Source organism: Halobiforma nitratireducens JCM 10879 (assembly GCF_000337895.1).
Lineage (GTDB): Archaea > Halobacteriota > Halobacteria > Halobacteriales > Natrialbaceae > Natronobacterium > Natronobacterium nitratireducens.
Genome location: NZ_AOMA01000128.1, coordinates 1 through 57671, shown reverse-complemented (window position 1 = coordinate 57671; position 57671 = coordinate 1). Strand labels below are relative to the sequence as shown.

At 64.4% G+C, this 57671-nt stretch carries 47 protein-coding genes and 3 pseudogenes (1 of these 50 running past the window's edge); 17 read left to right on the top strand and 33 right to left on the bottom strand.

Annotated elements, in window-relative coordinates:
* The 7 genes from C446_RS13040 to C446_RS18815 form a co-directional block, all read right to left on the bottom strand.
* A protein-coding gene (locus tag C446_RS13040; RefSeq protein WP_006673585.1) for a putative baseplate assembly protein crosses the window boundary here: on the bottom strand, nt 1-1207 show its 5' end (the start). It extends 2066 nt beyond the left edge of the window; only the first 1207 of its 3273 coding nucleotides appear in the window; it begins with the start codon at nt 1205-1207; the stop codon falls past the left edge of the window.
* A 124-nt stretch (nt 1208-1331) separates the two neighbouring features.
* On the bottom strand, nt 1332-1730 hold the full coding sequence (locus C446_RS13035) for a GPW/gp25 family protein (protein ID WP_006673584.1): 399 nt from the start codon (nt 1728-1730) through the stop codon (nt 1332-1334).
* Between the two features lie 2 nt (nt 1731-1732).
* The gene (locus tag C446_RS13030; protein ID WP_049920222.1) at nt 1733-2023 is read right to left on the bottom strand and encodes a PAAR domain-containing protein; all 291 of its coding nucleotides are present in this window, start codon (nt 2021-2023) and stop codon (nt 1733-1735) included.
* 3 nt (nt 2024-2026) lie between these two features.
* Nucleotides 2027-2773 (bottom strand): phage baseplate assembly protein V, encoded by a 747-nt coding sequence (locus C446_RS13025; protein WP_006673582.1) that lies wholly within the window; start codon nt 2771-2773, stop codon nt 2027-2029.
* Nucleotides 2770-3795 carry a phage late control D family protein gene (locus tag C446_RS13020; protein WP_006673581.1) on the bottom strand — a complete coding sequence of 342 codons (1026 nt, stop codon included), beginning with the start codon at nt 3793-3795 and terminating at the stop codon, nt 2770-2772. Before C446_RS13020 ends, C446_RS13025 begins: the two co-directional genes overlap by 4 nt.
* 123 nt (nt 3796-3918) lie before the next feature.
* Nucleotides 3919-4587, bottom strand: coding sequence for a CIS tube protein (locus tag C446_RS13015; protein WP_006673580.1), 669 nt, complete (start codon nt 4585-4587; stop codon nt 3919-3921).
* Complete coding sequence (locus C446_RS18815) at nt 4584-5870, bottom strand: hypothetical protein (protein ID WP_152419438.1); 1287 nt, start codon at nt 5868-5870, stop codon at nt 4584-4586. Before C446_RS18815 ends, C446_RS13015 begins: the two co-directional genes overlap by 4 nt.
* 244 nt (nt 5871-6114) lie before the next feature.
* Between C446_RS18815 and C446_RS18810 the strand changes: the two genes are divergently transcribed.
* A complete protein-coding gene (locus C446_RS18810) occupies nt 6115-6417 on the top strand; it encodes a hypothetical protein (RefSeq protein ID WP_152419437.1) in 303 nt (100 codons plus the stop codon).
* Between the two features lie 963 nt (nt 6418-7380).
* Here C446_RS18810 and C446_RS18140 read toward each other — a convergent pair.
* Together C446_RS18140 and C446_RS13005 are read right to left on the bottom strand one after the other, a co-directional pair.
* Nucleotides 7381-8232: a hypothetical protein gene (locus tag C446_RS18140; RefSeq protein WP_083861125.1), complete on the bottom strand. Its 852-nt coding sequence runs from the start codon at nt 8230-8232 to the stop codon at nt 7381-7383.
* Between the two features lie 2503 nt (nt 8233-10735).
* The gene (locus C446_RS13005) at nt 10736-11830 is read right to left on the bottom strand and encodes a hypothetical protein (protein ID WP_006673578.1); all 1095 of its coding nucleotides are present in this window, start codon (nt 11828-11830) and stop codon (nt 10736-10738) included.
* A gap of 488 nt (nt 11831-12318) precedes the next feature.
* On the opposite strand from C446_RS13005, the gene C446_RS13000 reads away from it, so the two are divergent.
* Both C446_RS13000 and C446_RS20615 read left to right on the top strand, forming a co-directional pair.
* Nucleotides 12319-14631 (top strand): CDC48 family AAA ATPase, encoded by a 2313-nt coding sequence (locus C446_RS13000; protein WP_006673577.1) that lies wholly within the window; start codon nt 12319-12321, stop codon nt 14629-14631.
* 626 nt (nt 14632-15257) lie between these two features.
* Nucleotides 15258-15611, top strand: a complete 354-nt coding sequence (locus C446_RS20615; RefSeq protein WP_394295215.1) for a HalOD1 output domain-containing protein — start codon at nt 15258-15260, stop codon at nt 15609-15611.
* A 466-nt stretch (nt 15612-16077) separates the two neighbouring features.
* On the opposite strand, the gene C446_RS12990 is transcribed toward C446_RS20615, so the two are convergent.
* From C446_RS12990 to C446_RS12965, 6 genes are all read right to left on the bottom strand, one after another.
* Nucleotides 16078-16530 (bottom strand): phage tail protein, encoded by a 453-nt coding sequence (locus C446_RS12990; RefSeq protein ID WP_006673575.1) that lies wholly within the window; start codon nt 16528-16530, stop codon nt 16078-16080.
* A 38-nt stretch (nt 16531-16568) separates the two neighbouring features.
* Nucleotides 16569-16832 carry a DUF6760 family protein gene (locus tag C446_RS12985; RefSeq protein ID WP_006673574.1) on the bottom strand — a complete coding sequence of 88 codons (264 nt, stop codon included), beginning with the start codon at nt 16830-16832 and terminating at the stop codon, nt 16569-16571.
* Nucleotides 16829-17404: a hypothetical protein gene (locus tag C446_RS12980; protein ID WP_006673573.1), complete on the bottom strand. Its 576-nt coding sequence runs from the start codon at nt 17402-17404 to the stop codon at nt 16829-16831. Before C446_RS12980 ends, C446_RS12985 begins: the two co-directional genes overlap by 4 nt.
* A 154-nt stretch (nt 17405-17558) precedes the next feature.
* Nucleotides 17559-18008, bottom strand: coding sequence for a phage tail protein (locus C446_RS12975; RefSeq protein WP_006673571.1), 450 nt, complete (start codon nt 18006-18008; stop codon nt 17559-17561).
* 59 nt (nt 18009-18067) lie between these two features.
* Nucleotides 18068-19867: a phage tail sheath family protein gene (locus C446_RS12970; RefSeq protein ID WP_049920220.1), complete on the bottom strand. Its 1800-nt coding sequence runs from the start codon at nt 19865-19867 to the stop codon at nt 18068-18070.
* Nucleotides 19868-20070: 203 nt separating this feature from the next.
* Entirely contained in the window at nt 20071-21315 is a 1245-nt protein-coding gene (locus C446_RS12965; protein WP_006673569.1) for a hypothetical protein, read from the bottom strand.
* Nucleotides 21316-21562: 247 nt separating this feature from the next.
* Here C446_RS12965 and C446_RS12960 point away from each other — a divergent pair, with 247 nt between their 5' ends.
* The 3 genes from C446_RS12960 (at nt 21563) to C446_RS12950 (ending at nt 26423) form a co-directional block, all read left to right on the top strand.
* Nucleotides 21563-23380 (top strand): ATP-binding protein, encoded by a 1818-nt coding sequence (locus tag C446_RS12960; protein WP_006673568.1) that lies wholly within the window; start codon nt 21563-21565, stop codon nt 23378-23380.
* A gap of 383 nt (nt 23381-23763) precedes the next feature.
* Nucleotides 23764-25401, top strand: coding sequence for an alkaline phosphatase family protein (locus tag C446_RS12955; RefSeq protein ID WP_006673567.1), 1638 nt, complete (start codon nt 23764-23766; stop codon nt 25399-25401).
* A 5-nt stretch (nt 25402-25406) separates the two neighbouring features.
* The gene (locus C446_RS12950; protein WP_006673566.1) at nt 25407-26423 is read left to right on the top strand and encodes a lipid II:glycine glycyltransferase FemX; all 1017 of its coding nucleotides are present in this window, start codon (nt 25407-25409) and stop codon (nt 26421-26423) included.
* A gap of 133 nt (nt 26424-26556) precedes the next feature.
* Here the strand turns inward: C446_RS12950 and C446_RS12945 are convergent.
* Nucleotides 26557-26757, bottom strand: a pseudogene (locus tag C446_RS12945) (MarR family transcriptional regulator); the annotation flags it as partial.
* Between the two features lie 479 nt (nt 26758-27236).
* On the opposite strand from C446_RS12945, the gene glmM reads away from it, so the two are divergent.
* Nucleotides 27237-28583, top strand: a complete 1347-nt coding sequence (gene glmM, locus C446_RS12940; RefSeq protein WP_006673564.1) for a phosphoglucosamine mutase — start codon at nt 27237-27239, stop codon at nt 28581-28583.
* Nucleotides 28584-28883: 300 nt separating this feature from the next.
* Here glmM and C446_RS20070 read toward each other — a convergent pair whose 3' ends face one another.
* A complete protein-coding gene (locus tag C446_RS20070) occupies nt 28884-29093 on the bottom strand; it encodes a DUF7563 family protein (RefSeq protein ID WP_083861123.1) in 210 nt (69 codons plus the stop codon).
* Nucleotides 29094-29484: 391 nt separating this feature from the next.
* Between C446_RS20070 and glmU the strand changes: the two genes are divergently transcribed.
* Complete coding sequence (gene glmU, locus C446_RS12935) at nt 29485-30672, top strand: bifunctional sugar-1-phosphate nucleotidylyltransferase/acetyltransferase (RefSeq protein WP_006673563.1); 1188 nt, start codon at nt 29485-29487, stop codon at nt 30670-30672.
* A gap of 349 nt (nt 30673-31021) precedes the next feature.
* Here the strand turns inward: glmU and glmS are convergent, their stop codons facing one another.
* Nucleotides 31022-32836: a glutamine--fructose-6-phosphate transaminase (isomerizing) gene (gene glmS, locus C446_RS12930; protein ID WP_006673562.1), complete on the bottom strand. Its 1815-nt coding sequence runs from the start codon at nt 32834-32836 to the stop codon at nt 31022-31024.
* 794 nt (nt 32837-33630) lie between these two features.
* On the opposite strand from glmS, the gene C446_RS12920 reads away from it, so the two are divergent.
* Nucleotides 33631-35700, top strand: coding sequence for a cation:proton antiporter (locus C446_RS12920; protein ID WP_049920223.1), 2070 nt, complete (start codon nt 33631-33633; stop codon nt 35698-35700).
* A gap of 255 nt (nt 35701-35955) precedes the next feature.
* Entirely contained in the window at nt 35956-36150 is a 195-nt protein-coding gene (locus C446_RS12915) for a DUF5786 family protein (protein WP_006673559.1), read from the top strand.
* A 164-nt stretch (nt 36151-36314) separates the two neighbouring features.
* Here C446_RS12915 and C446_RS12910 read toward each other — a convergent pair whose 3' ends face one another.
* The 7 genes and pseudogenes from C446_RS12910 to C446_RS12885 all read right to left on the bottom strand — a co-directional run bounded on the left by C446_RS12910 (nt 36315) and on the right by C446_RS12885 (nt 43678).
* Nucleotides 36315-37055, bottom strand: coding sequence for a helix-turn-helix domain-containing protein (locus C446_RS12910; protein ID WP_006673558.1), 741 nt, complete (start codon nt 37053-37055; stop codon nt 36315-36317).
* A gap of 326 nt (nt 37056-37381) precedes the next feature.
* Entirely contained in the window at nt 37382-38728 is a 1347-nt protein-coding gene (locus C446_RS20065) for a bacterio-opsin activator domain-containing protein (RefSeq protein WP_455349954.1), read from the bottom strand.
* 913 nt (nt 38729-39641) lie between these two features.
* A pseudogene (locus tag C446_RS20820) lies at nt 39642-40640 on the bottom strand (PAS domain-containing protein); the annotation flags it as partial.
* A 415-nt stretch (nt 40641-41055) separates the two neighbouring features.
* On the bottom strand, nt 41056-41478 hold the full coding sequence (locus tag C446_RS12900; protein WP_006673557.1) for a universal stress protein: 423 nt from the start codon (nt 41476-41478) through the stop codon (nt 41056-41058).
* 103 nt (nt 41479-41581) lie between these two features.
* Nucleotides 41582-42256: a cytochrome c biogenesis protein CcdA gene (locus tag C446_RS12895; RefSeq protein WP_006673556.1), complete on the bottom strand. Its 675-nt coding sequence runs from the start codon at nt 42254-42256 to the stop codon at nt 41582-41584.
* Entirely contained in the window at nt 42256-42867 is a 612-nt protein-coding gene (locus C446_RS12890; protein WP_006673555.1) for a TlpA family protein disulfide reductase, read from the bottom strand. The genes C446_RS12895 and C446_RS12890 overlap by 1 nt, the downstream gene beginning before the upstream one ends.
* Nucleotide 42868: 1 nt before the next feature.
* Nucleotides 42869-43678, bottom strand: coding sequence for an SCO family protein (locus C446_RS12885; protein ID WP_006673554.1), 810 nt, complete (start codon nt 43676-43678; stop codon nt 42869-42871).
* A gap of 548 nt (nt 43679-44226) precedes the next feature.
* Here C446_RS12885 and C446_RS19105 point away from each other — a divergent pair.
* The 4 genes from C446_RS19105 to C446_RS12870 all read left to right on the top strand — a co-directional run bounded on the left by C446_RS19105 (nt 44227) and on the right by C446_RS12870 (nt 47740).
* Nucleotides 44227-44400: a hypothetical protein gene (locus C446_RS19105; RefSeq protein WP_160162973.1), complete on the top strand. Its 174-nt coding sequence runs from the start codon at nt 44227-44229 to the stop codon at nt 44398-44400.
* A 178-nt stretch (nt 44401-44578) separates the two neighbouring features.
* A complete protein-coding gene (locus C446_RS12880) occupies nt 44579-46330 on the top strand; it encodes an alpha,alpha-trehalose-phosphate synthase (UDP-forming) (protein ID WP_006673552.1) in 1752 nt (583 codons plus the stop codon).
* A 9-nt stretch (nt 46331-46339) separates the two neighbouring features.
* Complete coding sequence (gene otsB / locus C446_RS12875; RefSeq protein ID WP_006673551.1) at nt 46340-47215, top strand: trehalose-phosphatase; 876 nt, start codon at nt 46340-46342, stop codon at nt 47213-47215.
* 165 nt (nt 47216-47380) lie between these two features.
* A complete protein-coding gene (locus tag C446_RS12870) occupies nt 47381-47740 on the top strand; it encodes a winged helix-turn-helix domain-containing protein (RefSeq protein WP_006673550.1) in 360 nt (119 codons plus the stop codon).
* 30 nt (nt 47741-47770) lie between these two features.
* Here the strand turns inward: C446_RS12870 and C446_RS12865 are convergent, their stop codons facing one another.
* Complete coding sequence (locus C446_RS12865; protein ID WP_049920219.1) at nt 47771-48607, bottom strand: zinc metalloprotease; 837 nt, start codon at nt 48605-48607, stop codon at nt 47771-47773.
* A 54-nt stretch (nt 48608-48661) separates the two neighbouring features.
* On the bottom strand, nt 48662-48967 hold the full coding sequence (locus tag C446_RS12860) for a hypothetical protein (RefSeq protein WP_006673548.1): 306 nt from the start codon (nt 48965-48967) through the stop codon (nt 48662-48664).
* A 236-nt stretch (nt 48968-49203) separates the two neighbouring features.
* Between C446_RS12860 and C446_RS12855 the strand changes: the two genes are divergently transcribed.
* Nucleotides 49204-49815, top strand: a complete 612-nt coding sequence (locus tag C446_RS12855) for a DUF5804 family protein (RefSeq protein ID WP_006673547.1) — start codon at nt 49204-49206, stop codon at nt 49813-49815.
* A gap of 48 nt (nt 49816-49863) precedes the next feature.
* Here C446_RS12855 and C446_RS12850 read toward each other — a convergent pair whose 3' ends face one another.
* The 3 genes from C446_RS12850 to C446_RS12840 all read right to left on the bottom strand — a co-directional run bounded on the left by C446_RS12850 (nt 49864) and on the right by C446_RS12840 (nt 52876).
* Nucleotides 49864-50610 (bottom strand): hypothetical protein, encoded by a 747-nt coding sequence (locus C446_RS12850; RefSeq protein ID WP_193363534.1) that lies wholly within the window; start codon nt 50608-50610, stop codon nt 49864-49866.
* A gap of 121 nt (nt 50611-50731) precedes the next feature.
* Complete coding sequence (locus tag C446_RS12845) at nt 50732-51733, bottom strand: PLP-dependent cysteine synthase family protein (protein ID WP_006673545.1); 1002 nt, start codon at nt 51731-51733, stop codon at nt 50732-50734.
* Nucleotides 51734-51814: 81 nt separating this feature from the next.
* On the bottom strand, nt 51815-52876 hold the full coding sequence (locus C446_RS12840) for a Leu/Phe/Val dehydrogenase (RefSeq protein WP_006673544.1): 1062 nt from the start codon (nt 52874-52876) through the stop codon (nt 51815-51817).
* Nucleotides 52877-53043: 167 nt separating this feature from the next.
* Here C446_RS12840 and C446_RS12835 point away from each other — a divergent pair, with 167 nt between their 5' ends.
* Nucleotides 53044-53373 (top strand): hypothetical protein, encoded by a 330-nt coding sequence (locus tag C446_RS12835; protein ID WP_006673543.1) that lies wholly within the window; start codon nt 53044-53046, stop codon nt 53371-53373.
* A gap of 144 nt (nt 53374-53517) precedes the next feature.
* Here C446_RS12835 and C446_RS12830 read toward each other — a convergent pair.
* Together C446_RS12830 and tnpA are read right to left on the bottom strand one after the other, a co-directional pair.
* Nucleotides 53518-54825, bottom strand: a pseudogene (locus C446_RS12830) (RNA-guided endonuclease TnpB family protein).
* A gap of 1 nt (nt 54826) precedes the next feature.
* A complete protein-coding gene (gene tnpA, locus C446_RS12825; RefSeq protein WP_006673541.1) occupies nt 54827-55219 on the bottom strand; it encodes an IS200/IS605 family transposase in 393 nt (130 codons plus the stop codon).
* 408 nt (nt 55220-55627) lie between these two features.
* On the opposite strand from tnpA, the gene C446_RS12820 reads away from it, so the two are divergent.
* Entirely contained in the window at nt 55628-55999 is a 372-nt protein-coding gene (locus tag C446_RS12820; RefSeq protein ID WP_006673540.1) for a thioredoxin domain-containing protein, read from the top strand.
* A gap of 80 nt (nt 56000-56079) precedes the next feature.
* Here C446_RS12820 and C446_RS12815 read toward each other — a convergent pair.
* A partial coding sequence (locus C446_RS12815; RefSeq protein WP_006673539.1) for a thioredoxin domain-containing protein occupies nt 56080-57671 on the bottom strand: 1592 nt, incomplete at its 5' end.

The window sequence follows — 57671 nt, the reverse complement described above, 5'->3', positions numbered from 1 at the left end:
CGCTCCCGGGGCTCTCGTCACCGGATTGGTCCATCCCGGTGCCGGTGCCAGTGCCGGTGCCGCTGTCGGCGTCGGCCTCCACTTCCGGCTCGTCGAACTCGAGTTCGACCGTTCCGCCCGGCTTGGTCAACGCCTCCTGGCAGGCGATAAAGAACGTCACCGGTGGGTGTGAGACCCGACCGAACGGACGAAACTCCTCGTCCTCGAGCGCGAGCGGAACGTCGTTCGACAGGAGCATGTCGGGCTCGAGGCCGCCGTCCCGGTCGTCGCTGGCCATACTGATCGACACCGAACGGACGGGCCACGTCGGCACTGCCGACTCGTCTCGCAGCGAGCAGCGCAACCACCGACCGTCGGTCCCGTTTACCTCGCGTACCGTCGGTTCGCCGGGAAGTCGGAAGCGCTGTTCGGCAACGTCGTCGCGGTCGGGCTTTCCGTTGCGCTCGTCCGCTGACCCCGTCTCGGAGTGGGCCTGCAACTGTTCCTGAAGCTCCCGTACGCCAGTCCCGTCGACGTCGGAATCGTCGTCGACGACGCGTTCGAGGGTGTGCCACCCGAGATCGCCGTCTTCGTCTTCGCCGTAGTACTCCCAGGTCGTCTCATCGAAGAAACGGGCAACGCCTTCCTGGGCGTCGATTCGGACAGTAACCGTCGAACCGGCCGCCACGTCGAGTGCGCGCTCGTTTTCCAGATACAGGGTGTGGGATTGTACCGACTCCCCTGTGAACAGCCGTTCCCGGTCTCCGCCCGGAAGTGATTCGTGATCGACGATCCGATCGTCGGTCGGATCGACGGCGACCACGTCCGTCAGCGACGCGGGCGTCGCCTCGAACCCCGAGTCCTGTGGGAGTTCGAACTGCTGTGTCTCTCCGTCCGCCGGGTCCGCAACCGCCGTCGTGCCGCCCGAGATCGGCACGTTTCGGTCGAGATCGCCGGACACCTCGAACGAGAGCGGAACCCGAGCCGCCTGTGGCGGTCGTCGGTCGAAATCGAGCGCATCGAGAAAGGCGAGGCGATGTTTTTCCGGCAGCTCGTTGAGTCGGTTCCGAACGTCCGCCTCGAACGACGAAAAGATACGGACCAGCGTCTGTCCGACATCACCCGTGTCGGGGTCCCAGTCCTCGGTGTATGCCCCGGCACGACGGCGCAACGTCTCGTACAACTCCTCTTGATCTCGGTCGTCGATGATCGGCTCGTTCCCCTTCATGCTGTGTCGTCACGATCAGCGCCCCGCCGGGGCGACGAACGCAGTCCCTCGAGCCCTGCATAACCCGCACCCGACGGCGCGTCCGACGAATTCACCCACCGTCCCGTCGTCCCCCCACGTTCGCTCATCCGTCACCTTCCGTGATGTGAAACGGATACACCATATTCGAGAGACTGTTCGTCGTCCGTACGTAGTATTCGATCTCGATCAGGATCTCGTTGGGGTCGTCGTCCGCCGTTCTGGCGTTGATATCCTCGATGTCGATGCGTGGCTCCCACCGAACCAGCGCCTCGCGGACGCTGCTCTCGATGAGGTTCAACGTCGCTGGCGACGCCGCCGAGTAGACGTGGTCGTGGATATCACAGCCGAACTCGGGACGCATGATGCGTTCGCCTTTCGCCGTTCCCAGGATGATCCTGATCGACTCGCGAATGTCCGCCTCCGCATCCGACGTCTCGATATCGCCGCGGTGGTCGGTCGTGACCGGATACTGCCAGCCGGTTCCGAGAAACTCCTCGGCCATGGTTAGTCGATGAGGACGGTCGGACAGCCCGCAACGATCTTGTTCGGTGGCCCGTTCTCGACGATCGTATCGCCGAGCCGTGCCGCCGGCATGCCGTTAATCAGGACTGTCGTGCTGCCGCCGGCCACTGGCCCACCGACGTGAGGGACTACCCCGGATGTCAGCGGGCAACTGTGGACATCGGCCAGCGCACGCCACGCCGGTCGGTTGCCGATGAAGACGTTCGGACTCCCTGTTCCTGTCAGTGGCGTTCCGTGAGCGGTCTGATCGCCAGTTCGTGCTGCGGGTTTCATAGGTTAGTTCAGTCGAATGATTGCGCCTTCGATCGTCAGCGGTCCCGTCGAGTCGATACTCATGATACCGCCGCTGTCGATGTCGACGTTCGCTTTGCCCGAAACGTCGACGGTGTTTTTGCTTTTGACATCGACTTTCGTGCCGCCGGTGATCTCGACGCTCTTGTCGCCGTCGATCGTGATGTTCTTCGCGGAGAGTTCGAGTTCGTCGCCGGCTTCGATCGCGACCGAATCGTCCGAGGAGTCGAGAACGATCTGGTTCGTCGCATCGTCGTCGCGAATCAGGATCGTCTCGTTGCTGTCGTCGTCGTCGATGACGATCTCGTGGCCGGCACTGGTCTCGATGGTAACGCTCCCGTCGTCGCCGTCCCGATCGTCGTCGAAGGTGATACGGTGATCGCTCCGGGTACGAATCTCGCGAACGTCGTTGTTGCCGTCGTTTTTCTGCGGCGGCGTCTGTTTGCCGTTCCACAGCGAGCCGATGACATAGGGTCGATGGATATCGCCGTTTTCGAACGCGACCAGGACCTCGTCGTCGACATCAGGCAGGAAATACGCACCGTACTCGTCGCCGGCCATCGGCGTCGCGATCCGGGCCCAGTAACTCTCGTCGTCGGCGTCACGCCACGGGAACTGCAGTTTGACGCGACCGAGGTCTTTCGGGTCTTCGTTGTCGGTGACGACACCGACGACGACGCCGTGCATGCCGCCTTCCGGTGTCTCACCGTCGAATACGCCCGGCTGACTCATGCTCCGACCTCCACTGCCTCGAACGTCGTCCGATAGCCGGCAGCACCCATCCGATGGGTCGCTTTGGTCACGTGGTAGACACTCGAGAACCGCTCGCCGAGTTCGACGAGTTCGACCGTTTCACCCGCACGGATTTCGGGGATGCCGTCGGCTTCGCCGTACCCGCGGACGACTTCGTCCGAGAACTGGTTGAGCTTCGTTTCCGCGATCCGTTCGGCTTCGTCGGGTGACATTGCTGGCACGCTGAATACCTCCTTGTGTTTCGCATCCGAACTGCCTGCAGTCTCTACGATTTCTTCCTTTCGTTCGACGTCCCACGACCTGATCTCGACCTCGTGGGTATCCCGACGATGTGAGATTTCGCCGGTGAAGTCGTGGAGGTCCTCGCCGTACCACAGCTCGGCGACCGGATCGTCCGAAACCGCCGAGGATCGCGGAACGAACTTCACCGTGTCCCGCTCGGCGTAGAATTCGAACCCGTACGTCTCCGCGAGGTCGTGAACGAACTGGTAATCGCTACAGCCGTTCTGGATGAGCTTTTCGCGTTCGATCTGTGCGCTCTCGACCTCGACCGACGAGAACGGGTACGACGAGAGCACGTCTTCGACGGCATTGCCGATCGTCGACTCCTCCCAGGAGTCCGATCGCGACCCCTGCATGGCCTCCCACAGGAGCCCGTACCCCGAAACCTGCACTTCGGGGCCGTGATCGACCGTGAACTCACCGGTGATCGACCTGATCTTCCCCGACAGAAGCGGCGTCAACTCTCCTTCGTCGCCGTACCCCATCGCGATCTCCACGTCGGTCCCGACCTCGAACTGGTCCCAGGACAACCCCGCGAACTCGTCGAGCTCTTCGTCGAACGGATAGTTGAGCCCGAACGAGAACCGGTCTGCACCCTCGAAAGAGGTCTCGACTACCAGGTCGGCGATCCGACCGCCGGGCTCCTGGAACTTCTGATCCCCGATCATCACTTTGAACCGGGGAGAGTATCGCGGATGGTTGTCGACATCGTAGCTCACGCGCTCTCACCTCCGCAGTCTCGGTCGTCGGAGCGACCACTCTGGACGCGAGCAACCCCGGTGTTCGAAGCCCGGGGTGAAGAGTGCGGACAGCGTTTGCGGCGTGGAATCCCTTCGCTCATACTACAGAGGGGGCAACTCGAGTTTTTCACCCGGCTCGATCGCGCGGGGGTTGTCGATGCCGTTCTGGTCCGCGATCGTTCGCCAGTGAGATGGGTCACTGTACTCCTCGTCCGCGATGAGCCAGAGGGTATCCCCTTCCGACACCGTCCACACTTTCGTCTTGTCGGTCGACTCCGGCGAGACCTCCGATTTGTGATAGTCCGCCGTTTTGTACTCCTTGAAGACAATCGACACGCGAGCGCGGATGGGGACGCCGCTGGGGAGGAACTTGGTGAACTGCTTGTTCGCACTCTGGACTAACGCAGTAAAGTCGATCCCGTCTCCCCAGACGAATCGACAGACCGGTGGGGCGTGAAGTTCGCCGTCGACGGCGAGCAGATAGTCGATGTACTTCGTGTACTGCTCCCGGACGTCGAGCTCCTCGGTCGATGCGTCGTCGGAGCCGAGTTTATCCGTCGTATCGAAAAACAGCTCCATCGACAGCGTCTCCGCGTTGCCGTCGACGAACTGCATGATCGACGCACCCGAGCCGGTCGCTTTCATCTCGCCGTAGTTGACGCTCTTTTCGAGTGTGTACGAGCTCGGATTGAACTTACACTCGATCGTTTCACCTTGCTTTTTGCCGTTGAGGATGGTAATCTGGGCCTTCTCTAATTTTCCGTTCGTCATCGGTTACCTCTCCGTTCGCGTTCGATTCGTTTTCGACGCTCGAGTTTCCGATAGAGTCGCTCGACGACGCGATCGACGTCGGCTTCGTACCGGAGCGACTCGTCCGGAATCGGAACGTCGGTATCGGTCCGTCTGTCTCGTGACCTGTTCGTGCCGTGGGAGTGCTGGCTCGATGTCCGGGGTGTCCGATCGGTGAACCCGTGGTACTGATCCTGGTCCCGTGGACTACCGCCCCGTCCATCGGTCGGGGACGGCCCGGACTGGTGACCAGGACCTGCCGCGGGGCCAGGACGTGGGCCGGACGAGGGACCCCGATCGAACCCATCACCTCGGCCACCGCGGTGGGCAGGTGATCGTCCCGAATCGGGGCGACGGTCGCTGCCCATCGCCTCCCGATTCGTTACGTTTTCCCGTCGTCGTCCCCCCTCGTGACGATCCGGCGTCCCACGACCCTGCGTCGCTGCAGTCCGATCCGTGGTGGCGCGCCGGTCGCCCCGCGTCGCGGGAGGGTCGTCGACGACGCGGTCGTCGGCCCGCGAGGACAGCACGCTGGCGCGACCGGTATCGTCGGTTTGGCCGCCGTTAATTCGCGTCTCGGGGGCCTGTGTCCCGTCGTCGTGTGACTGACTCTCGCCGTCAGTGACGCCGAGAGGCTGTGAGCCACGGTAGACGAGCGAGGGGCGTTCGGAACTCGAGCTAGCTGTCTCCATCGACTCGTCGGTCGTAGATTCTAATTGATGTTTTTTAAATTTATTTATCTCATCATCGTCGTGCGACCGCGCGGGCTCGACCGCACCGACGGTATCGCTCGAGCGGATGCGTACTGGGGCGGTAAGCGACGGCGAGTCGTCGACGGTGCGGGCGAGGCTGGGCTCGCCGACAGTCGTACTCGACTCGGTCTCGTTGCCGCTTCGCGGCGGCCGTCGACTGGTGGACCGTCCACGCTTCGAATCGTCGGCTTCCCGCTCGGTCGAATCGGCGACCGCCATCGAAACGTCGCTGGTGGCAGCGTCATCATCCGGACCGTGGCGTGTCGTGGGAGCAGAAAGAGACGGAGACTGTATCCGGGATGCAACGTCGGTTCCCTGCAGTCCCGATTCGGACGGCTGTCCCGCAGCGCTCGAACTGCGGGTCCGTCCCGTTGCCTCTCCCAGCCCGTCGCGTTCCACGCTGGCAGCGTCTGCGGTTGTAGGGTCACCGCTACCGGCCCCCGTGTCGACATCGAGAACGGGAGTGAAGCGAGACCGCGTCCCTGCGACGGTCGTCTCCGTGTCGGTCGACACCGTAACCGCCGTCGGACGATCCGTCCGTCGTCGCAGGCTCTGCGAGCCACGACGAGGTTGGGAAGTGGGCGTCCGGGTGGCGTCGACGGATGGAGAACTGCGAGACTGGACGTCGGTTCGGGCCACTGGCTGGGATGGGTCAGCGACCGATGAAGCTCCGCCAGTGGTCTCGTCGGAGAGGCCCGTCGCTCGAGAGCCGGGGCTGGTCCCGACCGTCGTAGCACGCGATGCAAGCGTGGAATCGATGCCGTCAGTGCCACCAGCTGGAACGGAATCCCCGATTTCGGGCCGCCCGTCCCCCGACGAAACCGACGCTCGGTCCGTCCCGTCGGTCGACGACCGGCCACGCGCGTCGGACACCTGTTGTGCGCTTCCGCTGGAGCGAGTCGTCAACGTGGCCGGCGATCCGGGTGCGGTACTCGAGGGCCGTGTGCCGGCGGTTCCAGCGGTCCTCTGGGTTTCGTGCGTGCCGGGTTCGTCCAAACGAGAGCGGATCGCCCCTGCCGACCCCGTGGACGGGGCCGACGGCTCGAAGCCGCTGTACTGAGGTCGCGAACGCGCTCCGGATGTCCGTGACTTCGTGCGTCGAATCCGCGTCGCAACGCCACGCGGGAGCGTCGACGGTCGTGGCCGCTGTCGATCGGACGGGTGACCGACGCTCCGTGATGAGACTGACTGGTTCGGGCTCGAACTCGCTGCGTTCACGCGCGTTCGACGCTCGTGCGTTTCGCCCGGAGCTTCGGTCACATCCGTTCCCGAACCCGAACTTGCACTTGCACTTGCACTCGTACTCGCACTCACACTCGAGCCGTCGACGGTCCGTGCCTGCCCGGTCACACGCTCGGTCGTCGTCGATAACGGCGATCCCTCGAGACCACCTGTCGTGGAAATCTCGAGGTCGTTCGACGATGCCGATCCCTCTCCTCGGTGGGCGATCGACTCGGTTGCATCGCCACGGGTCGACGCTGCGGTCAGCGCGGTCGATTCCGCCCCTCGCGTGGTCGACCGGTCAGCGTCGCGCGTCCGGGTTCCAGTTTGCTGGTCAGCGTCGCGCGTCCAGGTACCCCCCGTCTGCTCTCGTCGTTCTCGAGTGCTACTCAGCGTGCTCGCGCGTCCACCACCGCTGGCGGTTCTCCTCACGTTCGACAGCACGGATAGCGAATCGCTGCGGCGACGTGTCGCGTCGCGCTCGCTTCCCACGGGACTGGCGTCGGAATCCGAGACGGAATCGACTGACTGCGTGGATGCGGTTCCCTGGACGCCGTCCGCGACACTGGTCGGAACGGCGGGGGCGATTGCGTCGGTATCCACGTTCGCTCTCCGTTCGTGTCGTTCCGACCCGGACGGAACAGCCGTGCTGGGTCGAGGTGGGCTGGCGAACCGAGCGACCCGTTGTCGGATTCCACCACCGACGCCGTTCGACGGACGCGACGAGGAGGAAAGCGAGCCGGCACCTGAGACGACGGTGTTCTGCCGAGAACCGCGCTCGACCGCACTCGGCCGACGAGCGTCAGTCCGCGACTCGAGCGTCGTCCGTTCCGTTGGCTCCGGGATCGCGTCGATCGTGCTCGCTTCCGTCTCCGTCACCGTTCTCGTCCTTATCCCCGTCTCCGTCACCGTTCCCGTTCCCGTTCCCGTTCCCGTCAGCGGCTCGCTCGAAAGAGGTGTACTGCGGTCGACTGACCGACTCGAATCGACGCTCGAGACTCCCTCCGATGAGGTGCTGGGGACTCGCGGAACCGTCGCCGGACTCCGTTCCCTTGTCGCCGGGTTCCTGTCGTTTTTGACCGCCAGCGGTCGGCCGCTTCGTTCGGTAGATGCACCGGCCGACTGGGTGGGTTGTGGTCGTGAGACACCACTGGCTACCGAGCGCACCAGCGTCGAGGGCCGGTCGCTTCCTTCGGAGGCCACGCGGGCCGATTCCGTCGACCCCGATCGTGAGATACGATCGGTCGTCGAGCGTGTTGCTCTCGAAACCTGGTTGCTCCCTTCGGAGGCCCCACGGGCCGATTCCGTCGGCCCCGATCGTGAGATACGATCGGTCGTCGGGCGTGTTGCTCTCGAAACCTGGTTGCTCCCTTCGGAGGCCACGCGGGCCGATTCCCTCGACACCGATCGTGGGATGCGAGCGGTCGTCGAGCGTGTTGCTCTCGAAACCTGGCTGCTCCCTTCGGTAGTCCCACGGGCCGATTCCCTCGACACCGATCGTGGGATGCGAGCGGTCGTCGAGCGTGTTGCTCTCGAAACCTGGCTGCTCCCTTCGGTAGTCCCACGGGCCGATTCCGTCGGCCCCGATCGTGGGATGCGAGCGGTCGTCGAGCGTACCGACATCGAGGACCAGTTGCCCTGCTCGCTCGTCCATCCCGTCTGGCTCGTCGTTCTACCGGTTTCGCGGTTCGTTCGTCCGACCTCGCCGTGTGTACTCGACGAATCGGAAGACGCGATAGTCGGTGTCACGTTCTCACCGCGCTCGGCAGAAGCGGAGCCGGCAGTGCCGAGTACTCCCTCGTTGGGGCCTCGAGGCTGCCGGCGATCGCCTGCCGTTCGGGTCGGTGGTTCCGGGTCAATCGCGGTAGACTCCTGCTGGATCGAGGACGGCGGTCGCTGTGTCCCGTCGCTGCCCGGACGGGCCGGTGGGTTGGGCTCCGACGAGTGCTCGTTCGCCGTCGAACGATCGTCTCCGGGCCCGGCTTCCGGCTGGTGAGAGCGATAGACAGTTTGAGCCGTCTCTCGGCGGTCGTCGATCCGTGGTGTCCTGGCCTCGGCCCCGGTTTCGCTCGCGGCCTTGGTCTCGGTCGCGGCCGACTGCCGGCGAGAGGGCTCCGCTGTCGGGCTCGACGACACCGTGGAACCGATCGAACGCGTTCGCAGGGAGATGCCTCGACCCAGTCCCGCCGTCGTCGGCGATCGCCCGCTCGCGTCGGTCACACGCTTGCTCGGTGTCGACCGTCGATCGGCATCGGTCGTCGCGCGTGACACAGCACTGGTCGCGACAGCGGCCTCGCCGTCCTCCCCATCGAGCGTCCGCGTGTCGCTCGACGACGGGGCGACGGACCCGACAGTTGTGGTTCGACCGCCGACGGACGGCGACTGGGTGGCGGCTCCATCGTTCGATCGAGTCGGCCGGTCGCGAGCGGCGGCCGTCGCCGCGTTTGTTTCCGAGCGAAACCGCCGTGGTCTCGACGTGGTGGCCTCCGAGGACAGGGGAGTTCGGTTCTGTCCCCGTGCCCGGCCACGTCCGCTCGATTTGCGTCCGTCGAATCGACCCGCAGACTCCGCCGTCTCGGTGCTGTCGCGGCTCGTCTCTTTCGTTTGACTGGACACACTCGTCGGGTCGGAAACGACGGGTGTCGACTGGTCGTCCCCTCGCCGCCCGACGGGACCGAGGGCTCTTTCTCCGATCCCGAGCGCTCCCTCGCTGTGGGCACGAGACTGTCTCCGGTCACTCGCCACGAACGTTTCCGTCGACTCATCGGCTCTCGTGGCTCTCTGCACGGCTGTGCTGTGCTGTCTCTCGTTCCGTTCGTACCCTTCGACGCCAAGAGAAGACGACGGATCGGTCTCCGGCCTGGGACCTGACGGGTGTTCGTTCGCCGCCGGGCGGTTCTCGCTGGCTTCACCTTCCGCTCTCCGGGACCGATAGACGGTCTGTGCCGTCTCTCGGCGGTCGTCGATCCGCGGCGTCTCGGTCCCGGCTCCGATCCGGGTCCTGCTCGGAGCATCGGTCGAGCGCTGTCGAGGGGTCCCCGCTGCCGGCCCCGAGGCCACTACGGAACCGATCGAGCGCGTTCGCAGGGAGATACTCGGACTGGGTCCCGCAGCCACCGGCGACTGACCGTTCGAGTCAGCCGTCCGACCGCTCGGTGCCGGTCGTCGACCGGTCGTGGCGCTCGAGCGTGCCTGGGTGCTGGTCGCGACGGCGTCGGCGTCGGCGGCACTTCGTCTCTTCGATGCACGCGTGTCGCTCGGCGACGGGTCCGAGAGTCCGGCTGTTCCGGTTTGGCCGCCCGGCGTCCTTGCCGACCGAGTGGACGTACGCGACGGCCGGGAGTTCTCACCGTCGTCACCGACAGCACTCTCGGTTTCAGCTTCGCTGATTGGTGATCTCCGACGGGGAGGGACGCTCCGACCGTCACGGGGCTGCCCGTACTCATCATCGTCCCCGCTACTGGTTGGCGACGGTTCGGACCCTGTGGCCGTTATCCACGATGGATTTGCAGCTTTCTCGCGTCGGGAGTCGTGATCTGTGCGATCCGAAACGCCGCCTACAGACTCCCGCTCGGACGCGCCGTCTTCCAGCCACGAAATCGTGTCGTCGGTCGACTCGAGGCCGAACGACGCCAACGGCTCGTCCGGGAGAAATGACGGTTCCTCGAACTCTCCGTCGGTCGACTGGGGATCGTCCGGCTCCGGGTCGAACTCTTCCCCGCCTTCCTCGGGTGGGGCGTCGCCCCAGATACGATGTCGATACGTCCGGTCGGCGGCCAGATATCGGTTGACGATCCGCAGCGAGAATCCGCTGCCCAGCTTCGACGGATCGAGCGTGAGAATACTGCCCCGCCCGGTGCCGGTCGCCGGCGTCTGCGGGCGATCGACTTTCGTCACCGTCTCGAGGCCCCGGAACCGACCACTCCCAATGTCGCTTCCGTCGATTCCCTCGAGCAAGAGGCCACCGTTCCCGTCGCTCCAGTCGGTCCCGACGGTAACGTCTCGCAGCGTGTCGTCGCCGCCGTCGCCGTCGTCGGCGTTTCGCGTGAGGATTCTATCGGTGATAGGGTCGAACATGCGTTACGTAACGCGGGTCGCGTGGCAGCGGGTCCTGAGAGGGCGATACGATGCGTTCGTGGGAGACGGTGCCGAGTGCATCAGTCCTGTGGCGTTGGGTTGCCGGCCGAGCCGATCACTGACTCCGACGTTTCGGCCGACGAGTGGCGTTCGTCGCGGCGCTGGTCGGCCGAGTCGACCACGTGCTTTGAGCTGTCGCGGCCGATCGTGGCCGCCGGTTGTGCCGCCCACTGGAGGAAGTAGACCTCCCCCGTCTTCGTGAACACTGCAGGTGTCTCCCCGCCGCGCTTGAGGTTGTACCCGAGCGGGAGACGGATCGCGTCGTCGTTCGGCTCGAGGGAGAACGACTGTTCGATCTCGAACGTCCCCTCCTCCCCCGGACGAAGGGTCGTGTCGACGCCGGGCCTGTAGAGGTCGAGGTCCGTATCCCGGATCAGTGCTTCCGAGAGCTCGATCGGTCGTCCGGAAACGTTCCGAACGGTGAGTTCACGGACGTCTCGGGACTCCGGCGTGCTGATGGCAGCAATGACGAGGTCGGTCCGTTCGGTGGTTCGACGCTCGTGACGGTTGTAGACCCACAGCGTCACCACACCCCAGAGTAACCCGGCGAAGACGACGGGAATCCACCACACGTAGCGGTCGAAGTACCACGTGAGGCCACCGATCGCAAGTCCGCTACCGATGGCGACGAGGAGCCCGACGATCATAGAGAGCGTCCGGCTCTCTAACCCACGGGTAAGTACGTACCCGATCTTGATCGACTCGAGTGTCGAGGACGCCCGAGTACTCTTTCGATACCCCAACAGCACCGTTCCGACGGCCAGGGGCCAACTCAACAGGACGCCGACGAGCAACGTCGTGACCGTAAGCCAGTCGAGAACGTATCCGACCGAGAGGACGAGGGCGACAGACAGCGCAGCTACCCACCCGCTGATCATCGCCTTCGCCCACGTCGAGTACTGCTCCCAGCGCTGGCGAATCGCTTCGCGTTTGGTGCGGTACAGAAGGTAGCAGCCGCCGACGAAGAGCCCGACTAGAAACCCGGAGATGAACACGACACGTGACGCATCTATCTCCGATCCCGTCACCGGGAGCGTCACCGCTGGAACGCTCTCGAGCCATCCGGCCGACCAGACCACGACCGTCGCGGTTAATGCGACCCCCAGTGCAATCATTACGGCCGGAAGAATCGGTTTAATGAACTTCTTTACGGCCTTTTTTGCGTATTTTTTGATCTTTCTCGTTATCATTATATTTGACTACGATCGAACTAGTTTACAGCGTGATACAGTACGGAGAAGGCGGCGGCGTCCCCGAATCCAGCCGGCCCGGGACGGACCCGTGGGTCGGGGCCGGACCGCGGCTCGAGTCGAGCTCGGTCCGGTCGCTGAGTGGGGTCCGTCGTCGTCCAAGTGTGTTCCGCCACCGTTCATCAGTCCGTTACTGTTGTCATCCAATGAGATAGTAATAAATACTTTGGTTACAGTAGTACAGAAAATAGAAGTGAAAATCGAAAAGAATGCCTATGCCGAATTCGACGTATTACGGTGATAACTGTCCGAAAGAGCCGACTGAACGAGGATGGGTCGGCGAGTGAATTTCCGACCGGAAACTAATAAGAAAGTATTAATGAGATGTCGGCTTCTACCATTTAATTGAGTAAATGGAACTTACCGTCAGATCCCTCAAACAGAAAGACGCAGGTCGCGGTCTCGCCGCCATCGATCGAACGGCAATGGCAGAACTGGATATCGAAAACGGTGACTACGTTTTTATCGAAGGAAGCGAGGGCGAAGTTGCTGCTCGCGTCTGGCCGGGGTACCCCGAAGACGAAGATCTCGGGGTCATTCGCATCGACGGCCACCTCCGCCAAGCTCCCGGGGTCAGTCTCGGCGACACCGTCACGGTGTCGGCAGCCGATCTCCCGGCCGCAACGACGCTTACGGTAACCGTCCCCGAGACGCTTCGCGTCGACGGTGATCTCGCGCCGATCGTCAAACGAAAACTCAAGGGAAGGGCCGTCGACCCCGGACAGAGCGTCGATATTTCCCTGGGGCTCGGTCCCGGGTCCTCCGTTCCGGAACAACGCATTCCGGTGGAGGTCGCGGGGGCGGAACCGACTGACGGCACGGTCGTCGTCGTCGGCTCTACGAACCTCACTGTGAAAGAACGGGCGAGCGAGCGACAGCGCGAGCGCGCCCAGTCCCACGGACAAGGAAAGCAACGCAAAGAGGGTAACGGGGCCGCGTCAGAAGCCGACACCGAAACCCAAGGCCAGCCCCAGTCACAGTCGGAGTCGTCTCCGCCCGATGTCACATACGAAGACATCGGAGGCGTCGACGACGAACTCGAGCAGGTCCGGGAGATGATCGAGTTGCCGATGCGGTACCCCGAACTGTTCCAGCAGCTGGGGATCGAACCGCCGAAAGGAGTCCTCCTTCATGGCCCGCCAGGAACGGGGAAGACGATGATCGCGAAGGCCGTCGCGAACGAGATTGACGCCTTCTTTACGGACATCTCCGGGCCGGAGATCATGTCCCGGTACTACGGCGAGTCCGAAGAGCAACTCCGGTCGGTCTTCGAGGAAGCGACCGAACAATCGCCAGCCGTCGTTTTCATCGACGAGATCGACTCTATCGCCCCGGAGCGCGAGGAGACCAGCGGGGACGTCGAGCGTCGGATCGTCGCACAATTGCTCTCGCTTCTGGACGGTCTAGAAGAGCGCGGCGAAGTCGTCGTCATCGGTGCCACCAACCGCGTCGATGCCATCGACCCCGCGCTCCGGCGTGGCGGCCGCTTCGACCGCGAGATAGAGGTCGGCGTCCCGGACAAGGACGGTCGTCGTGAAATCCTCGATGTCCACACCCGCGGGATGCCGATCTCGGAAGATGTCGACCTCGAAAAGTACGCCGCGGACACCCACGGCTTCGTCGGGGCCGACATCGAGCAACTCGCGAAAGAAGCCGCGATGCGAGCGTTGCGTCGCGTCCGACCGGATCTCGATCTCGAAAGCGATACGATCGATGCCGAGGTACTCGAGGCGATCGAGGTCACGGAAGACGACTTCCAGCGGGCGATGAGCAGCGTCGACCCCTCCGCGCTTCGCGAGGTGTTCGTCGAAGTGCCGGACGTCTCGTGGGACCACGTTGGCGGACTGGAGGACACGAAACGGCGGCTCCGCGAAACGATACAGTGGCCCCTCGAATACGGTCCCGTCTTCGACGAACTCCATCTCACCGCGGCAAACGGGGTGTTGCTGTACGGGCCGCCGGGCACTGGGAAGACGCTGCTCGCCAAGGCCGTCGCCAGCGAAGCCCAGAGCAATTTCATCTCGATCAAGGGGCCTGAACTGCTCAACAAGTACGTCGGCGAGTCGGAAAAAGGCGTCCGGGAAGTGTTCGAGAAGGCTCGTTCGAACGCCCCCGCGGTGATCTTCTTCGACGAGATCGACGCGATCGCCGCCGAGCGCAGTAGCGGTGGCGACAGCTCCGGCGTACAGGAACGTGTGGTCTCCCAGTTACTGACGGAGCTGGACGGACTCGAGGAACTCGAGGACGTCATCGTGATCGCGACCAGTAATCGGCCGGACCTCATCGACGACGCGTTGTTGCGCCCCGGACGGTTCGATCGGCAGATCCACGTTCCGATTCCTGACGACCAGGCACGCCGCGAAATCTTCGACGTCCACACGACACACCGCTCGATCGGGGACGAGGTCGAACTAGCTCGTCTCGCCGGTCGTACGCAGGGTCACGTCGGGGCGGATATCGAGGCTGTCTGTCGCGAAGCCGCGATGGAGGCGGCCCGGCAGTTCGTCGACGAGAAGACGCCGGCCGACATCGAGGACGACGTCGGCACGATTACGGTGACTGCCGATCACTTCGACCACGCGATCAAGGCGACCAGTCCGAGCGTCGACGACGCAACGAAACGCCACTACGAAGAACTCGAGCGGCAGTTCGACGGGGCACCGTAGCGGTGCGCCGCCGGCCGCTATAGCGGCGGCCGTCCGTGTCCGTGTCGAGGACCGCTGGATCGACCTTCGGACTGACGACGCGAGCGCGACTGCGTCGTCTCCCCGGCCAATCGATTCAAAGCCTGCATTTTTGCTCTTCTGGTCGATGGTATGGGTAGGAACTCTGTCGACGTGCTGTCCAGTTCGCCCACCCAGTCACTGAATGGGCCCTGTCTCTGTACTGATAATAATTTTCTCTCCTCCGGAAGGGACAAGATAAGTGGGACACTCGAGGCGATCTATTTGGGTCCGGAAGCACGATAGCCGCTCTCGGATACGAGTTGGCGGCCAGCAGCTTCGCCACTAACTAGTCAATATACTAATCATTTTGGAGGCGATTGCGTAACGGATGGATGCGCACGAAAGTGCACAAGAGCCGGAGTGTATGGCTCCACCCTGACACTCCTGCTCGCAAGCAGTACCCCCGCATGGCGGGAGCAGCCATCGTTGACGTTGGCAAAATAAAGACCTACCGACGCCCGCCAATTCCAGACAACTGGGTACAGCGTACTCGAGTGATTGTTCTCTCCCGTGTCGGGGCCACAAACGCAGAGACACATGATCTCGAGAAAACCACGCCGAAGTGACTGTCGGACAGCCGTCCGTATCCAGCCTCCGGACCAGACAACTACCCGCCCCGACTGCGAGACGACGGTCGCGGTTTCGCTCTCGCTCTCGCTCTCGGTCTCGTTCGTCGAAAACCCCGACCCTCCCACGACCTCCTCCACCATCATCCAGCACTCGATGACGCCCTCGAGCGAACCGCAACCCGCGAGGACTGTGCCCTGACGGCACTGCCACCGCTGTACGACGCCGTCGAACCCGAGACCGTGGCTGTCATCCTCGAGTCGCCCGCGGACGCCACCGTCAGGTTCGAGTACGCCGGTTATCGAGTGACTGTCGCGACCGACGACGCAGTGGTGACCGACGGCGAGCAGTAACGCACGCCGAGCGGGTTCCGGCCATCCCTCGGGTTTTCGGTCGAACCGACCCGAGACGCTCGCCAGGCCCGCGGGGTCGATGACTTTCGCGGAGCCCTTGAACGCTCGGATCGACAGGCCCATTTAGTTGTTCAGACTGTCGGACAGCAGTCAGTACGAAGTCGATCGTGAACTCGACGTCTAACAGTGCGACTCCAGCAGCATGATCGGCTTCGCGTAGTTTTGCTCCCAGTATCAGTCCCCGATGGTCACCGCCGAACTCGCGAGCGCCATTGTGTCCGCAAACGGCAGTAACGACGACGTGAACCGACGGCGAAACGACGAGTAAGAGGACCCGTTCGTACGTGTCGACGACGATACCCCGTCTGGACAGTACACGGACGGCGACGGCACGGCGGAGACGACCCGTCGCGAGGTGTCCGCCAGCCGTAGCAGTCTCCGGATCGACCGACTCGAGTCCGATCGACTACTCCGGCATCCCCGACACCGTGTCGAATCGCTGGTAGGTCAACTCGAGCGACTCGAAAGCCATTCGGTTTTTCGCGCCGACGAGATCGGGGCCCTGCCACCGCGTCGGATAGGCACCGGTAAACTCCCAGCCCCAGACGCTCTGGCCCTGGAAACCTTCCTGGAGTTTGATAACGACGTCTTTTCGCGTCACGTTGCCGCTCATAACGTCCTGTACCCATTGCCAGAACGTCGCATCCTCGGTCATGCCGCGTTCCATCACGAGGTTCGCGTGAGAGAACGTCCCCGGCAGGGAATGGACGTGGTCGTTCACGCCACCCTCCCTGTACTCGACTGTCTCCAGTTGCATCGTGATCCCGGATATCTCCGAGAATCCGGCTACGGGTTCGCCGTCGACCTGTACCTCGAAATTGAACTGTGTGTAAGGGTCGCTCTGATCCGTGTATGTCATCTGTGGTATGTCGTGTGGAAAGGTGGGGACGAATACGCTTAGAGGTCCTCGAGCGAGTTCTGGAGGAGCGTCCCCTCACCGTCGTCGCCGAGGATGCTTCCGCTCTGTTCGGGCTGGGACTGTTCCTGCGGTGCCGACGGGGTGCCGTCGTTCATCCGTTCGTTGATCTCGCTGATTTCTTCGCACCACCGGTGTCGCTCCCAGTGAGGAAGCGAGAGCACTTCATCGCGGCTCCACCCGAAGTGGTACGCGACGAACGCAACCTCCTCGTAGAGGGTGTCGCGGTCGTACAGCTGTATCACTCGGTCGGATTTCCCGTCGTGAGCTCACCACCGCTGTCGGCGTCTTCGCCGTCGTCGGCACCATCGGCACCGTCACGGGTCATCGCCGTTTCGAATGCCGTATCGTCGTGTGGGCCACCGTCGCCGCCACCGTCACCCGTTACAGCCGGGCTCGAGTGATCGACATCGGCGTCGGCGTCGGGACCGCCCTCGGTAGTGTGGGGCATCCCGCTCATGACGTCGGCTTCGAACTCGTGGCCACACTCCGGACAACCGGTCACGACGGTATTCCGGCCGCGGTTGTTGATCCGTTCGTACATCGCCTGGAGGTGCTCCAGGTCGGTGACGAACAGGTTTTCGATGACGCTCCGATCGACCGTCTCGAGCGTGCCGAGTTCGGTGACGACTCTGCCAAGCAGCGTGATCGTCAGGTACGACTGGTTCGACTGTACCTTCGGATCCTGAAGCGGCTGGATCTCGTCTGCAGCCGTCGCTAGCCGCATCCGCCCCTCTTTGTGCAGGGTCCCGTCGTCGTCGACGTACCCTCTCGGCAGGGTGAACTCGAACTCGGTCTGGAGTGTTTGATCGCTCATTCGTGACCTCTGTCCGTCGTGTAGGTGACGGTGAGACTGCTGACGTGCGAGGTGGCACTTCCGGTATGGAGATGCCCCTCACTGTCGAGGCGGCACGCATCGCCGTACCAGGTGTGATCGAGCGTGTACTCGTGCCCGGACGGCGTCTGTGTTGTCATACGTTCTTGCGCTCCATTTCCTCGAACTCGACGGTGAACGTCTCGACCGCCAGCGCCTCCCCGCCGCCGGCCTGTGCGTTCAGCGTCGGTGGTTCGTACTCGCGAACCCACGCTTCGGAGAACTCGTACCGGATCGCGTTGTCGCCAGACTGGTCCATGATGACCACGGCGATATCTTTCCGAGCGTCGTCCTCGTTACCTTCTTCGACGGCCTTGAGCCAGTCGCCGATCGCGTCGTTTTTCTCGTCGGCACCACGGGCCAAGACGAGCGGCGAGTAGTGAACGTCGCCGAACATCTTGCGGGCGTGCTTTGCGTCGTCACCCTCGCGGTAGTCGTACTCCTCGGTCTCCTTTTTCGGCAGCTTGACCTCGAGGAAACCGGGAACCTCGACGCCGTCGAGTTCGACTTTGAATTCTGTGCTTGGAAGTGGTCCGTGTTCAGGCATTGTTGTGTTGTGTATCTGTTGTCTGCTAGGTTAGTTTGCGAGCTGTTCGATCAGGCGAATCAGGCGGTACCGGTATCCTGTGAGATCCGGAATACGACGAACTCTGCGGGCTTGACCGGTGCAATTCCGATCTCGACGATGAGACGACCGTTGTCGATGTCGTCCTGGGTCATCGTCTCTTCCCCACAGCGGACGAAGAACGCTTCGTCGGCCGTCGAACCCTGGAGGCCGCCTTCGCGCCAGACCGTCTTGAGGAACTTCTCGGTGGACTGGCGGATGCGTGCCCAGAGGTCCTCGTCGTTGGGCTCGAAGACGGCCCATTGGGTCCCTTCTTCGAGCGACTGCTCGATGTAGAGGAACAGCCGGCGAACGTTGATGTACTTCCACTCGGGGTCGCTGGAACAAGTCCGAGCGCCCCACACGCGAGTGCCGCGTCCCTGGAAGCTCCGGATACAGTTGACGCCCTTCGGGTTGAGGACATCCTGTTCGCCTTTCGTGATGTCACGCTGCAGGCCGACGATCCCGCGAAGCGGTTCGTTCGCGGGGGCCTTGTGAACGCCGTGACTGATGTCGCTCCGGGAGTAGATCCCGGCGATGTGACCGCCCGGTGGAGCCAACTTCTCCCGGTTCGTCACCGGGTCGAGGACCTTGACCCAGGGGTAGTAGTAGGCCGCATACGAGGAGTCCACCGGCGTCTCCATCTCGGAGACGGGTCCCGGAGTCTGCGGCGACTGGAGGATCGCGAATCGGTCTCCCATGTTCTCACAGTGTGCGACGAGCGCGTCAGTCAGCCCCTGTACATCGTTTTCGTCGGGGGCACAGACGAGGGAGATGTCGTCGATAGCTTTGAACGCTGCGAGACCGGTACGAAGGCCGGGTTTGTCGACGCCCTCGTAATCGCTCAGAGAGACTTCCTCTTCGGTGTCGGACTCGAACGCAGTATCCGATTCGGCATCGGTGTCGGGTTCGGCGTCGGCCTGTGTCTGTGCCGGCAGTTCCGTCACGACTTCGGCGTCGACCTCCCGATCGCCGTCTCGGATTTGCTCGAGTTCGTCGAGGAATTCCTCGGAAGACGGATCAGCGTCGATATCGACCGACTCGGCGAGCGATTCACGGTCTTCGTCCGTGAGTTCGTCCAGGTCGTCCGGAATGTGCAGCACGTCTTCCCGATCGGCTTCGACGACCCCGCCATCGGTGCGGATTTCGCGGCCGCCGTCGGTACGGATATCGTGGTCGTCTCGACTCAACCAGACGAGTCCGTTTTTCGGCTGTCCGTCGTCGAGATATTCGACCTCGACCAGTACGGAACTCGTCAGTTGCTTTTCGTAGAACTGGCTGGACTTGGGGTCCGCGGACAGTCCATCGAACACCTCTTCGACATCAGGCGAGGGTTCGGGGCGGTCGCCGTCCGGGTCCATGACTTCGGCCCGATCACACGACCAGTACCGGACGATCAGATCGAACTGATCTGGGTGCTGTCCGTCGCGAACGATCACGGCGACGTTTTCTCCCCAGTCGCCGGGCCCGTTCGCCTCGAGTTCGAGAACGTCGTTCTTCTCGTCGTCGATCAGCGTTCTCGTCGCGACATCGTTGGGGTCGGCCGCAGTGACCCGACCGACGTAACATCGGCTTCCGCCGTTCTTGAAGAAGCCGTTGATCGCGACATCTAGATCCGACTCCGGTGGGCTCGACCCATAGATGCGCTCGAACTCGTTGTAGCTCGTGATGAGCTGTGGTTCGACCGGTCCACGAACTGTCTGTCCCAAAAATCCTGCCGTACTGGTACTTACACCTTCGACTGATTTGCTTCCAGTGCTTTCTTCTTCGACGTAAACTCCGGGTGCTTGATACTCTGGCATTTATATCCTCTTCCAGACGTGCTACGTTATAGAGATCGTCTCATTGTATTAATATATTTTACGATATTTACATCGCACAGGGCGTATTCAGCATCAGCAAAAATATACAAAAATAAGATTGTTCGGCAGATTTGAACGTACCGTTAGGTAATGCGACATCCGAACCGGCGTCGTTCGGCGGATACAGTTCGTGGGAGCAGCCATTAGGTATCAGGAACGACGTCGACGAGGACGTCGAGGGAGTCGACCGTTTCACAGACGCGGTCGTCCGCATCGATCAGTTCGACCAGTTCTGCATCCGTTTCCAGCGTCGACTGGAGCTGTGAGACTGCACGGAGATACCGTTCGAGCGACCGCTCGGTGACGACGCCCTCGAGTTGTTCGCCGAGTTCGATAAGCGACGGAAGCACCGTCGAAAGGTGCTGGGCGTACTCCTCGCGGACGGCCTCTCCATCGGCGATCTCCGCGTCGGAAAGCTGTGCGATTTCTCGAGCCGATCGGCTACTCTCTCCGTGGTGGGCTTCGATCCGTTCGCTGAGGCGGTCGAAGAACCTGGCGCGATCCTTGATGGTCTTCCGAAGGGAGTAGCGGGCGAGCGTGTTCCGTTCCCGTTCCAGGTCCCGAAGCGACTCCTCGACGGCTCCAAGACGTGTTTCGATGTCCGCCACGTCGGGGTTCGGATCGACCGGTTCGTGGACGGGCGTTTCGTGAGGGTTGTCGGTATCCGTGAGATGCCCGACGAGCAACGCGGCGAGCGTTTCGTGATCGTACACGTGCGGACGAACGGTCTCACCGTCGATCTCGATCCACGAGCCGTCGGGCGTTCGCTCGTAGCCACCGAGAGGAACGGCGGGCTCGTCCGTCGCGTCCGGGCCGATACGATACTGCTCGTGGTACCAGTTCGCTAGCTTCCGGGCGACCGAATCGAGGTCTCCGCCGTCGGGGTCGACGGCCGTCGGGTCGAACTCCTCGGGCGCGGACGACGTTTCGGGTGGCGTCTCCCGGTGGGTGAGTTCGAAGGTTTCGACGAGTCGGTTCGGGACGGTGTCGTCGTCGACCGCGCCGTCAGTGTCGGGGACCGGAACGGTTTCGGCCGCCACCTCGTCGTACTCGATGAACAGATAGATTTCGTCGGCGGAGACCGACGGCAGCGTCGTGGTCGTCGTCTGCTCGACGACGATGGGCCGTCCACGTCCGTCGAGTGCGAGTCCGGAGGTGAGCGTTACTTCGATCCCGTCGCCGGCCGATTCGATCGACTCCACCTCGAGTCCAGAGACGATGCCCGATCCGATAACGTGGCGGGCGATCGTCTGCAACCGCTCGGCGTGGTACGATCGGTCGATCTCCATGACCCGGGGAGTCATCAGCTTCCCCTGGAAAAACCGGTTTTTGCTGAATTGAGAGAGATCGTCGTTCGGACCGCTAAACTCCTGTGAAGGCCCCTTCATTTCCGTCTCGTCTGCTTATACAGATCGGCTTTATTAAAATATTTGGGAGACTAATTTTGCGCTACTCGTTACCAGCACCAGACAGTTCCCTCGTTTTCGTCCGTTTCGACGGCGGAACAGAGAGGGGAAACGCGAGGCCAATATTCAAGGTACCGCGTTCGGACTGTACGGATAACATGAACGACGCGGTCGCGAGCGAACGCGTGTCCGAAGGTGAGGCCCAGAGCAAGGGAGAGGTGATCTCGCGGTGACCGACGGAACCGGCGATCAACGGCGCGAAATCCTCGTCGGCGAAACGGACCACGGAGACGACCTCTACTTGCCGGTCGTCGAACTCCTGACGGGTCGTGGGTTCGTAACCGGAAAGTCCGGCTCGGGCAAGTCCAACACTGCCTCGGTCATCGCGGAGGAGTTGCTCGAGGCCGGCTTTCCCTTGCTTATCGTCGACACTGACGGTGAGTACTACGGACTCAAAGAGGAGTACGAGATGCTCCACGCCGGAGCCGACGAGGAGTGTGACATCCAGATCGGCCCCGAGCACGCCGAGCAGATGGCCGAACTCGCCTTGGAGGAGAACGTCCCGATCATTCTGGACGTTTCCGGCTATCTCGACGAGGACGTCGCCGACGAGTTGCTACGCAAGATCGCTCGCCAGCTGTTCGTCAAAGAGAAGAAACTCAAAAAGCCGTTCCTGCTGGTCGTCGAGGAGGTCCACGAGTACATTCCCGAAGGTGGCGGCGTCGGTGAGACGGGGAACCTGCTGATCAAGATCAGCAAGCGTGGCCGGAAACACGGCCTGGGTATCTTGGGGATCAGCCAGCGCCCCGCCGACGTCAAGAAAGACTTCATCACCCAGGCCAACTGGCTGGTCTGGCACCGGCTGACCTGGAACAACGACACGAAGGTCGTCGGCCGGATCATCGACAGCGAGTACTCGGAGCTCGTCGCCGATCTGGACGACGGGCAGGCGTTCGTCCAGACCGACTGGAACGACGTGGAAGTGCGGAAGGTGCAGTTCCGCCGCAAGCGGACGTTCGACGCCGGCGCAACCCCCGGTTTGGACGACTTCGAACGACCGGACCTCAAATCCGTCTCGGACTCGCTGGTCGGCGACCTCGAGAAGATATCCGAGCGCCAAGAGCGCGAACAGGACCGCATCCACCAGCTCGAGAACGAACTCGAGAAGAAAGAAAAGCGGATCGAAACCTTGGAGGACGAACTCGAGTCGGCCCGCGACGTTTCCTCGGCAGCGAAGCAGATGGCCGACGCACTGACACAGCCCGAGACGTTCCAGACCCAGTTGCCCGACGAGAGTGCGGCCGGGGCCGGAAGCGAAGACGTCCGACAGCTCCACGAAGAGATCGTCGATCTCGAGGCCGAGCGGGACGAACTCGAGGAGACGCTGGAAGAGCGCGAGGAGCGAATCGAAAAACTCGAGTTGCAGGTCCAGTCCCGCGCCGACGCGATGGAACGGCTTCGGGAAGAAAACGAGCGGTTGCGCGAGGAGATTCGACGGCTCGAGAGCGACCGGGTCGGGGACGAAGACGGCGCGAGCGAAGGGAGAGCGGAGGCGTCCGCGGACGACGACATCGTTCAGGTCGGCGGCGATCCGGTCGAGTACGGGTACACGGAGCCGAAGACGGAGACGGACCAGACGAATGCGGTCCTCGACGAGTCGGACGGGGAAGTCGTGACGGCCGACGGCGACGGCGAGGTCGGGAGTAACGACGGTCCCTTCGCCGGGGACGACGATGGACTCCTCGTCGCGACGGATCAGGAGACGCTGGCGGATCGCCTCGAGTCGACACCGCTTGGCGAGCGACTCGAGGCGGCAAGCGAGCGGTCCCAGTGTACTGTCGAAACGGCGGGACGAGTGTTATCGACGCTCGCGCGGAACGAACCGCTCGAGACGGAGACGATCGCAGAGCGGGTCGACCGCTCGCCGGTGGCGATCCAGGGACTGCTCTCGGAACTGCGCACCGAAGCGGTGCTCGACCGGCGACACGAACGGTCGTACGCGCTCTCGGAGGACGTTCGCTCGACGCTGCTGGCGGTCGAGGACTGATCGGCTGTGGTGGCGGTCGAGCGTCGGTGACTGGTCTCTTGGAGTGTCGTACACACCCGTCGCAGGTGATCGAGCTATCGCCCGTGGGCGCAATCGCACGCGTATTCGACCATCCGCGACGAACTCCGACCACGCGATACCGGTGGTCACGCAGCCATCGGTCCCACATCTAACCCGGTCATGCACCCACCGGGTCTCCATACCGGACTTAATATTTCCGCGGGTACGCTCTCCCCGCCGATCCCAGTCCGGGCTTACAGGACGAAACCCGTCCGATCCGCACACTGGGCGTCCGCGACGGCATCGCGAGTCGTTGCGGAAGCGCCGGCCTACAGGGCAAAAACGCTCGCATAACAAAGCACCGACACGTGAATCGCTGGCCTATGACGGAACCGACCGACGACACCGATCTCGAGTTACTCGTCGTCGGACTCGACGCGGGCTGTCGGCCCGTTCTCGAACCGCTGTTCGAATCAGGGGCAGTGCCGGCGATACGGCGGCTGTTCGAGTCCGGAACCGACGGGCCCCTCGAGTCGCAGATTCCACCCTGGTCGGCGAGTGCGTGGCCCTCGCTTTACACCGGAAAGAACCCCGGAAAACACGGCGTCTACGACTTCCTGACGTTCGATGGATACGAGTGGGACGTAGTGAACGCGACCCACGTCCGCGAGCGGCCGGTCTGGGAACTCCTCTCCGAGCATGGCTACACCAGCGTCGTCGTCAATCTCCCGGTGACCCACCCCGCTCGAGCGTTCGACGGGGCGTTGATCCCGGGGATGACCGCGCCGGAAGAACCCGAGTGTCACCCAGCGGGGATCCTCGAGGATGTCGAGATCGCCTGCGGTGGCTACCGGGTCTATCCGCGCAGCGGGCCCGAACCCGACCAGTCGATCGAAAGCTACGAACGGACCGCAGAGAAGCGCGGGAAGGCGTTCCGGTACCTCTGTCGCCGACTGGAGCCGGAGTTTGGGTTCCTCCAGTTCCAGATTACCGACACCGTCTTCCACGACCGACCCGGCGACAGGAAGGCGATCGAGGCGGTCTACGGGGCCGTCGACCGACAGCTCGAAGCGACGCTCGAGGAGACCGCTCCAGACAACGTCTTGATCGTCAGCGACCACGGCATGGGACGAGTCACCGGCCACGAGTTCCGGATCAACGAGTTCCTCAGGGATCGAGGCGACGTGAAGGGGACGGAGAACGGCGGGGGGATGCCCGACTGGTCGAAAAGCTGGGAGAACGACCTCCTCGAAGGGGACGAAGCCGGCGAACACGAAGGCGACCGGAGCGTGGTCGAAACCGCGCTGGCTGTCGCCGCCCGCGTCGGCCTCACGACCCAGCGCGTGGCCGCCACACTCGATCGCGTCGGCCTCAAGGAGCCGGTCGGCAGCCGCGTCCCCAACGACTTGATCCGTGCCGCGAGTGAAGGAGTCGATTTCCCCAACTCGCGTGTCTACATGCGTTCCAAAAGCGAACTCGGGGTCCGGATCAATCTCGAGGGGCGCGAACCCGACGGACTGGTTCCGGAGTCCGAGTACGAGCAGGTTCGAGAACAACTCATCGCGGAACTGTCCGCCGTCCGAACGCCCGACGGCGATCCGGTGTTCGACGCGGTCGAGCCCCGTGAGACGTACTTCGAGGGGCCACACGTCGACGAGGCACCCGACGTCGTCACCGTCCCCGCCGACTTCGACAACGCGGTGACCACGGAACTCGGAACAGAGCAGTTCGGCGAGCCGATGGAGCCGTGGAACCACAAACGGACTGGCGTCGTCGCGGCGGCCGGGCCGGCGTTCGACGAGACGGTCCCGCTCGAGGACGCTGGGGCGACGATCTTCGACGTCGCGCCGACGATCTGTGCGCTGTTCGACGTGCCGATCGACGCGGCGATGGACGGCGATCCGCTGCCGATCGTCGACCCGGGAACGGAAGCCGAATATCCAGCCTACGAAGCCGAGCCGGTCACGGCGACCGACGATACGGTCGTCGAGGATCGCCTCTCGGATTTGGGCTATCTCTGACAGCTATGAGCATCGAAATTACGACGCTAGACCCCTGGACCGACGCCGACGAGTGGAACCGGTACGTCGAGCGCTCCGACGGAACGAACCCGTTTTTCCGGGCCGAAGCACTGCAGCTCCAGGCCGACGACACCGACACGACGCCACACCTGCTGGCTGGATTCAAAGGGCAGGAAGCCGTCGGGCTCTTTCCGATCTTCGCGTACGAACGCGGGCCGATCACCGGCGCGTTCTCCCCGGCCCCGCGGTCGTGGTCCTGTTACCTCGGTCCGGCGACGCTGAACGTCGACAAGCTGAAACAGCGCAAGGCCGACCGACGGGTCAAGCGCTTCCTCGAGGGGTCGATCGAGTGGATCGAGCGGGAGGTATCGCCGGTATACACCAAGATCGTCGCCGCGGAGTTCGAAGACGTCCGGCCGTTCGTCTGGAACGGGTTCGACGTCGAACCGGGATACACGTACGTCGTCGATCTGACCACACCCGACAGCGAGGCGGAGTTGGCGGAGCAGTTCAGCAGCGACGCGCGGAGTAACGTCCGGAACGCCGAGGAAGACGAGTACGTCGTCGAGGAAGGCGACAACGAGGACGTCGCCCGGATCGTCGAACAGGTCGCCCAGCGCTACGAGAGCCAGGGGCAACCGTTTCACCTGACGCCGGAGTTCGCTCAGGCCGCACACGCGACGCTGCCCGACGGCTCGATCCGACCGTACGTCTGTCGAGTGGAAGACGAGGTCGTCGGCGGGATCCTGGTCGTCGAATCGGACACGACCCGGTACCGGTGGCAGGGCGGCGTCAAGCCCGACGCCGACGTTGATCTGGCGATCAACGACCTGCTGGACTGGCACGTGATGCGGGACGGCTTCCACGACGGCCTCGAGCGGTACGACCTCGTCGGTGCCGGGGTGCCGAGCATCAACCGCTACAAGGCGAAGTTCAACCCGCAACTCGAGACGAACTACACGATTACTGCCGGTGCGTTCGGACTCGACCTGGTGGTCGACCGGTACAGAAAGCTGCGCTGAGGGGGGTCGCTGTAACGAGTAACGAGCAACGAGCAACAAACAACGAGCAACGAGCAACGAGTAACGAGTAACGAGACCCATCCGGCCCGCAGACAAATCGTGATCTCCCGGGAACGGACAGTAATCGCCTGAATTACTCCGGAATCCAGTACTTCGACTGTCGCGCGTCCTCGAGACAGACCCGACTGACGACCAGCTCGTTCCCCTCGAGTTTGTCGAGCGCGTAACGGACGGTTCGCGAGCAGAGCCGCGATTCGCCGGCGATCTCTTCCTGGGTCAACGATCCCTCGTACTCGAGAACCTTGTAGACCAGTTTGGCGCTGGGTGGGAGGTCGCCGACGGCGGTTTCGGGGTCCGGTGGGGCCTCGGCGTCGACGTTGCGCTCGGTCTCGTGTTCGAGGTTCGGGTCCGGCTCCGGCTTCGGCTTCGGTTTCGGTTTCGACTCCGGCTCGAGTCCGCGTTCGGACCCTGCCTCCGAGCCCTGGTTCGGCCCGTCCTCTGGTGGCTCGGAATCGCCGGCCGGTGATTCCCCTTCGACCTCGGTCTCGGCGTCGGCGTCGGCATCGACGTCGGAATCGCGATCGGTAGCGCTCATACGTTCGTATCAGTTCGTACGACGATCCGCGGTATATACGCTCCAGACGGTTCAGAAATATAGGGATGTACTAACGCCGCGTGAACGGCCGACCGATCTCCGTATCGGCGGTCGGTCGAGGACCGTCGGCGAGGGGCGATCTGCCGAGCGAACCGGACGATCCCCGTCGGGCCGGTAATCCCCGCATAGTAAGGGGCTGGACGCCGTCAGCGACGGGTATGTTTGGAACGAGCGGAATCCGTGGCCCCGTCGGCGACGAGGTGACGGCGGCCCTCGCGCTGTCGGTCGGCCGCGCGGTCGGCTCGGAAGGGTACGAGACGGTCGTCGTCGGACGGGACGTCCGCAAGAGCGGCGAACTGCTCGTCGACGCCGCGGCGACCGGCCTCCGGGAGTGTGGCACCGACGTGATCGAGGTCGGTGTCGAGTCGACGCCGACGGTCGCCAGATCGATCGACGCCCTCGGCGCGGACGCGGGAATCGTCGTCACGGCCTCGCACAACCCGGCGACGGACAACGGGCTCAAGCTCTGGATGCCCTCCGGGAAGGCCTTCGGCCCCGAGCAACGCGATGCGATCGAGCGCCGTGTTCGCGAAGACGACTACGACCTCACGGCGTGGGACGGCCTTGGCGACCGGTGGGAGTACGATCACGCAAGAGACGACCACGCAGGGCTGATCGCCGAGGCCGTCTCGCTCGAGCGGACGCCTTCCGTGGTCGTCGACCTCGGCAACGGAGCCGGCGCGATCACGCCGCACGTGCTCGACGACCTCGGCTGTGCGGTCCGGACCCTGAACGCCCAGCCGGACGGCTCGTTCCCCGGACGACCCAGCGAGCCTACCGGAGAGACGCTCGAGACGCTCGAGACGCTCGTCGCGAACACCGACGCGGAGATCGGGATCGCCCACGACGGCGACGCTGATCGGATGGTGGCCGTCGACGAGACGGGTACGTTCGTCCCGAAAGACGCGTTGCTGGCGCTGTTCGCTCGAGCGGCGGTCAGGGAGCGCGACGACCGCAATGTCGCCGTCGCCGCACCGGTCGATACGAGTCTGGCGGTCGACGACGCCCTGGCCGAAGCGGGAGCGGCGGTGACGCGGACGAAGGTCGGTGACGTTTACGTCGCCGAACGAACCACCGACGACGGCGTCGTCTTCGGCGGCGAGCCGAGCGGAGCCTGGATCTGGCCCGCGGAGAGTCGCTGTCCGGATGGACCGCTCGCGGCGGCCAAACTGGTCGAGTTGGTCGCGAACCGTGGTCCGCTGTCGGAACTGGTCGCGGAGATCGGGGGGTACCCGATTCGGCGAACCTCCCTCGAGGTCGAGGACAAGGCCGCCGTCGTCGAGCGCGTGCGATCACGACTGCTCGACCGCTACGAGGAGGTCGACACGCTCGATGGCGTGCGGGTAGAGACGGAGGACGGGTGGTTTCTGGTTCGCGCCAGCGGGACCGAGCCGCTCGTACGCATCACGGCGGAAGCCCGTTCGGAAGCAGCCGTCGACCGGGTGTTCGACGAAGCGAGCGAGGCCGTCGAGGAGGCGATAGAACGAACCACGACGGACGTCTGAGCGGGATTGCCGTACCAATTGCCGGACGGCCGCTTCGGATCGCGGTTCCACCGGAAATGACGTACAGCACTCACACGAGAGTCGGTGTGTCGGCGACCGATGGGAGTGCGGAATGCGACGCCGCCTCGAGTCCGGACGGCCGGTGGTTCGTCCGGTCGGTTCTGTACGGGGTGGTTCGCCGTGTCGACTGTCGACTGTCGACTGTCGACTGCTCGGCCAGCCCAGGGCCAAACGCAGACGAGAAGCGACGAACGGCGGATGGCAACCGTCACAACGGCAAACCCAGCCGTACTCACACCGCTATCTCGCTTCTTTGGGAATGAAATCCGAGGTCTTCATCTCTCGGTACGTCGCGCATTCCGGGCAGGCGTGGACCACGTCACGATTGTCGCCGAAGACTCTGGCGAACTGGCGCGTGACCTGATTCCCGCAGTTGACACACCGGGGGGCGCTCGTCCGTTCTCGAGACGTCATCGGCGTCCACTTCGCGTCGGATGGTTCCGTCGACATCACCAACGCGTTGCCACAGAAGGGTATTTACTATAGAGTGCATAACTCCGTTCCGAGAAGTTAGTATCGGGTTTCCCGCCACGAACAGGGTCGCTCGACAGTGTCAAAATCCAGCATCCTTGCTGCCTCTCACTCCCGAAATTCAGTATTTCGAAACGGTAATAACCGATTAATCCGGTGAAACCGAACGGAAAGCGGACCGCGCTCGATCGTGCCGACTCGATCGGATGGTGACACCGGTTACCGGTTCGGTCGAACCGGCCCGAACCGGTCGATCGACGCCACACACGTGAGAACCCAGCCCGTGTCCGGTCCAGGGTCCGACTCCTCGAGCAGGTTACGATGGGTAGATACTGCATATTTATCCCCGGAATCGCCGTACGTTAGTGCCATGAAAGCTGTCGTTCTCGCGGCGGGCAAGGGAACACGGATTCGACCGCTCTCCGAGACGGTTCCGAAACCGATGCTGCCGGTTGCCGACCGGCCGCTTTCGGCCCACGCCGTCGACGCGGCGATCGACGCCGGAGCGGACGAGATCGTCCTCGTCGTCGGCTACGAGGCCGAGGCCGTCCGAGAGCACTTCGGGGCGACCTACCGCGACGTACCGGTATCGTACGCCGTCCAGACCGAACAGAACGGCACGGCCGACGCCGTGAATGCAGCACGCAAAGCGGGGCTCCTCGAGGGGCCATTCGCCGTCCTCAACGGCGACAACCTCTACGAGCCGGCTGCAATCGAGCGACTGTTCGAGCGTACACCCGCCGTCTGTGCCGTGGCGGTCGACGACCCACGGAACTACGGCGTGCTCAGCACCGACGACGGGACGGTCTCGGGTATCGTCGAAAAACCCGACGAACCGCCGACGAACCTCGCGAACGCCGGGGCCTACGCGTTCCCCGCGAAGGCCCGTGAGTGGCTCGAGGTGCCGGCCAGCGAGCGCGGCGAACACGAGATCACGGACGTCCTCTCGCGAGTCATCGAGGAGTTCGCCGTGACGCCGGTCACCGTCGATCGCTGGATGGACGTCGGCCGGCCCTGGGAACTGCTCGAGGCAAACGAGTGGAAGATCGGGGACCTCGAGGGACGGATCGACGGCGATGTCAGCGACGCCGCCCACCTCGAGGGCAACGTGGTCGTCGAGGACGGCGCGACGGTGAAACCCGGCGTCGTGATCGAAGGGCCGGTTCTGATCCGTTCCGGCGCGACGGTCGGACCGAACGCCTACGTACGCGGCGCAACCCTGATCGGCGAAGACGCCTCGGTCGGCAACGCCGTCGAGATCAAAAACAGCGTCGTCTCGGCTGGCGCGGCGGTCAACCACCTCTCGTACGTCGGCGACAGCGTTCTCGGACGCGCGGTCAACTTCGGCGCGGGCACCACCGTTGCGAACCTGCGCCACGACGACGACGACGTGACGTTCACCGTCAAAGGCGAGCGCGTCTCGACCGGTCGCCGCAAGTTCGGCGTCGTCGCCGGCGACGGCGTCAAGACGGGGATCAACTCGAGTCTGACTCCGGGGCTACGACTCGACGCGGGCGCGACGACCCGCCCCGGCGAGACGGTCGACCGCGACCGCTAGCGAATCCGGACGTATCAGGTGTGGCGTTTATAGACGACGCGGACTTCGTCTCACTTGGAGGGTGACGATCGGTGCCTCATCGCTACGGCTCGTCCCGACGGCGCTGCGATCACGATCCTGTCACGATCGCATCGAAGCCGGTTGGGGCGGATCGTAAACGCGATCGCCAGTCCTCCGTTCGAACCGGTCGCCGATGGCAGGCGACTCGAATCCGACGCTGCGGGGGCGTGAACGTCGGGGGTAGTCCCGTCCCACAGCGTCGGAGGCCGGCCGTCCGGCGATTCACGACCGGTCATCCGGACACCCGACGTCCAACCGAGGCGGAGACGAGAGGGAAAAGGGACGGTAACTACTCGACGGTGACGCTTTTCGCCAGGTTCCGCGGCTTGTCGATCGGTCTCCCGAGCAGGTCCGCAGCGTAGTAGGAGACAAGCTGGAGTTGCACGTTCGCGAGCAGCCCGGCCAGCTCCGAATCGACGTCCGGGATCGTGAGGTGATCGTCCGCGACCTCGACGGCCCGGTGGTCGTCCGGACAGACCGCGATCACTGGTGCACCGCGGGTCTGTGCCTCTTCGGCGTTTTTCAGCGTCTTTTCGTCCTCCTGGCCGGTAAAAATCGCGAACACTGGTGTCTCCCGAGTCACCAGGGCGAGCGGCCCGTGTTTGAGCTCGCCCGACGCGAACCCTTCGGCGTGTTCGTAGGTGATCTCCTTGAACTTCAGCGCCCCCTCGAGCGCGACCGGGTAGCCGAGCCCCCGCCCGATGAAGAAAAACGACTCGCTGTCGAGGTAGTCCCGCGCGATCGCGTCGGCGGCCGACTCCTCGAGCAGGCCGTCGATCGCGTCGGGCATCTTGCCGATATCCGGCAGCAGCGACTCGAGATCGGCCGGAACGTGCCCGCAGGCGTCGGCGGCGATTCGCTGTGCGAGCAGCGTGAGCATCACCGCCTGCGAAGAGAACGTCTTCGTCGCCGCGACGCCGATCTCGGGGCCGGCACGGATAAACAGCGCGTCGTCGGCTTCCCGGGCCGCGGTCGAGCCGACGACGTTCGTGATCGTGAGCGTGTCGGCACCGCGGCGGTTCGCCTGGCGAAGCGCACTCAGCGTGTCGGCCGTCTCCCCGCTCTGGGAGACTGCGACGACGAGCGTGTCGTCGTCGACCGGCGGTGCGACGACGCTGTATTCGTTAGCGAGCAACGCCGTCGCCTGTACGCCGGCCTGGTTCAGGGCAAGCGAGCCGTACAGCGCGGCGTGATACGAGGTCCCGCAGGCGACCAACTGGACAGCGTCGACGTGCTCGAACGTGCCGGGATCGAACCCGTCCAGCGAGATTCGCTCCGTTTCGGGATCGATCCGACCCTCGATCGCCTGGGCCAACGAGGTCGGCTGTTCGTGGATTTCCTTGAGCATGAAATGCTCGTACTCGCCTTTCCCGGCCTGTTCGGGGTCCCAGTCGACCGTCTCGGGTTCGCGGGTGATCGGGTCCCCGTCGAGGTCCGTGAACTCGACGCCGTCACCGTCGACGACGACGACGTCCCCGTCCTCGAGGTAGACGACGCTGTCGGTGTACTCGAGAAACGCCGGCACGTCGCTGGCGAGGAAGAACTCCTCGTCTTCGATCCCGACGACCAGCGGTGACCCCTTCCGGGCCGCATAGAGGACGTGCTCGCCGGAGAGCATTGCGGCGACGGCGTAGCTGCCCTCGAGTTCGTCGATGGCACGGCGGAAGGCGGCCTCGTCGGTCATCCCGTCGTCCAGATAGTACTGAATCAGGTGTGGGATGACTTCGGTGTCCGTGTCGCTCGTGAACTCGTGGCCCCGGTCGCGGAGCCAGGCTTTGAGTTCGGCGTAATTCTCGATGATTCCGTTGTGGACGACGGCGACGTCTTTCGTGCAGTCGGTGTGGGGATGGGCGTTCTCGTCGGTCGGTGGGCCGTGGGTGCTCCAGCGCGTGTGGCCGATCCCGACGTCGCCTTCGAGGCTCACGTCGGAAACCGCGTCTTTCAGTTCGTCGACCTTCCCCGAGCGCTTCTGGACGGCGATTCCGGACCCGTTCTGGACCGCGACGCCCGCGGAGTCGTAACCTCGGTACTCGAGGTTCTCGAGTCCCGTAAGCAGCGTCTCGAGGGCGTCACCGTCGCCGACGTGGCCGATGATTCCACACATGAACGATCACCCTAGCACCGAGTCCTGCTCGTTCGGGTTCGCGGCGGTCGACGGTTCGGTACGGTCGGTCGACTCTCGGGCAGTAGTCGCGGCCGGGATCGTGATGAAACGTGAATCCCCGCGCGAGTCGGAACGATCCCCCGCCGAGCATCCGCTCGAGAGGGTTCCTGGGGCGGCGAAGCAGTGCGTGGACATGATAGAAACCGAGGCAATCCGAGCCCATTACTATAGATTGGCTACCGCCCGCGGTAGTATCGGGGTAATCCGTTCGAGATAGTTCGCGGCTAATCCGGCTATCGTGTGTCGAGACTCGACTGATGTGGGGGAGGGAGTAAACGACCGGCCACTTATTTGCGTATTTTGGAGTGTGTTTTTCACTCTCTGTTTCGGTCGGCGGAGTATGTCAACCGAACAGCCGTTCAGTCGACCGATACGAGCCGAAACGAACGAAAACGGCGGCGGCCGAGGGAGAAGGAGGAGCGAAACGAAAGACCAGGGTTCGGCGACTCTCGCCGGAACTGACGCCACGAACCGGAGGCTACCTCGACCGGACGGGTCGTCCTGGCGACCGATGAGGACAGACGCTCGTAGAAAGGAGACGATTTATTACGCCGACCGGTCATGTTTTGCGACGATTACGACGTCGGAAACGGTGTTCTACGGCCGTCAGTCCTCCCCCGCAGGGGATACCACTGCGCCGGAAACGGCCGGCGACCGCCGTGAGCGCTCCCGTCGCCGCTGTCGCCGCCGTCGCCACCGTCGCCACCGTCGCCACCATCGCCACGACCTCGACAATGAACTCTCTCGATCCGATCACGCTACTCGTCGACGTGCCGTCGTTCCCGCTCGAGCAACCGGTTCTGGTCTTCGCGATAGCGATGGCGATCTTCCTGGTCGGGCCGTTACTGGTCAAGCGCCTCGGTCAGCCGGGGATCGTCGGCGTCGTCATCTTCGGGGCGTTGATCGGGCCCGGCGCGCTCGAGTTCGTCGAACACGGTGACGCGATCGAGTTGTTGGGCGAGGTGGGGCTGATCTACCTGCTGTTTACCGTCGGGCTGGAACTCGACCTGCAGGGGTTCAAGGAAGCGCCGGAAAACGCCGCGATATTCGGACTGACGAGTTTCTTCCTGCCGTTCGTTTTCGGAACCGCCGGGAGCTACTACGTGCTCGGACTGGACCTCTGGGCGGCGCTGTTGCTCTCGTCGGTGTTTGCCTCACACACGCTGCTTGCGTACCCGATCGTGAACCGATACGGTGTGACGAAAAACCGCGCCGTCACGGCCGTCTTCGGCGGTATCCTCTTTACCGACACGCTGGCACTGGTCGTCCTCGCTATCGTCACCGGAGCCGCGGGCGGGGAGTTGACGGCCTGGCTGTTCGTCTCGGTCGCGCTCTCGCTTGTCGTCCTCTTTGCGGGTGCCTGGTTCGTCGTTCCGCCGGTCTCCCGATGGTTCTTCCGGACGTTCAGCGAGGAGAGTTACTTCGAGTTCCTGTTCGTGATGGTCGCGATCTTTGCGACCGCTGCGCTCGCCGAACTACTCGACCTGTCACCGATCCTCGGCGCGTTCGTCGCCGGTATCGCCCTGAATCGACTGATCTCGGAAGGCGGGACGCTGATGAACCGCATCGAGTTCGTCGGCAACGCCTTCTTTATCCCGTTTTTCCTGTTGCACGTCGGGATGCTCGTCGATCCGAGCGTTATCTTCGACGGCCCCCAGACCCTCCAGATCGCCGCGTTCATCGTCGGAATAATGCTCGTCACGAAAGCCGGCGCGGCCTGGCTCGTCGCCCGCGTACAGGGCTACACCAAACACGAGCGCGACGTTATCTTCGGGCTCTCGACGGGCCAGGCCGCCGCTGCGCTCGCGATTACGCTCGTCGGGTTCGAGGCCGACCTGTTCGGGCTCGAGGTGCTCAACGCCGTCGTGCTGATGTTGCTCGTGACCGCGCTCGTGAGTCCCTGGCTCACCGAGCGGGCGGCTCACCGACTCGCCCTCGAGCGTGATCCCGGCGAGGACGCCAGCAGCGCGACGGACCCGAACATCCTGCTGCCGCTCTCGCACAACGCCGAACTCCAACAACGGCTGCTCGAACTCGCCTTCCTCATCAAAGGCGACCGGGGGTCGGAACCCGTCCACCTGCTGACCGTCGTCCAGCCAGACGAGGGCGAACCGCAGCGACGGATCGCCGAAACGAACGAGGAACTGGAAGGACTGGCGGCGACCGCCAGCGCAGCCGAAGTCCCGATCGAAACCGAGACGCGGGTCAACCACAACGTCGCCTCGGGGATCGTCCAGGGCGCAGTCGAGGTCCAGGCCAACCAGATCATCATGGGGTGGGACGCCCGCGAGAGTTTCCGCCACCGGATCTTCGGCAGCATCATCGACCAGGTGCTCGAGCGCAGTTCGCTTCCGGTTCTCGTCTCCCGGCTGGGACATCCGATCAACACGACCCGGCGGATTTTCGTTGTCGTCCCCATCGGTGCGGACCACCACGAAGGGTTCTACGAGGCGGTCCACCTGATCAAGCGTATCGCCGCGAGCCAGGGCGCGGCGCTTTCCGTGCTCGTCGTCGAGGGGTCGGGCCACCAGTTCGAGCAACTGTTCGAGCTGGTCGAGGAAGACATCTCCGCCGAGTTCGAGTCGGTCGACGACTGGGATCGCCTCCTGCCGACCCTCGAGCACGAGAGTGACGAGGACGACCTCATCGTCGCGATTTCACCCCGACGGGGCGACGTGGGCTGGCACTCGGAGCTCGCGGATCTGCCGGCACGGCTGGCCGAGCTGCCGCCCGAGTCGTTCATCACGATCCACCCGCGACAGGGGGAACCGGAGTACGACCGCCAGTACCTCCGATTCAAGTGATATCCGTCGCCTCTCACGGCGGATTTCCGTGAACCGCCTCGGGGTCACGTGGTTCGAGACGCCTTCGGCGTCTCGTCATCACGGAAGACAGCGTCTTCCGTACGACCCCGAGACACTCGGCCGCTCCGCCTGTAGAACGGCTCGAGGCCGTCGTCGGATTGGCCCGCGGTCCCGTGGGAAAGGCTGTAGTGAGAACAGGTTTCGGAGACGGCACGAACCGGCACACCTTTGAACGCCCCTCCCGTTCGTGTGTGTATGGGTTTTGGTAGCTACGACGAATCCGAGCAGCAGCAACAGACGGCTGACGACGACGAGAACGTCGAAGCCGTCAACGTCCACGAAAACGACCACGACGGCGAGATGTCGTTCGAGTCCGATGCCTCGACCGACGAACTCGTCTCGCAGCTCGGTGCGATCAAAGACGACGAGGACGACGACGGCGACGACTGACACTCGGCTCTCATCGTCTCTTCAGCTCAGTGTGGACGAATCGCGGAACAGATCGGACCGACGACTTTTTCCACTGCAGTCGTCTCCCTCGGGTTCGGGTTTGCTGGCACTCGAGAGTGATCACTCGATCACTCGCTGCTGGAAACGCGACCGACGGACCCGATTCAGGACAGCGTCGCGTGGCAGAGTTCACCGATCGCGCGTCGCAACCGCTGGGATACCGCCGACTTCGAGACGCCGAGTTGGTCGGCCAGCTCGTCCTGTGAGATTCCTCGTGGGACATCGAAGTACCCCTCTTCGTAGGCAGTCAACAGGAGGTCTTGCTGTTTCTCGGTCAGTGCGACGACGCCGTCGTCGCGGTCGTCGGAGACTCGCAGGTGATCCACCGTCACCGATACCCCTCGGTCCTCGCAGTACGAATTGAACTCGACGAGCTCGTCACGGTTCGGGAACCGGAACTGCACGCACCACCCGGTACCGTCGCGGCAACTCGAGAGGTCGAGCAGATGGGCTCCCGTCGTGGCCGCCTGGTCGACGAACGTGATCGTCCCCTCAGCGATCGCGACTCGGTAGACGCGCCCGTCGCCGACCCGATCGAGCAGAACGGGGTCGGTGACGGTCGGATCGACCTCGAGGGAGGCTTCAAACTCGTCGAAAGCGGCGTCTCGGACGTTCAGGAAAACGAGCGTGCGCCCGCCGACCGTGGTCCAGTATTCGGGCTCGACCGTCGCGTCGGGCGCTCGCTCCAGGGTTGGACCCAGAAAGAGATCGGGGTGGTCGAGGCGAAGTTGAGCGACGACGCCACCGTCGGCACGGGACCGGACGGCGTCTCGCTCGCACTCTCGGTTAGCTTCCTGGTACTCGTGTGCCGATTCACGTTCGGCGTCGGCGACGTCGATACTCACGCTCGACCCCCTCCCGCCTGGTTGTCGCCGTAAGCGCTCGTTACCGGAAACGCGGTCATCGAATGGAGGATTCGACGCCGGACGTATGGTCGTAGCCGCTATACAGGAAATCAAGCGGCCGTCGACCCACAATACTGATTCATCCGTCCACGTTCGAGAACGTTTTCCACGCCAAGAAAAGACGTATTTCCGGCCGCGAACCGCTCAAGGGCCGACCGGACCGCGAGTAAGTACGAGCTACTCGAGACGTGCTCGTGGTTGTCGCCGTAAGCCGAAACGGGTCGCTCACACCGAGCCCTGTAATAGTCGATTACCGGGCCTCACTTTCACTCCTCCCCGACGGACCGCTCCTCGAACAGCAACTCGAACAGTTTCCCCTGTGCCACCCGAAGGTGACGGCTGAACGTCGGCTGGGAGACGCCAAGCGCCTCGGCGATCTCTTCGCCGGTGCTCTCCCGCGGCCAGTCGAAGAAGCCGCCGTAGTAAGCGCTCTCGAGGGTCCGGAGCTGGCGTTCCGAGAGTCTGTTCTCGAGTTCCGCCTCGAACGGCCTGGCGGATCGGGTCGCGTGGTCGCGTTCGCGACGCGCGAGAAGCGTCGCTTCGCGGCCGGTTCGGCCGAGCGCGTCGACGAACTGGCGCACGTCGAGCGGTTGCGGGAGGGCGACCAGCAGTCGAGTCCGGTCCTCGCCCGGTCGCACCGATCGGAGGACACCGCCGAGGGTCGCGACCGCGTTCGCCGCAGTCCCCTCGGCGAACTCGAGTTCGAGTCGCCGGTCGGCGGAGCCGTCTCCGTCACCGACCCACCGGAACGACTCGAGCGCCGGAATCGCGTCGACTGCGGTCTCTATGGCTCCCGTCGTCAGGGTTTCCGCGGAGTCGGTCCCGGATGGCGTACAGTAGACGGTCGACCCGCCAGACGACCGCGGAACGACGGCGTGGACGGCGACGGGGCGACCCAGTCGACGAACAAGCGCCGCGAGCGGGTCCCGATCCTCGCCGTCGGTCCGGATCGCGACTTCGAGCTCGACGACGCCGTCCGACAGCAACGCGCGTTCGCGCTCGAGTGCCCCGACAGCGTGTGCAGCGACGGTCGCGAGGAAACCGACGGCATCCCGGAGGCGGTCGCCGAACGCCCCCGGCCGCTCGGCATAGGCGGTGAGTGTTCCGTAGCGAAACGCGTCCCCGTCGTGAGCGAGTGGGATGCTCAACACCGAGCGATAGCCGGCATCGCGGACGAGGCGTTCCTCGCTCGAGTCGAGGTCCCGGTCCTGAGGGGCTTGTGGCCGGGACTCGGTGGCGGGCAGTACCGTCTCTCCCTCACGGTCGTCGGCCATCGTCGCCGTTCCTCTGGCCGCTGTTCGACCCGTCGGCCCGGCGACATCGGGATCGGCGGCCACCGAGAACTCCTCGGGAAGGTCCCCGCCAGCGACGGTCCGCGGCGCGATCCGCTCGCTCGTCGGGTCGATCTCGCCGATCCAGACGAGATCGACCCCACCGTCATCGTTACTGGACTCCGTACTGCTCTTGCCACCCAGCTCCAGAACTCCCTCACACAGCCGACGCTCGAGGTCGTCGCGGCTCTCGGCCGCGAGCAGCTCCCGTCCGAGTCGTCGCGTCTCGGCTTCCAGCGCCAGTTCGCCCTCGAGCGCGGTCCGCTCGCGTCGGCAGTCCACGAGCTGCGAGCCACGGTCGACCGACTCGAGGGCGACCGCGGCTCCGTCCCCGATCGCCGCGATCGCCGCTCGATCCCGATCCCGGTCGAGTGCCTCGAACGCGAGCGGTTCCGGACTGGTCGCGAGCACGACGCCCGCGCCGGCGATAGGGACGACGAGGACCCGTNCGTTCGTCGTCCGCGAGCCGGCCGGGATCGATCGCCGGCGGCTCGATCGACGGGACCGACTCGTCGGTCGAGACCGCGACCGGAACGAACCGCTCGTCGTCGAGTCGGTACCAGATCGCCAGGTCGGCCGCGGTGCGGGACCGGAGCGCCTCGAGAACGGCGCGGCGGACGCCGGCCGCAGCCTCCGCGTCGCGAACGGCGGCGATCGTTCGACGGACGGTCGACAGCGCGCCCGCGGCCGAGCGCCGGCGATCCCGGACGAGACAGAGAGTACGGTCCCGATCGGTCCCATCGCGCAACGGCGCTACGTAGACGTCGACGGGGATAGACTCGGCCGTCCCGGCTCCGCCTTCGTCGCTCGCGTCGGCGACGAGGAGGTCGCCCTGTGCCGGTTCCGTCCAGCGAACGAGCGACGAGCGGGCGCGGTCGCGGACGGTCGCCGCGAGGTCGTCGTCGAACAGGTCTTCGAGCCCGTCACCGACGGGGTCGGCACCCCCGAGGCGGTCGACGAGCGACCGATTGGCGCGTTCGATCCGTTCGTCGCGGACGATCGCGACGCCGTCTTCGAGGGCGTCGAGGGTCGACTCGAGGACGGCGAGACGGTCCTCGAGCCCTGGCCGCTCGCCGTCGGCAGGTCGCTCCTGCGCGAGAACCGTGATGGGCGTCTCGTCGCTCCCGTCGCCGTCCCCTCCCTCGCCCTGCCTGGGCGTGGCCGATACCGCAAGCGTCACTGCATCCTCGCCGTCCGGCACGGCAACCTCGAAGCTGACCGGCGCTCCCGACGTCGCGGCCTCGTGGAGACCTCGAGCGAACCGGTCTCGAATGTCGTCGGCAAGCACGTCCGTGACGAGCCGTCCCGGCTCCGGATCGACCCCGTCGGCGAACAGCTGCTTGGCGGCCGCGTTCGCCCAGCGAAGCGCTAGATCCGGACCGACCACGAACAGCGGCTCCGCGAGGTCCTCGAGCGCGTCCGGCACATCGACGGCCGGTTCGGACCCGAGTTCCGCGGTCGCGACGATCCCTTCGAGTGGCGGTGCTGCAAGCCGGTTGACGAGCGTCAGCGCGGCCCCACGCCACTCCCCCGCCGCGGTTCCGAGCCGGACGGCGAGTCGCTCGCGAGCGCCGAGCGGGCTCCCGGCGAGGGTACCGAGTCCGTCCTCGAGTGCGGACCGATCGTCCGGGTGGACGAGCCGCGAGAGCGATGCTCGCTCGAGTTCCGTGGGCGCGTACCCGAGGCGGTCCTCGACGGCGGGGCTCGCGTACGCGACCGCGCCGTCAGGCTCGAGTAACCAGACCGGTGCGTCGACGCTCTCGAGGAGCGCACGCGGGCGGGAGGAGCCGCGGTCGACCTGACGGGCACACTCCGCGACGCGTCGGACCCGGTTCGCGAGGACGGCAGCGGACGCGTCCGGCGACACGGCGTCCGTCGCACCGGCCTCGAGCGCGCGCTCGGGGTCTGCAGTGAGGGCTACGACCGGTGTCGAGGGGTCGGAAGGCGCTGGATCGATCGCCGCGAGCAGTTCCCGACCGCTCTCGTCGGGGTACGCACAGAGAACGCAGTGGACGGTCCCCGGCTCGAGTCGCTCGCGGGCCTCCTCGAGGGTTCGCGCGCGGATCACAGCGGCCGGGACCAGCTCGGCAGCGAGGACGTCCCCTGCGGTCTCGACGGCGGCCGAATCGCCGACAACGAGCACCCGCAGGGCATCGCCGACGACGGTCGTCCCGTCGCCGTCGGTCCCGTTCATCGACGACCCACCTCGACTGGAGCGGTCGAAACGGGGCGGACGGGCGTGCCGGCGAATGGAGAACGGCGACCGCGCCGTCCGGCTCGAGCGGGTCCGGCTCCCGTGCGGTCGACCACGATAGGTGAGGGTAGCTCGCCACGTCGGTTAATTATCACAGTCGTATCCTGCGGTAAGACGATGTTACCCGGTTACTCGGTCAGCAGGCATCCGAGTCAGGCCCGACTCGAGTCCGGATTCGAACCCACACTCGTCGCTCGAGCGTGACTGAGGCTGCCCCGGCGGCGAGCCGAACCACAGCACGAGGGAAGACGGAGCGACAAACGGGTGTCGGTCGATCGAGCCACCGTTCCGAGGGGTCCCCGGACGCACGGTCCAGGGTGTACGACCGGGATAGCGGAGCCACGACAGCCCCTTTTCACTCCTGCTCCCGGACCGTCACCACCGGAACCGGCGAGTTCCGGACGATCTCTTCGGCGACGCTTCCGAGGAGAATCTTATCGAGGCCCGACCGACCCACCGTGCCGACCACGACCGCGTCGATCGGATTCGTCTTCGCGACGTCGACGACCTCCTCCTGTGGAACGCCGTGTCGAACCCTCGTCGTCGTCTCGAGGCCGGCGTCCTCGGCTCTTCGTGCGGCCTCCTCGACCGCTTCCCTGGCTTCACCTTCAGCGTCGGCACGCAACTCGTCGCGCTGTTCGGTGCTGTGTGGCCCTTCTTCGGCGACCGACATGACGTGCAGGGTCGCCTCGAGCTGGCGTGTGAGTTCGATCGCGTGCTCGGTCGCTCGACGCGCTCCCTCGCTCCCGTCGGTCGCGAGCAGCAGATCCTGATACATGTCCTCGACTTTGTGCGGTCGGCGGAATACGAACCGGACCTGCTGGTGCCGGGGCTATTTCGGTCCCAGCCCTCGCCGGTTCGCGGAAGGGGTATACTCCCCCTCAGATGACCTCGAGGACGAAAATAGCGAGGTAGAGCTGTCCGAGGCCGGCAAGCACCATGACGGCTCCGGCCAGTTGCCTGAGTCGGCCGCTGTAGGCCGCGAGGCGACCCGCGCCGGCGAGCAGCCCCATCCCCGTCGCGACGGTCAACGCTACCATCAACACGACGATGCTGCCGACGTAGGTCCCGAGCACGAGCGCCGCGTCGACCGGCGGCATCGACGACGCCTGCGCGACTACCGGCACGAAAAGCGGCAAGGCACAGCCAGCGGCCGCCAGCGCATAGCCCGCGCCGAAGATGCCGAACCCGAGGACGCTCGAGCGACGCTGCGGGAGCGCGACCGACAGCGACGGCGCGCGATCGAACAGGATCAGGAGACCGAAAACGAGCACGACCAGGCCGACAACGACCTCGAAGTAAATGATGTTCGACATCGTCGCGTGGCCGAGCTGGTAGGCCGCGACGAGCACGACGGCGAACATCCCGAGGACGCCGCCGCCGGCGGCGAGACCGCGGCTGACCGCACCGCCGAGAGAGGCCCGGCCCTGATCGATCTGACTGACGTAGAAGCCGACGTATCCCGGCAGCAACGGATAGGCACAGGGGGAGAAGAACGTCCCGATCCCCGCGATCAGCGCGACGCCCATCCCCGAGAGGACTGTCGCGTCGAGCATCAGTCGGCCCCGTCGTTCCCGTCCTCGACTTCGAGGGCGTGTTCGATCCCGGCGACGAGTTCGTCGGCGGTTTTGGTGCCGGTCTCGGACCACCGGAGGTAGCCGTCGGCGTCGATAGCCATGGCGGTCGGATAGCCCGTGGCGAGGTAGCTCAGGTCCGCGGACGGATCGAGCCCGAGGGTCCAACTCCCGTCGTGTTCGTCCCACCAGTCGACGAGTTCCGCCTCGGTCAGCATCCCGTCTTCACCGACGGACTCGCTGGTGATCGAGATAAACAGCACCTCGTCGCCGACCCGGTCGTGAGCCGCCGCGAGTGCGGGCATCTGATCGATACAGGGTGGACACCAGGTGCCGAAGAAGTCGATGAACGTCGGTCGGTCGTCGTCGCTTGCCGGCACGAGTATCTCGCCCGCCTCGCTGCCCGGCGCGTCGACGGTTTCGATCTCGGCGGGGTCGATGCGGTCGGCTTCCCCATCGCCATCGCTATCCCCGCCGTCGTCTCCCCCGCCCTCGAGATTCCCGGTCGACGGGAGTCCGTACACCGCGACGGCACCGGCTCCGGCCACGACACCGACGCTGCCGAGCCCTGCCAGTACGTCCCTGCGTCGCATCCTATCCCTCCTCGTTCGGATCGAAGTCGGTCTGCTCCGCGACGACCGCGCGGGTGTCCTCGAGGACGGTGTCGGGACCGCCTCCTGCCTCCTCGTTGAGCGCCCGCGGGTACGACCGTTCGACGACGCCGTCCTCGTTCGCCAGTAGGATCAGGTTGATGTGGATGAAACTGTAGTGGTCGTCGTCGTGATCGTGGTCGCCGTGGTCCTCGAGTTCGTCGCTCTCGACGCGTTCGATGCGCATCCCGAAGTCGTCGTGGAGTATCTCCTTTCCCTCCTCGTAGCTATCGGGTCGCAGGAAGTGCCAGTTGTCCGCCGCGTGGTCGACCCCCTGCTGGGCGGCGTACTCAGCGAGCGCGTCGGCGTCGTCGCGCTCGGGGTCGAACGTCATCGCGAGTAGCGCCAGATCGTCGGCGTACCCGTGCTCGACCGCGTCGGCCTGGACCCGCTGGAGGTAGGTCATCAGTGCCGGACAGGCCCCGTCCGGACACTCGGTAAAGATATAGGTCATCAGGAAAGAGCGCTCGCCGACGAAATCCTCGAGCGAGACCGGCTCGCCGGCGATCGGGTCGGGAAGCGTAAACTCGGGGAACTCCTGGCCGTGGATCGGATGCGAGGCGGCCCCACGGTTCAGTTCCGGCGGATCGAGGACCGTCGGGCCGTCGCCCCATTGTTCCGTCTGCCCGTCGCCGTCGTCGCCGTCGTCGCCACCACCGACAGCTCCGAGAGAGTCCCCGAGACAGCCCGCAAGCCCGGCGACCCCGACCGTTCCCGCCGCGCCGAGCGAGCGTAGATACGTCCGTCGTTCCATATGCGCTCTGTAGGACGGAACGATCAAATGTCCGTTGGTACGCGTCCCGAACTATCGTGACCCCGATTACCTTCTCGTAAAGGTGACCGTACGCGCGAAAGCAGTCCGAAACGAGAGCACGTCCTCCGGGTACGGCTGCTTTGACATCCACCTCCGGGTAAACAGAGCGGGATCGGACATTCCGCAAGCAGTCGGCCGTAGACCGACGATGTGGGGGACTCCCGAGCGGATGGAGATCGGAGACGCCCGAACGGCCTCCGAAGGACGGTTCGGAATCCGATCCGTTCCAACCAACTCCGCCATCATTGTGCGTTCCGATCATTTAAACGCCACTGTGGGAAACTCGAGGGAGCCGGTTGAGTGTAGTACCGACTGCACCGGTTTGTACACTGATCGCCGATCCGTCTGGCGAGCAGGTGCGCACTGACTTGCAGTGGCTACTAGAGTGGGCTGTGTCCAGCAGTGACGCGCATATCCACGGCCTTCAGACCATGGTAGTGTGCCTATTCAGCGTATAACTATCGGCGGGAGTCGAATACGTCGCCGATATGTCGCGATCGAACCGCTCAGCGATGGACGTCGGCTGTCCGAACTGCAACGCCACCGTCTCCGCCTCCGTCCCGCCCGGCCCCGGGATCGGCGGCGACGATTCGAACCGACTCCAGGGAAAGCCGACCCGCTGTCGGAACTGCGGCCACGAACTCGAGTTCTACTATTACTGAGGGGTGTCTCGGGTCGCGGTTCTTTCGCCTGGGCGTCACTGACCCGAGACACTCGAGCGTCGTGGACCGCTCGGGGTGGCAGGGAGTTCGAACGCGTCGGCCGTGTGACGGGAGTATTGGACCCCCTGCTGTTGCAGGCCGCGGAGCAACCCGTGGTGAGGGTGTGAGATTGCAGCGAATGCGATTCACCGACGAGCGGTCGTCGTCGATGCACCGGAAGTCAACGCACCGGCCGGCCGACAGGCCCGGGCCGCCACGAGGGGGCGACCGGAGCCACGCGACGGAGGGAGCGGGCGGCCCGGCCCCGACGGGATCGCTGATCGTCGTGTCGAACCGACAGCCGTATCGACACGAGTACGAGACCGACCAGAGCGGCGAGAGCGAGAAGACGGCCGATTCCGGACGGTCGATTACGGTCGACGAACCTACCGGCGGGCTAACGGCCGGTCTCGATCCCGTCGTCCAGCAGACCGACGGCACGTGGATCGCCTGGGGCGACGGCGAGGCCGACTTCGACGTCGTCGACGACAACGACTGTGTCGCGGTCCCGCCGGACGAGGAGGCGTACACCCTCCGTCGGATCGACCTCTGTGAGGAGGCCGTCGACTCCTACTACTACGGATTCAGCAACCGGGTCCTCTGGCCGCTCTGTCACGGCTTTCCCGATCTGACCGAGGACCGGGCGAACGACTTCGACTGGTATCGAACCGTCAACGAGCGGTTCGCGGACGCCGTCGCCGATCACGCCGACGCGGAGTCGATCGTCTGGCTGCAGGACTACCACTTCGCGCTCGCGCCCCGAATGATCCGCGAGGCCGTCCCGCAGGGGACGACGATCGCGCAGTTCTGGCACGTCCCCTGGCCCGGCCCCTCCACGTTCCGGTACTGCCCTGCAGGCGGGAACCTCCTCGAGGGACTGCTCGGGAACGATCTGCTCGGGTTTCACGTCGACCGGTACGTCGATCGGTTCCTCGAGTGTGTCGACCGGTTCCTCCCGGCCGCGACGGTCGACCGGAACCGGGGGACGGTCCGGTACGACGGGACGACGACGCAGGTCGTCGCGACCCCGATGGGCGTCGACGCACGGAGCTACGACCAAACGGCGAGGTCGATCGACGAGGAGGCCTTCGCGTCGTTGCGCTCGGAGCACGACGTTCCACACCCGGACGACGCCGTCATCGGGATCGGAGTCGATCGTCTCGATTACACGAAGGGGATTCCCGAACGTCTCGCCGGGCTCGAGCGGTTCTTCGAGCGGTACCCGGACTGGCGCGGCGAGTTCACGTTCGTCCAGAAGGCGACCCTCTCGCGAACGGACATTCCCGTCTACGAACGGCACGGCGAACTGGTCCGTAGCGAGGTCGAGCGGATCAACAGCCGCTTTGGCACCGACGACTGGCAGCCGATCGTCTACACCGAGTCCTACCTGGAGGAGGAGCAACTCTGTGCGCTCTATCGTGCCGCCGATACAATGTTGGTCAGCCCACTGGTCGACGGGATGAACCTCGTCGCCCAGGAGTACGTCGCGGCAAGCGTCGAAGAGACGGGCGATACGCTGCTTTTGAGCGACCGAGCCGGCGCTCACGAACTGCTTGGCACCCACGCGATCACGATCGATCCGACGGACATCGACGGGATCGCCAACCGTCTCGCCGACGCGCTCGCGATGCCGATCGGGGAACGGCGAAACCGGATGCGAACGCTCCGGGACCGGGTCTTCGACGCGGACCTCGAGCGGTGGATGAGCGTCCAGTTCGACTGGATCGCACGCGTCAGGAACGATCCCGACCGGCGGCTGTCCGGAGAGCGTGACTCCGATTCCGATTCCGATTCCGATTCCGACTCCGACTCCGACTCCGACTCCGATTCGGACCCCGACTCCGATTCGAGTCTCGACTCCGACTTTCCGGAACGAACACCCCCAGTCTAACGACGATCCATGACTGCTCGCAGCGAAGCGATCGCGGCCGATTCGGTACCGCCACTTCTCGAGGAGCGTCTCACGTGGGTCCGCGAGCGGATCGACGGCGGGTCGGCGCTCGTCGTCTGTCTGGATTTCGACGGCACCCTCGCTCCAATCGTCGACGATCCCGCGGAAGCGACGCCGACCGAAGCGAACCGACGAATCGTCGCCGCCCTGTCGGATCATCCCGCGATCTCGACGGCCGTCGTCAGCGGCCGGGCGCTCTCGGACGTGCGCGAACGGATCGACGGCCCGTCGATCTACGCCGGAAACCACGGGCTCGAACTCGCCCGGAACGGCTCGCTTGCCGTCCATCCGATCGCTCGAAAACGAGCCAGGCTGATCGAAACCGTCTGCGAAACGCTCGAGACGGCCCTCGAGTCCGTCCCGAACGCTCGCGTCGAGAACAAAGGCGTGACCGCGACGGTCCACGTTCGCTCGGTGCCGGCCGCCGCCCGTCCGATCGTCGCCGAACGGACCCACACTGTCGTCGACCGGATCGGGGGCGACGACCTCGAAATCTCGTCGGGCAAGCGCATCCTCGAGATCGAGCCGGCGATCCCGTGGGGGAAAGGAAACGCGGTCGAACTGATCGTCGCGGACGCACCGCCCGACGCCGTACCGATCTACGTCGGCGACGACGTGACCGACGAATCCGCGTTCCGAGCGGTCGAACCCGACGGCATCGGCGTTCGCGTCGGCGACGACGCACCGTCGGCGGCCTCCTCTCGCGTCGAGGGTCCCGACGACGTGGCTGCTTTCCTCGAGTGGCTCGGGACTGCCGGAGTCGAACGACTCGATTCCGCGGCCGGTCGTCCCGTCGACATCGTCGACAGTTCTCGAGAGCGATGATACCAGCCGTCCTCGTCGCTGCCCCCGCGAAACACCGTTCGTCCTCCCGACTCGAGTGGCGTCATCCGTGATACCCAATGTCAATATTCACCCCGAACTGTCGGACGTGAGCCGAAAGTCTTAGTTACCAGTGGAAATATATCTACGGTACGAGAGTGAACGAGAGTGAAGCTACGCCAACCCACTGACTTCCTGATCCTCGAGGCGCTCGAGGACAAGGGCCGAAACGTCGCAACGAACCTCGCAGCCCACACGGGCAAGAGCCGAAAGAACATCAACACCAGGCTGCCGGTCCTCGAGGACTACGGTCTCGTCGACAAGATCGGTCCGGCCGAACGATCCGGCCTCTACGAGATCACCTCGAAGGGGAAGGCGGCACTGGTGTACCGCGATCAGTACGACGAAGTCGACGACTTCGAGAGCCTCATCGAGGGTCCCAACGCTGGAGCCGTCGACGACCCCGAGACACAGGCTGGGTTCGTCCGCGGTGAGGACGACGAGTTCGACGACGCCGACGAAGAGTAACGTACTGGTCCGGTCGCTGGACCCCCATTTTTATTCAGGCAGACGGGAACAGCAGGAGTCGAGCCGCGGCACCACGCCGCCAGCGTACTCCTCGAGTCGCTGGCGTGCGCAATCGGAAAACGAGAGGCTGATCCCACGGTCCCGACCCGCCGTCTCGGGGTAGACGCTTCCACAGGCCGAGCGGTCGCCATCGTACGACGACGAGAAAGCGTACGTACTCAACATCGGGGTCGCGACGACGGCCGATCCCGAGCGGAAGGCGACCCCGTGATCGTGGTCGAGTCCGACCGCGTGACCGATCTCGTGGAGCAACACCTGCATCGTCCGTGCCCGTGTCGTCAGCGGGACGATCGACCGTTCGTCGTCGGGTCCGTCTTCGTCCCACGTCCCCTCCCGTGTCGCGATCGCGAGTAGCTCCTCGAGGGGTTCGAGTGCCGCGATGTGTTTTGCACCGCCGACCGAGGCGACGTGGGGGAGACCGTATCCCGTCGGAGCCTCGATCATGTCGCCGTCCGTGACCAGCAGGTTCACGTCCGCGACGGGGTCGAGGTCGCTGGCATCCACCAGCCCGCCGGCCAATCGTAGCGGCCACTCGCCCCGGGCCGTCACGTGCGCGCCGTCTTCGATCGAGACCGGAACCACACCTCCGAAGGAAAGCTCGAGCGACCAGTACGGGAGGTCACGGTCCAAGAACCGCTCGAGGTACTCACGGATGCGTGCCCGAACGCCGTCGTAGGTAGCGGCCTGCTCGGAGAACCAGACCCGGACGGCGAGACGATCGAGCGGGTCTCGAGTCGCGTACGCGTACGCACCGACCGAGACTGTCACTGTCGACCCGATCGCCCCCAGAAACGCCCGTCGCTTCACGCTCGCCGGTTTCGCGGCCGGGAACCAATCGATCAGGGTTCACATGCACACGCTTTAGATTCGACGCGGAGAGACGGCCTCGCGGGCCGTCCCCGACCGCCGGCGGGTATCGATCGCCACTTCCGCGTCCCCGACGATCCGGACCTCGAGCCACCGAGGAGCGTCGGCCGGCTCGACCGGTGTCAGCATGAGCAAGCCCCCGTCGTCGGTTTCGACGAGGTGTCGCTCCGGCTGGCGCTGTCGAAGACAGCGTCGCCAGTCACCGATTCGGAGCCGTCTGCGTACCTGCCAGGCCGTGTAGTAGCGGCCGTTCGACCCCTCGAGCAACTGCTCGAGGGGGACGGCCGCGGTTACGCACACGCCCGTTCACCTCCATCGCCCAGCCGGTCGTCCGCGATCCGTGCGTCGGTTGCGTCCATCGTCGATATCCGTCTCGTGGAGTCGACGGAGGGGCGGCGACCCCATCGACGCTCGGGTTCACATAGCTGATCTTTAAGAAATCCTGAGAGTCAGGTGAACACGAACGCGGGTGGTCGACATCCGCATCCGGGCGAAACCCGAAACCCACATTACGGGCACGCACCCACCTCAGCACAGTGACTCGCGTCTGTCTCATCGGGAACGACGACGTCAACCTCCAGTACGAGCTCCTCTCCCACGAAACCTCCCGCGAGGCACTCGCGACCTACGATCTCCGGCGGCCGTTCGAGAACTCGCTTGCCGTCCGGACGGTCAGCGTCGGAGCGGCCGTCTCCCTGCTGAACGACCTCCAGTGGTACCTCACACGATTCGTCAGTGTGGCGATCGTACAGGACCCGAGCGTCAGCGACGAGGAGTGGCTCTCGCGGTCGCTCGCGACCGAACTCCGGAACGGGGACGTCGAACCCCAGGAAACCGCCGAGTTTTGCAAGGTGTACGGTCTCGAGCGCGTCGAGCGGGGGGCGACTGCGCCGGCTGCCGGGGGGTCGGACCCCGGAGCAACGAGCGGGTCAGCGATTCGCGACGGTGACGGTAACGGTGCGGGTGAGGACACCGAGTCAGCGACCGAGCCTGACGACGAGACCGACGAAAACGGAGCCGACAGCACCTACCGGCTCGTCGAACCACTCTACGTTCGCCGAACGGACGGCGATCTGCCGGCGTACGATCTGCGCGAGGTCGAGGAGACGGTAGTCGTCCGGCTCACCGAGTCGGAGTACGCGCCTTGATCGGCGTTCGACCTTCTCCGCCGACCGGTTTCGAGCGACCGCGTGCGGTTACGAATCGTCGTTGTCGTCGGACGCGGTGCTGATTCCGTGCTCTTGTCCGTCCTGATCGACGATCGTCGCCGACAGCTCCGTAACGGGGTCGTCCTCGAACGTCACCCGAACGAGGCGGCCGACTCCGGTTACCTGTTCCGCGCAGGCCTCGAACCCGTCGTCGTCCCGACCGTCGCTTACCTTCGCCTCGACGGAGAGGGTCTCGTCCTCGAGGTCGACCTCCCGCAGCACCATTTCGTGACAGAGGTCCGATCCCCGGGCTTCGAGGGGAACGACCACCGACTCGTCGAACGACGTCTCGTCGAGGAACTCGGCGAGGTCGCTCGTGTTTCCTCCGCCGGCGTCGTGTCCGTCCTCGAGCCAGTCGTCGGCGTCGTCCTCGTCTCGCAGGAGCGATGCCTCGGGGCTGTCGGGGTAGTCGGGGAACTGGTAGCCGAGGGCTTCGTAGGAGAACCCATTGCCGTCGCCGCTCTGGAGGTCGTCCTCGTCGACGTCTTTATCTACATCTTCATCTTCGTCTTCGTCGCCGTCGCTTCCCTCCTCGTCGTCACCGTTTCCGTTTCCGTTCTCGTCGTCATCGCCGGTTCCGTTCCCGGGTTCGTCTTCGTCGGGCTCCCCGCCGTCCGGGTCCGACTCCTCGTCGAAACCGTCGCCGAGACAGCCAGCTACCGCTGCCAGCGCGCCCACGCTGCTTGCCAGTACCGTCCGCCTGGACCGCAGCCGTTCGGAGGATCGTCGTGCCATCGTATCAGTGCATATTAGCGGCGCGGATAAGACCGTTCCTCTAGCTGAAAGAGACGTTTTTGCAGTTTTGTTGAGGTTTATTTTGGTACAGATGGAGAGAAAGAGATCGAAACGACGAGACTCAGTCGAACAATCCGGTCGAGAGGTACCGCTCTCCGCTGTCCCAAAAGACCGTGACGACTAGCGGACAGTCGTCGGCGGCCTGCACACGTCCCCCGTCGGTCTCCGGCGAGGCAGGTGATCGATCGGTCGCCTCGAGGTCGTCGAACACGCCGTCGACCTCCGGACACGTGGTTTCGGGCTCGGCGATCTCCTCGGCGACCTGCCGTGCGACGAGGCTGGTCGCGCCGCTCGACTGTCCCACCAGCAGTCCCTCCTCGCGGGCCAGTCGCCGACACTCGTCTTCGGCGTCCTCGAGTGTAACCGTCTCGACGCGGTCGATCAGGTCACGCTCGAGATTGTCGCTAACGAAGCCCGGTCCCATCCCCTGGAAATCGTCGTCCCCGGACTCGCCCGTCGAGAGGACGGCGTTGCGTGCCGGTTCGACGGCGACGATCTCCACGTCGGGAAACGCCTCCCGGAGTCGTCGTCCGGTGCCCGAAATGGTACCGCCGGTGCCGACGCCCGCGACGAACGCGTCGATCTCGCGGTCACCGACCTGTTCGACGATCTCGTCGCCGGTCGTCCTGTAGTGGGCTTGCGGGTTCGCCGGGTTCTCGAACTGTCCCAACTGGGTCGCGCCCTCTTCGACGAGGTCGTCGGCTCGAGCGCGGGCGTCGCTCATGTCTCCGTCGACCAACTCGAGGTCGGCCCCGTAGGCGGCCATGACCCGGCGTCGCTCGGCGGACTTGTCCGAGGGCATGACGATCGTCAGATCGTAGTCCCGCACGGCACAGACGAGCGCGAGGCCGATGCCGGTGTTGCCGCTCGTCGGTTCGACGAGCCAGTCGCCCGGTGATATCCGGCCCTCGCGCTCGGCGGCACGGATCATTTCGCGGGCCGGCCGGTCCTTGGCCGACCCGCCCGGGTTGAACGACTCGACTTTCGCTGCGACAGTCGAGCCTTCGGGCGAATCGACCTGGACCAGCGGCGACCCGATCGCGTCCAGGATACTAGCCTTCATTGCCCCCGTATAGGGGGAGGATACGTAAACCCGTGCCGGACGTCGGCAGGACGTGCCGGTGCTCTCGATAGCGCTGTCGCGTTACTCCGCAGGAATTGCAGTTTCGTCGGTCGAGTCGGCGTCTTCGATGCGCTCTTCGGCGTACTCCTCGGCCGCGGCCAGTACCGTCGTGTCGCGGCGCTCGGCGCGGTCGATCATCTCGGACAGCCGGTCGCCGATCGCCGCAGCTTCGTCGAAGGCCTCCTCGCGGGTCCCCCCGAGGTGCTCTTTCGCGACCGTGATGAGCCCGCCAGCGTTGATGACGTAGTCCGGCGCGTAGACGATCCCCTCCTCGCGGAGGACCTCGGCGTGGCGGCGCTCGGCCAGAACGTTGTTCGCGGCCCCGGCGACGATGTCACAGTCGAGTTGCGGAATCGTATCGTCGTTGATGACCCCGCCGACGGCACAGGGGGCGAACACGTCACAGGACGCGTCGTAAACCTCGTCGGGCGCGACGGTATCGACGCCGTACTCGTCGGCGACGGCCGCGACGTGGTCCTCGTCGATGTCCGAGACGGTCACCTCGGCCCCGTGATCGGCCAACTCGGCTGTCAGCGACTCGCCGACCTTGCCGAGCCCCTGAACGACCACCTCGAGGCCATCGAAGGAATCGGTGTCGTAGACGTGTTCGACACAGGCCCGAATCCCGTTGAACACGCCGTGGGCCGTGATCGGTGACGGGTTCCCCAGGCCGTCACTGGTGCCGACGACGTGATCGGTCGTTCGTCGAACGGTTTCCATGTCCTCGACGCCCGTATTGACGTCGACCGAAGTGATGTAGCGGCCACCCAGCCGATCCACGGCCCGCCCGTAGGCCTCGAGTAGGTCCTCGGTTTTCAGATCGTCCGGCTTTCCCATAATAACGGCTTTCCCACCGCCAAGGGGAAGGTCGGCCGCGGCGGCTTTGTACGTCATCGCTTCCGATAACCGAAGCACGTCCTCGAGAGCGTCGTCTTCGGTATCGTAGTCGTAGAATCGTGTCCCGCCGAGACTCGGACCGAGCGTGGTATCGTGGATCGCGACGATCGCTTGGAGTCCGGTTTCGGGGTCCGTGAAGTACGATACCTGTTCGTGACCGCGGTCGTCGACCGAGTCGAATACCATAGTATAATTCTTTTGTTTGGCGTAAAAGTTCTACCGACTCGGAAACGCCGGCCAGGACTCGATACCGTCGGATAGAAACGCTGAACGCTTCGTCAGTTTCTTTTCGCGGAACGTCTCTCCGAGGAGAGACGGCGAGCTTTTTTGTCGGTGGGTTGTGATCGGCGCATATGGACGGAATCGTCTTCTTCCGGACGGAGCGCCACGACGAGGTCGTCGAGTTCTACCGCGATCTCGGCGCGACGGTGTGGCTCGAGCAACCCGACTGTACGATCCTTGAGGCCGGGTCCTTCCGGTTCGGGTTCTGTGATCGGGAGTCGGCGGATACGGATGGGATCGTCACGTTCGTCTACGACGACCGTGCGGGCGTCGACGAGGCCTACGAGGAGTTGGCCGAACTGGCCGACGAGGAACCGCGGTTCAACGAGACGTACGATATTTACCAGTTCTTCGCGTCCGACCCGGAAGGACGAACGGTCGAGTTTCAGACCTTCGAGTGAGACTGCCGGAGGAAACACTGCACACACCGATCGCGTCTCGACGCCCGTCGGGGAACGCGGCGGCGTCTCCAGTGTGATCGGGGTGTACTGATGTGACATCCTCCGCGCCGTAAACGGCGCGGCTTCCCTGCATGGGAATACCGGCTAACTACCGGCAGTGGGTTCCGACCCGACCTCGCCGAGCGTCATCTGCCGTGGTTGGCTCTGCTCGGTGGGGGTCGCGGCGCTGTCACAGGCGCTCCCATCCCGTGAGATGTCATCGGCCGCCGGTTTCAGCGGCAGCCTCTCACCCCACGGGTCGTGGCGGTCAGCGATGTTGACCGCCGTGGCCAGAAATCGAAGATTTCTGGCTGCCCGCCAGACGTAGTCTGGCGACCGCATTGATGTCTGCGTGGTACTCCGACACCCAACACTCGTCGTTCTGACATCGGAATTCATCGCCGTCCCGATACCCGATGTGACCGCACTCGTGGCATGTCTGGCTCGTGTACTCCGGGCGGATGTATTCGACCGGGATGCCAGCCTCTCGTGCTTTGTCCTCGATGCGCTCCTGCAAGCGAGCAAACGCCCATGCGTGGAGTCGCCGGTTCATCCATTCGCCGTAGTCGAGGTCTTCGCGGATGTCCGAGAGGTCTTCCAGAACGACCACAGGCTTCTCGAATCGGCAGGCGTACTCGATTGCTTGCCGAGACGCCTTTTCGATGATGTCTGTGAGTACGTTCTGGTAGTGGTCGAACCGTTCGTCAATCCGCCACTCGGCGGCGTCACGTTCTTGGAGGCGCTTGAGCGTCGTGTGCATCTCTTTGCGGAGGTGACGAGCGCGGCCACCGTTGATGAGTAGTGGGTCGATCGGAGTGCCCTGCTCGAAGGCACAGCCCGCGAGCAGGTGTGCTTCGCCAATCTCGAAGCCGACTGGTGTTACATCGTCGTCTGTCGGTTCGTAATTCGGTTCTTCGACCGAGAACTCGACGGTGACGTGGAGCGTCCACGACGTGCGGTGACGTTGCAGGCGGAGTTGGCCTGCCGACGCTTTACCGTCCACGAGGTCGTGCCACAGTTCTTCTTGAGCGGGGTTGATACGGAGTGGTATCCAGAAATTCGTCCCCCGACCGGGCTGTGGTACCCACCACGTGAACTCGTAGTCCCGTTCCGGTGAGTGGTCGAACTCGGCGGCTTGGTTGGTGAGTCGAACTGGGTGGTCGTCGTCCACTCCTGTGCATCGTAGGTGCCGTACAGTTGCGGAACGTAGTTACACAGGGCCGCCTTCGCCTGATACGGCAGGTCGTAGGGCGTCACTACGTCGCTGGTGGCGGTCATCGTCTCACACTCGGCCTCGAACGCCTCGTGGAGCCCTGCCCGGTAGGTGTCGAGCAAGTCGCACAGTTTGCGTTCTTTGTGGGCTGTCGGCGGGGCGAGCGTGGCCTCCAGCGTTTTCGTGGTTGTCGCGGTCATGCTACTGGTTTTCCACGTAGTCCAGCAGCACGTCTATGCTCACTTGGCCGGTCGTGGCGAGGAAATATCCCGGTTGCCAGAACGCATCTTCGAGCGTCTGTTTTACCTCGGGGTACTCCTGCCGAATCCGGCGGGATGTGACGCCCTTGAGCGAGTTAATGAACTTCGTGAGGTCTGTGGTTGGTTTGGTCGTGAACAGGACATGAACGTGGTCAGTACCGCCGTCCACGTTCTTGATGTCGGCCTCGAAGTCCTCTGCAATCTCGTGTGCAACTTCAGCCACGCGCTCCAGTCGCTCATCGGTGAGGATGTCGGCGCGGCACTTCGTGACGGTCACAAAGTGATATTGGAGCGCGTAGACCGTGTGCGACCCGGATTGCAGGTGACTTTCCATTTGGCCTCACCAAATACAAGATACCCAATTCCAATAACTATTGTGCCGTTGGGTATTCGGTCGGGCAGAACCGCGTAGACTGTCGCACCAGGCTTACGCAATTCACGCCCGCTGTGAACGGCGGGATTCTCTCGCTGAATCAAGATAGCAGTACGAGTACGGGGCCGTCACGACGGGCTCGACCCCCGTAGAACTACACGAAAGGAGCCCCCAGGTACCCCCAGCACCGAACTACGTGTCTGACACCGAGACAGCCTGTGCGGACGGCTCGTCGTTTCATTAATGTATTCGAAATCTGAAATCAACAGTAGTTTTCGGCGACAGGTCGCCGAACGACGGTCACATCTCGTCCGGGCAAATCGCGTCGGAAACACCGGCGTTAAGCGGTCCCGGGCGTAACCCGGTGGTATGAGTCTCGAGACGCTGACCCCGAACCCGACGTGGGACGCCGCCTCCTACGAGGACGCTGTCGACACGCTCGAAGCGCACAACGACGCCCTCGTCTACAGAGTCTGGGGCGGCGACTGGTGCAAGGACTGTCGAAAACTGCTGCCCGATCTCGGCGCGGCACTCGAGGCGGCCGGCATCCCGGACGATCGGATCGAGGAGATCGAAGTCGACCAGGACAAGCAGGGCCCTGGCGTCGACGAGTACGGGATCGAATACATCCCGACGGTCGTCGTCGAGACCGACGACGGTGAGGAGGTGACCCGGTTCGTCGAGGCGGAGGAGCTACCACCCGCGGTCTGGCTGGCAGAGCGGATCGACGAAACCCTGTAACGGTCGCCGATCGTCGCGGTCCCCTCCTTTTCGGGGTGCGTTCGATTCGTAGCTACTCGAGGGCAGGCTGAGACCCGTCGTCAGAACGGGCTTTCGAGGTCGTCGCCGTCCGCTGTCGAGTCGTCGGTTCCTCCTTCGATATCGACGGCCGCGTTTCCGTCGACCCACTCGAGTGCGTCGTCGACGTCGTGGGTCGGTGGCGAGCACGTCCGGCCACGACAGACGTACAGCGTTGGCTCACCGTCCCGCACCTCGCGGCCGGCCCAGATCGGCGGCGCGTCCGCGACACCGAGTTCGTCGAGCCAGTCGTCGAGTCCGTCCTCGGTCGGCGGCCGGCGTGCGAACAGCCGATCCGGATCGAACCGTGTCGCAAACGCCTCGCGCCAGTCCTCGGGCATCTCGTCGGCGACGACCGTCACCTCGAGTGCGCCCGACTCGAGTCGATCCGCGCCGAGACACAGCGTCGCGTGCTGGAGCGGGTTCGCCTCGAGTCGGTCGGCGTGGGTCGCGAGGACGGTCGCGGCGATCTCCCCGTACTCGGCGTCGGATGCGAAACTCTCGAGCGCGAGCAGCGTTTCGACGGCGACACCGGCAGCGGACGGCGTCGACTGGTCGGTGAGTTCCTGTGGCCGCGTAACCAGGTCTTCACCGCTTTCGGGCGTGAAATACACGGTTCCGGCCTCGGCGTCCCAGAACTCGGCTTCGATGACGCGGGCCAGCGCGAGTGCGAACTCAAGGTGGTCGACCTCGCCAGTTGCCTCGTAGCAGGTGAGCGCGCCCCGGGCGAGGAAGGCGTAGTCCTCGAGATAGCCGTCGATGGCGACGTCGTCGTCCTTGTACCGCCGCGATAGTCGCCTCTCCTCTGGGTCCCACAGCCGATCGCGCACGAACTCGAGGGCGTCGACGGCCATCTCGGCGTACTCGTCCTCGCCGAGGACGAGCGCGGCCTCCGCACAGGTCGCGATCGCCAGCCCGTTCCAGCCAGCCAGGACCTTCTCGTCGCGGTTGGGTCGCGGTCGGTCCTCCCGGGCGTCGAACAGGGCGTCGCGGGCGGTCTCGAGTCGCGCTCGAACGTCTGCTTTCGCGAGTTCGTACTCCTCGGCGAGCCCTGGGATCGACCGTCCCTGGTTGGGCTGGTTTCGCCCTTCGAAGTTGCCCGACGCGGTGATGTCGTACCGGTCACAGAACAGGTCGGCAGTCGTCTCGTCCTCGAGCACGTCACGGACCTCGTCGGGGGTCCAGACGTAGAACGCGCCTTCCACACGCTCGCCGGTGTCGGGGTCCGAACTCTGTGCATCGAGCGTGCTGAAGAAGCCGCCCTCGGGATGGGTCAGCTCCCGGTCGAGGAACGCGAGGGTCTCTTCGACTACCTCCGCGTAGCGGTCGTTCCCAGTGAGCCGATACCCCGTCAGGAACGCCCGCGGGAGTTCGGCGTTGTCGTACAGCATCTTCTCGAAGTGTGGCACGACCCAGTCCCGGTCGACACAGTACCTGTGGAAGCCACCGCCGACGTGGTCGTAGAGCCCGCCAGCGGCCATCGCGTCCAGACTCTCCTCGAGTACCTCGCGGTACCCCTCGTGACCCGTCCGATCGAACGCGCGAGCGAGGATTCGAAGCCGAGAGGGCTGGGGGAACTTCGGTCCGTCGGAGCCGAACCCGCCGTACTGGCGGG

Bases quoted from the DNA above. Each gene is read 5' to 3' on its own strand.
- otsB (WP_006673551.1), top strand. From the start codon at position 46,340: ATGACTGCTCGCAGCGAAGCGATCGCGGCCGATTCGGTACCGCCACTT.
- C446_RS13000 (WP_006673577.1), top strand. From the start codon at position 12,319: ATGGAACTTACCGTCAGATCCCTCAAACAGAAAGACGCAGGTCGCGGT.
- C446_RS12850 (WP_193363534.1), bottom strand. From the start codon at position 50,610: ATGGCACGACGATCCTCCGAACGGCTGCGGTCCAGGCGGACGGTACTG.
- C446_RS18140 (WP_083861125.1), bottom strand. From the start codon at position 8,232: ATGGACGAGCGAGCAGGGCAACTGGTCCTCGATGTCGGTACGCTCGAC.
- C446_RS12880 (WP_006673552.1), top strand. From the start codon at position 44,579: ATGCGATTCACCGACGAGCGGTCGTCGTCGATGCACCGGAAGTCAACG.
- C446_RS12950 (WP_006673566.1), top strand. From the start codon at position 25,407: ATGAGCATCGAAATTACGACGCTAGACCCCTGGACCGACGCCGACGAG.
- C446_RS12835 (WP_006673543.1), top strand. From the start codon at position 53,044: ATGGACGGAATCGTCTTCTTCCGGACGGAGCGCCACGACGAGGTCGTC.
- C446_RS12955 (WP_006673567.1), top strand. From the start codon at position 23,764: ATGACGGAACCGACCGACGACACCGATCTCGAGTTACTCGTCGTCGGA.
- C446_RS12895 (WP_006673556.1), bottom strand. From the start codon at position 42,256: ATGCTCGACGCGACAGTCCTCTCGGGGATGGGCGTCGCGCTGATCGCG.
- C446_RS12965 (WP_006673569.1), bottom strand. From the start codon at position 21,315: ATGAAGGGGCCTTCACAGGAGTTTAGCGGTCCGAACGACGATCTCTCT.
- C446_RS19105 (WP_160162973.1), top strand. From the start codon at position 44,227: ATGTCGCGATCGAACCGCTCAGCGATGGACGTCGGCTGTCCGAACTGC.
- C446_RS12920 (WP_049920223.1), top strand. From the start codon at position 33,631: ATGAACTCTCTCGATCCGATCACGCTACTCGTCGACGTGCCGTCGTTC.
- tnpA (WP_006673541.1), bottom strand. From the start codon at position 55,219: ATGGAAAGTCACCTGCAATCCGGGTCGCACACGGTCTACGCGCTCCAA.
- C446_RS12970 (WP_049920220.1), bottom strand. From the start codon at position 19,867: ATGCCAGAGTATCAAGCACCCGGAGTTTACGTCGAAGAAGAAAGCACT.
- glmM (WP_006673564.1), top strand. From the start codon at position 27,237: ATGTTTGGAACGAGCGGAATCCGTGGCCCCGTCGGCGACGAGGTGACG.
- C446_RS18810 (WP_152419437.1), top strand. From the start codon at position 6,115: ATGCCGTCAGTGCCACCAGCTGGAACGGAATCCCCGATTTCGGGCCGC.
- C446_RS12980 (WP_006673573.1), bottom strand. From the start codon at position 17,404: ATGAGCGATCAAACACTCCAGACCGAGTTCGAGTTCACCCTGCCGAGA.
- C446_RS13015 (WP_006673580.1), bottom strand. From the start codon at position 4,587: ATGACGAACGGAAAATTAGAGAAGGCCCAGATTACCATCCTCAACGGC.
- C446_RS12840 (WP_006673544.1), bottom strand. From the start codon at position 52,876: ATGGTATTCGACTCGGTCGACGACCGCGGTCACGAACAGGTATCGTAC.
- C446_RS20070 (WP_083861123.1), bottom strand. From the start codon at position 29,093: ATGTCGACGGAACCATCCGACGCGAAGTGGACGCCGATGACGTCTCGA.
- C446_RS12975 (WP_006673571.1), bottom strand. From the start codon at position 18,008: ATGCCTGAACACGGACCACTTCCAAGCACAGAATTCAAAGTCGAACTC.
- C446_RS12990 (WP_006673575.1), bottom strand. From the start codon at position 16,530: ATGACATACACGGATCAGAGCGACCCTTACACACAGTTCAATTTCGAG.
- C446_RS12915 (WP_006673559.1), top strand. From the start codon at position 35,956: ATGGGTTTTGGTAGCTACGACGAATCCGAGCAGCAGCAACAGACGGCT.
- C446_RS13025 (WP_006673582.1), bottom strand. From the start codon at position 2,773: ATGAGTCAGCCGGGCGTATTCGACGGTGAGACACCGGAAGGCGGCATG.
- C446_RS12900 (WP_006673557.1), bottom strand. From the start codon at position 41,478: ATGTATCAGGATCTGCTGCTCGCGACCGACGGGAGCGAGGGAGCGCGT.
- C446_RS12845 (WP_006673545.1), bottom strand. From the start codon at position 51,733: ATGAAGGCTAGTATCCTGGACGCGATCGGGTCGCCGCTGGTCCAGGTC.
- C446_RS13005 (WP_006673578.1), bottom strand. From the start codon at position 11,830: ATGATTGCACTGGGGGTCGCATTAACCGCGACGGTCGTGGTCTGGTCG.
- C446_RS12885 (WP_006673554.1), bottom strand. From the start codon at position 43,678: ATGGAACGACGGACGTATCTACGCTCGCTCGGCGCGGCGGGAACGGTC.
- glmU (WP_006673563.1), top strand. From the start codon at position 29,485: ATGAAAGCTGTCGTTCTCGCGGCGGGCAAGGGAACACGGATTCGACCG.
- C446_RS12820 (WP_006673540.1), top strand. From the start codon at position 55,628: ATGAGTCTCGAGACGCTGACCCCGAACCCGACGTGGGACGCCGCCTCC.
- C446_RS13030 (WP_049920222.1), bottom strand. From the start codon at position 2,023: ATGAAACCCGCAGCACGAACTGGCGATCAGACCGCTCACGGAACGCCA.
- C446_RS13035 (WP_006673584.1), bottom strand. From the start codon at position 1,730: ATGGCCGAGGAGTTTCTCGGAACCGGCTGGCAGTATCCGGTCACGACC.
- C446_RS12890 (WP_006673555.1), bottom strand. From the start codon at position 42,867: ATGCGACGCAGGGACGTACTGGCAGGGCTCGGCAGCGTCGGTGTCGTG.
- glmS (WP_006673562.1), bottom strand. From the start codon at position 32,836: ATGTGTGGAATCATCGGCCACGTCGGCGACGGTGACGCCCTCGAGACG.